The sequence below is a fragment of the Curtobacterium flaccumfaciens genome (assembly GCF_004361695.1).
GTDB classification, from domain to species: Bacteria; Actinomycetota; Actinomycetes; order Actinomycetales; family Microbacteriaceae; genus Curtobacterium; species Curtobacterium flaccumfaciens_B.
In genome coordinates this window covers 456589-514259 of sequence record NZ_SNVW01000001.1, presented here as the reverse complement: position 1 = coordinate 514259, position 57671 = coordinate 456589, and the positions used below count along the sequence as shown (strand labels likewise).

Here is a 57671-nt window from a genome sequence, read left to right as displayed (position 1 = left end):
ACTGCGTCGGCGACGCTGTAGAAGTCCTCCAACAACCGCGGCGCAACGTCCCAGCCAAGGCCCTGCGCTACGCGTGCATCGTGCGCCGTGTAGTCCCACACGTTCCACTCGTCGAACGAGATCGTCACTTCCCGCTTGCTGCGGCGAACGGCGCCCACATGAGCGATCGTTGCGGCGACGGTGGCGATGAAGTGGTCCATCGTGACGCCGGATGCCAGGAATCGGGCAAGGTCGCCGTCGTACCGCGCGTACTGATGACACGAGATGTGATCGATCACCTCCCAGCACTCCTCGAGCACCTCGCGCTCCCACGTCCCGAACGTCTCCATGCGGTCGTTGCTCGAGCCGCAGGCGACGAGCCGGAGATCCGGGTCAACCGCTCGCATCGCCGACCCGGTCGCCGCTGCCAGGCGCCCGTACTCCCGAGCCGGCATGTGCCCGATCTGCCAGGGGCCGTCCATCTCGTTACCGAGACACCACGTCCGGACCGCCCACGGCTCCGGATGGCCGTTCGCCTTCCGGAGATCAGCGAGGGTCGTCCCGGACGGGTGGTTGACGTACTCCTGCAGCTGCAGAGCAGACCGGATGCCGTTCGTCCCAAGGTTCACCGCGAGCATCGGCTCGACCTCGGCCCGCCGACACCACGACAGGAACTCATCCGTGCCGAAGCGGTTGGTCTCGACGGAGTGCCACGCGGGATCGAGGCGGACCGGTCGCTCGCTCACCGGCCCGACGCCGTCCCGCCAGTCGTAGGCGGAGACGAAGTTCCCGCCCGGGTACCGCACCGTGGAGACTCCCAGCTCACGGACGAGCGCAAGCACATCCTCCCGGAAACCCTCGGCGCCACTCCTTGCATCGTCCGGATCGAAGACCCCGCCGTACACGCCCCGCCCGAGGTGCTCGACGAATGAACCGAAGAGTCGGTGGTCGACGGTTCCCACCACGAACTCCGGGTGGACGGTGATCTTCGCTGATCCCTGTGAGGACATGAGTATCCGTTTCATCGATGAACAAGGGCGACCGTGGCTACCCCGAGGTGCTGGTGACGCCCAGTGAAGCATGGTTGACGTTCTCCCGCCAACCTGCCTATGCTCAGCCTGCCGCGGTCGTGCACCCCAGGATTTCATCGATGAAACCCACGATCCCCTCCCTCGGGCCAGCGGCGGTCAACGAAGACACACCCGAAAGAGAGGGCGCATGATGCGTCGCACACACAAGATCTTGGCGGCGACGATCGCCACGATTGCCGCCGTCGCGAGTCTCGCTGGCTGTACGCCGTCATCGGCTCCAGCCGCAGGTGGCGAGAGCAGTGGGACGAAGACCCTCACGGTCTGGCACTACTACTCGGTCCCAGGGCAGACGAAGGGGCTCGACTCCCTCGGTCAGGACTTCGAGGCCAAGCACGACGGTGTCACGGTGAAGAACGTGTACGTGCCCTTCGACCAGCTCACCAACAAGCTGGTGCAGGCCGCGGGGACCAAGAGCGGTCCGGACGTCGTCGTGTACAACGCAGCGGACACGTACACGCTCGATAAGGCCGGCGCGATCGCACCGATGGACTCCTGGTGGAATGACTTCGCGGACAAGGACCAGTTCCCGGACTCCGTGATCCAGAAGGTCGACGGCAAGACCCTCGGCGTGCAGGGCTTCGTGAACCTCATCGGGCTTTGGTACAACAAGGACATCCTCGACCAGCTCGGCGTCAAGCCGCCGACGACCTTCGCCGAGCTCGAGAAGGACCTGGCGCTCGCGAAGGCGGCCGGCAAGGAAGGCATCACCCTCACGGGGAAGCCGAACTCAGAGGGTGAATGGCAGGCGTTCCCCTGGCTGTCCCGTGCCGGATGGGACTACGCGAAGCCCGAGAAGGAGCCCCTCGAAGACGCGTTCTCGCTGATGCAGGACTGGACAGCGAAGGGCTACCTCACGAAGGAAGCTTCGACCTGGGACCAGACCGTTCCGTTCCAGCAGTTCTCGGCTGGCAACACCGCGTTCGCAGTCAACGGTAACTGGCAGATCGCGTCGGCAAAGCAGTCGGCGAAGTTCAACTACGGAGTCGTGCCGATCCCCGTCGGAGACAAGGGCTCGATCTACCTCGGCGGTGAGGCGCAGAACATCGGCGCCTTCTCGAAGAACAAGGAGCTCGCTCAGCAGTACCTCGAGCAGGAGTTCTTCTCCAAGCAGGGTGAACTCACACTGCTGAAGGCCTTCGGCTCGATCCCCGCACGTGCTGACGTTGCCGAAGCTCCGCAGGTCAAGGACGACCCGATCCTCTCGGTGTTCTCGTCGATCGTTGCGAAGAACGGTCACGCCTCTCCGGACCGGGCCATCCCGTCGAAGAACGTCGCGACCGTGTTGCAGACGGTGGGCGAGTCCTGGAGCGCCGCGATCGCGGGTACCGGCACGCCCGATCAGATCAGCAGCGACCTGCTGAACAAGCTCGAGCCGCTGCTCAAGCAGTAGCAGGACTGGAGAAACCACCGTGGGAGCATCATCTCTCCGCACTGACCGCCCTGAACGGTCCGCCAGCGAGCGGGTGCCCCCACGGCGGCGGGGGCTGCGAGGGCGAAGCCGGCTCGCCTTCGCAGCCCCTGGGATCGCGGTCCTTGCCGTCTTCTCGATCTACCCGATCTACCTCCTGCTCAAGATGAGCGTCAGCGAGGTCAGCACCGGGACCTTGAACCAGGCATGGCCCTTCGTCGGCTTGCAGAATTACGCATCGCTGTTTCAGGGGCCGAGCGTCGCACCGGCAGCGCTCGACACGGCACTGTTCGTCGCGATCGTCACGCTCATCGGGATCATCGGTGGACTGGGCGTCGCCATGGTCGTCCGCTCATCCCGGCCTGCGAGCTCGATCCTGCTCGGGATGATGGTGTTCATCTGGGCGCTCCCACCGGTCGTGAACGGCAGCATCTGGAAGTTCCTCCTTGCCGACGACGGACTGGTCAACGGCGTCCTCCGAGGGCTCGGCATCGCTCCGCAAGGATTGCCGTTCCTCTACGACCCCCACCTGGCGCTGCTGTCCGTCGCCGCGGTCAATGCATGGGCTGTCATCCCGTTCAACGCGCTCGTGTTCCGTGCTGCGCTGCTCAACATCGATCCCGAAGTCCTCGAAGCTGCATCCCTCGATGGCACCAGCAAGCTGCAGGAGATCTGGTACGTCCTGATACCGGCCGCACGACCGACCGCAGTCATCCTCGCGATCCTGACGGTGGTCTACGCGTTCCGGAGTTTCGACTTCATCTACGTCATGACGGCGGGCGGACCAGGGACGTCGACCACGACGTTGCCGTTCCTCAGCTACTCGCAGGCCTTCATCGAACACGACTACGGCCTTGGCTCCGCCACGGGTGTCATCGCCCTGGTCATCGTCGCCGTCCTCGCACTCGTCTACGTCCGGTCCGTCCGGCGGGAGAACCAATGACCACCACCGCTCCACGCCACGGCCAGGCCCCGCTCTCGATGGCAGCCGTGGTCACCGCTCCTCGGCATCCGAACCGACGACGGCGCCCTGCCCGTGAACCAGTCGCAGCGACAGTTCGGACCCTGCTGTACGTCGTCTACGGCCTGCCCCTCGTGTGGATCCTGCTGACGTCCTTGAAGCAGCAGGGAGCCGTCCTCGGCGGGAGTCCCTTCGCCCTGTTCACTCCCACACTTGGCGCCTACCGCGACGCGATCGCGAACGCCGGATTGTCGACGGCCCTGCTGCAGTCCGCCCAGATCGCCGTCGGGACCACCGTCCTCGTCGCGCTGCTCGGGGTGCCCCTTGCCTACGCGCTCGCGCGGGTCAACGGCGTCGCAGCGAGCGTGGTGCTGGCGCTGCTCATCTTCCTGCAGATGGTCCCGCAGACGGCGAACATCATCCCGCTCTACACGTTCTTCAGCAGGGTCGGGTTACTCGACACCACAATGAGCCTCGTGCTCGCTAACGGCGCGATGTTGCTTCCGTGGGCCACCTTGCTGCTCCGTCCGTTCTTCGCCGGTGTCCCGGACGCGATCGAAGAGGCCGCGTCGATCGACGGTGCGGGACGCCTGCGGACGTTCATCAGCATCGTGATCCCGATCGTTCGCAACGGCATCGCGACCGTGGCTGCGCTGATCTTCCTCGTCTCGTGGGGCGAGTTCCTCTACGCGATCAACCTCCTCATCTCTCCGGTCAACTACCCGATGAGTGCACTCATCGCACAGCAGACGTCGGGGTACGGCATCAACTGGCCGGGCCTGATGGCTCTGGCCGTGCTCTCGTCGATCCCGCTCCTGGTCGTCTACATCGCCTCGTTCCGTCTCCTCCGCGAAGGTCTCGCGGTCGGGTCCACCAAGTAAGTTCCTCCCTCACCGAAAGGCGGCAATGATGCTGCTCTCGAGAACACGCTCACGACTCACCGCCGGGGTGGTCGCGATCGCGACCGCAGCCGCGGTGGCGGTCCTGGCCCATCCAGGGTCGGCAACCGCCGCGACGCAGATCGCGAACACGATCAGCTCCACCAAGCTCGCGGCCGGGTTCGCCAGCGACGGCAGCATCCAGTCGCTGAAGATCCCAGGGGACACGTACGACACCCAGTACGTGATGAATCCCGACACTGCTCCCGAGCAGGCAGCCGAGACGAACGCAAAGTACAAGCAGTGGCTCGGCAACGTCATGTTCAGCTACGCGACCGGGAACGGAACCATCAGCAAGACCGGTGTCGGAACGACGCCGTGGAAGAAGGCCTGGACGACGGAGTCCGCTGATGGTCGCACTGTCAGCGTCAACGGCAACACGGTCACCGTCACCTACAAGAACTCGACCGACGCCGAAGGGGTGAAGGGGTTCACGTTCACCCAGACGTACACGGTCGCTGCCGACGGATCGATCACCTGGAAGCAGAACGTCGAGAACACTTCCGGCCAGCGACTCGTCCTCGGGGACTGGGGACTCCCGATCCCCGCGAACGAACTCTGGAAGGGTGGCGACTCGATCTACGAGACCCGCGTCCTCACCCACTCCTACGTGGGGAAGAACGGCTCGTACCTGACCTTGCAGCGCCCCAGCGGTCAAGGCCCCGGGATCATGATCACTGCTGACACGGGCACCGGTTCCGGTTTCGAGTACCAGGACCGCTGGCGCACCCAGGAAGTCGGCGACACCTCGTGGGCGTGGAACTCGGACAACGAGAGCTCGAACATCAAGGGCCTGAACGTCTACTACCCGAACTCCACGGCAATCCAGTCGACCAACCGCGGGTACCTCGGATCCACGGCGACAACGCTCGCCGCCGGAGCCAGCAAGACGCTTACGTTCCACATCAGTAAGTTCACCAGTGACAACGACCGTCAAGACGTGCTCTACAACCAGGGGCTGCTCGACACCACCGTCGTCCCGGGCCTCGTCGTGCCGTACGACCAGACCGCGCAGGCCGCGTTCCGGATCAAGGGGACGATCACCTCGGTGACGGCGAAGAACAACAACGACCTCGGCGGCGCCAACCCGACGAACCCGAAGGTGACGTTCTCACGCGCCAACGGTGACTACCGCATCTACTCCATCGCCTTCGACAAGACCCAACTGGGAACCAACCTGGTGACCGTGAACTACACGGACGCGGCGGGGAGATCCCGCTCCAGCGTGCTGCAGTTCTCCGTCACCGACAAGGTCGCGAACGCCCTCAACGCGCATGCGGACTTCATGGTGAAGAACCAGCAGTGGACGACCGCCGACGGCATCACCACCGACGACATCCGGTACGGAACCTACGACGACTGGATGATGAACGCCGCGGACGGCTCGCTGCCGTCGTCGACGAAGGCGCCGGAAGGCAAACGCAACGAGTACGCCGGCTACTACGGCCTCGGAGACGACTGGGGGCTGCCACACGGAGAGTTCCTCGCGGCGAAGAACGCGCTCGACCCCGTCAAGACGCAGGTACAGTCCCTCGACCTCTACCTCGAGAAGGCCGTCTGGGAGCACCTGATGGGCAACACAGCCGACACGACGAAGCCGAGCTACCTCGTCTACGACTTCTGGGAGCAGGGCAAGCCCGGTGCCGCGAACACGACACCCAGCTACCGCGGGTACGCCTACCCGCACATCTACAACACGTTCTTCAGCATGTACCAGATCGCGAAGCAGAACCCCGGCCTGATCAGCTACAGCCACCCGTCGAAGTGGTACCTGACGCAGGCGTACGGGGTGTTCAAGGAGCTCTACGACGGCCCAGTCGCATACAACTGGAACACCGGTCTCATGGGTGAGCTCACCACGCCCGCGCTGATCGATGCGCTGCGCACCGAGGGCATGACCCAGCAGGCCAACGACATCGAAGCGAAGATGGCCGTCAAGTACAAGAACTTCTCGTCGGAGAAGTACCCGTACGGCTCCGAGTACAGCTACGACAACACCGGCGAAGAGGCGGTGTACACACTCGCCAAGCTCAACGTCAACGCCGACAAGGCGAACGCGCTGCGGATGATGCGCGACATCGTGGCGAAGACGCGCGCAGCGCGAGGACAGATGCCCGTCTGGTACTGGTACGCCGACCCCACCACCATCACCGGCGAGAACTGGTGGCAGTTCCAGTACAGCATCGCCCTCGCGGGGTACACGATGGACGACTACATCAACCACACCTCCGCGCTTGAGACCGGCACGGACGCGGTCACTCCGACGGAGCGGGCCGAACTGCAGCGACTGAACTACGCATCGAAGCTCGGCGCGATCGCGAACGTGAACTCCGGACAGATCAGCAACGTGCCGGCGAACATCGGCGCCTCCGCATGGTCCTACCAGTCGGAGAAGGGCAACCTCGGCACCCTCGGAGTCGGCGGGGGCACCAACGTGCAGCTCCTGAACGGCTGGCGGGGCATGACCGGCGAGAGCGACCTCAACCTCTGGGGCGCACTGCAGAACATGAGCGCGGACGTCGTGACCGATGACCCGATCTTCGGGACCATCGGCTACGGCGCCACGGTTTCCTCCGATCAGTCATCGACGACGGTGCAACCCACCGACGGTGTGCAGCGCAAGCTCAACCTGGTCAGCCAGCAGCTCTCCGTCGACCTGAACTCCGACCGCTACACGCAGGCCGTCGTCGGCAAGAACAGCGCCGACCTCCGCCTCGACCTGGCGAACGTCTCCGGGGCAGCACACACCGGTTCGTTCGACGTCACAGGGCTGGCCCAGGGCACGTACTCGGTGCTCGTCAACGGACAAGCGCAACGGAAGATCAACGTGTACACGCCGGCGGCCGCCGCCGGAACGCTCCGCGCCCCCACGAGCGTGACGTACCAGGTTCCGGCAGGGTCCAGCTACACCGTCCGCCTCGTGACGGCCGCTCCGGATGCCAACACGGCACCGAAGGTCAACGCCGGCGCGGATCAGACCGGCATCGTCAACGGGCTGGATGACGTGACCCTCAGCGGCTCGGCCACCGACGACGGACTCGGCAACCCGAACGGCACACTCAACTCAACCTGGACGGTGAACACGAAACCCTCCGGAGCCACCGCGACGATCAGTGACCCGAAGAGCCTGCACCCGACGGTGAAGGTCAGCGGAGCGGGCAACTACCTCTTCACCCTCACCGGGTCCGACGGATCGCTGCAGTCCACCGACAGCGTGAAGGTGACCGTCACAGCCCCGGCACCGATGCCCACGAACTGGGTCAACTACACCTTCGCCACGGCAAGTGGGAAGACGGTGCCCGACACGAGTGGGAGCGGCAACAACGCAACGCTGAACGGCACCGCGGCAGTGACCAGCGACGCTGGCACGAGCGCACTCCGACTCGACGGTGCAGACGGCTCCTACCTGCAGCTGCCGAACGACATCGTTTCGCGCGGAACGTCCATGACGATCTCGACGAGACTAAAGGTGGACTCGGTGCAGACGTTCGGCAGGATCTTCGACTTCGGCAGCAACACCACGAAGTACATGTTCCTCACGCCAGCGCTCGGTGACGGTCACGTCGGCTTCGCCATCAGCAACGCGGGCAACGGCGCGGAGACCCAGATCACTAGCGACTACACCATGAAGGCGAACACCTGGACGACGCTGAAGCTGACGTTCAAACCGAATTCTGACGGGACCACGACCGGCACGCTCTACGCGGACGGGACACAGATCGGTCAGAACACGGCCATGAAGGTGGCGCCGAAGGACCTCGGCCGCACCACAGGTGACTACCTGGGCAAGTCCCAGTTCCCGGACCCGTACCTGAAGGGCACGATCGACACCTTCGAGATCCACGGGGACGTCCGCTGAGCCGGTGCGGGCCGGGTTTTCGGGATCCGGCCCGCACCTCAGCAGCACCCAGACAACCGCCCGCACGCCAACGTTCCGTCTTCCTCACCGCGAAGGTTCCCATGCCAATCACCAACAGGACCGCACCCAGGAACGGCCCGGTGCTGCCCTCTTCCTCTCTCTTGCGCCCGCTCCCTCTCGGGGCTCTCCGGCTCGCCGGTGGGTACTGGGGAGAATGGCAGGACCGGAACGCGCACACGATCCTGCAGCACTGCGAAGACTGGATGGAGCGAATCGGGTGGATCGGGAACTTCGACGCCGCCGCGGCGGGCGAGCCGTTCACACATTCGGGCATCGAATTCGTCGACTCGGAGGTCTACAAGCTGCTCGAGGCGATGGCTTGGGAACTCGGACGGAGCGCTGACCCGGATCTCGCGAGCCGGTACGAGCGCCTCGTGAGACGAGTGGCTGCTGCCCAGTCCCCGGACGGGTACCTGCACACGAGTTTCGGACGTCCCGGGCAACCTGCTCGGTGGTCGAACTTCGAGTGGGGTCACGAGCTCTACAGCATGGGCCACCTCATTCAGGCTGCCGTGGCGCAAATTCGGACCGCCGGCAGCGGACCCCTCGTCGACGTCGCCGTCCGCGTCGCCGACCATCTCGTTGCGGTGTTCGGTGCCGACGGGCGACAGGCGGTATGTGGGCACCCGGAGATCGAACCGGCCCTCGTCGAACTCGGACGGGCCACCGGCGACCACCGGTACACCGAGCTCGCGCGGTTGTTCGTCGAACGACGTGGGCACGGTCTCCTGAAACCGATCGAGTTCGGGCAGGAGTACTTCCAAGACGAGCTTCCCTTCCGCGAAGCGGACGTGATGCGTGGGCACGCCGTCCGAGCGCTCTACCTCGCGGCGGGCGCCGTCGACGTCGCCGTGGAAACCGGCGATGCCGAGTTGCTACGCGCTGCCGAACTGCAATGGGAGCGCACGGTCGCACGGCGGACCTACCTCACCGGTGCAATGGGCTCGCATCACCAGGACGAATCCTTCGGTGCGGACTTCGAATTGCCGTCGGACCGCGAGTACGGCGAGACCTGCGCGGCGATCGCCTCCAACATGCTGTCGTGGCGCCTGCTGCTCCAGACCGGGGACGCCAAGTACGCAGACCTCATCGAACGCACCCTTTACAACGCGGTGATGGTGGCGCCCCGAGAGGATGGCCGCGCGTTCTTCTACGCGAACACGCTGCACCAACGTGTCGAGGGAACAGTCCCACCTGAGGACGAAGTGAGTGCCAGAGCGCTCGCGAGTCTGCGTGCACCCTGGTTCGAGGTCTCGTGCTGCCCGACGAACCTCGCCCGGACCCTCGCGAGCGTGGAATCAGTCTTCGCAACGATGACCGAGCACGGGCTCCAGCTGCACCAGTACGGCGACTACGACATCGACGTCGACCTCCCGGGCGGCGGCACGGCAGGCTTCGAGGTCCGCTCCGGCTGGCCGTTCAACGGCGAAGTGATCGTCACGGCGACCAAGTCGAGTGAGACACCGCTCGAGCTTCGACTCCGAGTGCCGGCCTGGGCCACGACCGCCGAGCTCGACACGCCGGACGGCCACCACCGCGTGGCGGGTGGCACGTCGATCGCCGTCGATCGGATCTTCAACCGGGGAGACAGGGTGACGCTGACGGTACCCAATCGGGCCCGGATCACGCACCCCGATCCGCGCATCGATGCTCTTCGCGGCACCGTCGCCATCGAGCGGGGCCCCCTCGTCTACGCCTTGGAGTCCACGGACCTCGGAAGAGCGATCAACGATGTCGTCCTCCTCGACGAAGTCGCCTTGCAGGACGACGGCCCCGACGACGTCCGGGTCGGGATCGCGGTACGAGAAGCGCAGACCGGATCACCGCTTCCCTACGGAGCCGCAGTCACAGAGACGACGTTCATCGACACAGTGCGGCTCGTCCCCTATTCGACCTGGGGGAATCGAGGTCCATCGACGATGCGGGTGTTCCTCCCCACTGAATGATGCCGCTGGAAGCGGGAGAGGAAGCGCTATGACGCGAACGCCAGCCTTCGTAGGCGACCGATTGCATTCGCGGATGGGTGCACCAGCTGGGCAATCAGAGACCGCCTGTCTTGCCTCGCGGCCGCGGCGACACGGACAGATCAGGTGAAAGCAGATGGCTGAAGCTGGTGCACCCACCATCTACGACGTGGCGACGGTGGCAGGCGTCTCGCACCAGACTGTCTCACGCGTCCTCAACGACCCCACGAGCGTCGCTCCCACCACGAGGCACCGAGTGTTGGCGGTCATCGCCTACCTGAGGTACCAACGAAACGCAGAAGCAGCCCAGCTCGGCCGAAGAGCAAAGAAACCGACTTGAAACACCGCCGGTGGTCCGGCCTCCGCTCCCTGCAGGAGCGGAGAAGTCAGGCGCTGGCGACACCAACGCGGACCCCACCCACCGGCACCTCCGCCCAGAGTGGGTGTGCGGGACAATCAACAGGTCGGCACAGATTGGGAGCACCGTGAGCGAACCGTCCCTGAAGAGCATCCATCGCGAACTGTTCGTCTGGCTCGCGGGACTGCTGCAGGTTTGGTTGACTCGTTCGATTAGGCCGCGAGTGCGACCTGTGGGTTGATGATCGTCTCGTACTCGATCGGGGTCAACTTCCCCAGACCACGTTGGCGCCGTTTCCGGTGGTAGGTCGTTTCGATCCAGGTGATGATCGCGAGCCGGAGCTCTTCCCGAGTCCCCCAGCGTCTCCGGTTGAGGACGTTCTTCTGCAGGAGCGCGAAGAACGATTCCATCGCCGCGTTGTCCGCGCACGCGCCGACCCGCCCCATCGATCCGAGCAGCCCGGCGTCCGATAGCGCCCGGACGAACTTCTTCGACCGGAACTGGCTGCCCCGATCCGAATGGATGACCGTCCCTGACGGGTTCCGGCGGGAGATCGCCATGTGCAAGGCCGCGACGGCAAGCGAGGACCGCATCCGGTCACTGATCGAGTAGCCGACGATGCGCCGCGAGCAGGCGTCCTTGATCGCGCAGAGGTAGAGCTTGCCCTCACCGGTCGGGTGCTCAGTGATGTCCGTCAGCCAGAGCTTGTCGAGGTCTGGTGCCGTGAACGCACGCCGGACCCGGTCGTCGTGCACCGGCGGCCCGGCCTTGCGATTCAGGCCGCGCTTCTTCGCATGCAACGACCAGAGCCGCTGTTGCGAGCACAGCCGCCACACCCGCCGCTCTGATGCTCGGTGGCCGGCAGCATGAAGGTCATCGGCGATGAACCGGTATCCGAACGTCGGATCGTCGCGGTGCGCATCGATCGCTGCCTTGGTCAGGTGCGCGTCCGCCCAGTCGCGATCGGTCACCGGATCGGCACGCCACCGATAGAAGGCCTGCTTCGAGAAGCCCAACACCCGGCAGGCCACCGCGACCGGGATCCGATCGTCGGCGAGTTCGAGGACCAGCGGGTAGATCATTTTGGGAGTTGCGACTGAGCGAAGTACGCCGCCGCCCGGCGGAGGATCTCGTTCTCCTGCTCGAGCAGCCGGATCCGCTTTTGGGCGTCCCGCACCTCCGCCTGCTCGAACGCTTTCGCCGACGGCACCGCTGCAACACTGATGCCGTCGTCGCGGTCCGCGAGCCGCAACCAGCGGGCCAGGCAGGACTCGGACACACCGAAGTCCTTCGCGACCTGCCGCACCGACGTCTCGCCCTTCCGGGCGACCGCGATCACATCACGGCGGAACTCTTCCGGATACGCCTTCACCATGGCGCACATCCTTCCAGCAGGAGCCAACGCCCCTACCTGTTAGGAGTCAACCAAACCTGCAGCAGTCCCGAGCAGCTGACGTTTCGATTCGCGGAGTCTGAAGGGGGCTGGGCTTCGGTGCTCGTGCACGGCGGGGGTGCCGGGGTGCAGATCGGTAGCAGTTTGCTAGACCCTCGTGTCGCCAAGCGCTGGGTCGAGTTCTATGCGACGTACGCAAAGCCTGCGCTCGCGCTGCCCGGCGAAGCTGCACGCCGCAAGCGCAGCGACGAGACTGCTTGGATGCCGTAGAGCTCAGGGTTGCTCTAGGCCTGGACGAGCGGGCGAGCCAAGCTTCGTTCCGCACCCTCGAAAGTGTTTGGACCGGCAGTGCTACCCCCGATGGAGGGTTCTTCGGCCCGTGGAACAGAATCCCAAAACCCGTGGAACGCCCGTCAGCACTGGGATCCGCGATCCCCGCCACTACTGGCATCCGCGAATAAGCCGAACACCTCGCCAGTGGATCCGCGGCCTCGACGCCGGGTGTGACCTCGGCAGGCCGGTCAGATCCGCCCTGCGCGGCTATTCTGGGGTCGACGCAGCGGTGCTGCGGGACGAAGGCCGCATTCGTTGGCTGTCCGACGAGGATTGGGATGCTGCCCTGAACTGGATCATCGCGAACTTCGGTCTCATCTGGAGCCTCACCGTCACGCACGTGGCCCTCGCCGCGGTGCCCGTCGTCCTCGGCTTCGTCGTGGCCGTGCCGCTGGGCTGGGTGGCGACTCGTTGGCGGGCGGTGCGATCGGTCATCGTCGGCGGCGGCAGCCTGCTCTACACGATCCCGTCGTTGCCGCTCTTCGTGATCCTGCCCTACCTGCTCGGCACCCGCATCACGGATCCGGTGAACATCGTGGTCGGGCTCTCCGTCTACGCGGTGGCCATCATGGTGCGACTGGCAGCCGACGCGTTCGCCGCTGTGCCGGCTGACGTCGTCGACTCGGCAACCGCGGTGGGTTTCTCCGCGTGGAAGCGCTTCTGGGCGGTCGAGCTCCCGTTGGCGGGTCCCGTGCTCCTCGCAGGGATCCGGGTGGTCTCGGCGAGCACCGTCGCCCTGGTCTCGGTGGGCGCCCTGGTCGGTTCCGCGAACATCGGCTTCCTGTTCACGGACGGGCGTCAGCGGCAGTTCCTCGAGGAGATCCTCGTCGGCGTCGTGGCGAGCCTCGTCATCGCCCTGGTGTTCGACACCGTCCTGGTGGCGCTCGGGCGCATCCTCATGCCGTGGTCGCGTCGGACACCGCGGCGGACGCGGCGGATGCGCAGCAACGCGACGCTGGCGACGATCGAGCGGGGGGCCTGACCGTGCAGTTCTTCCTCAGTGCGGTCGCCTGGCTGCTCGACCCGGCGAACTACCGTCCCGGACTCCAGACGCCGCTCCCGATCCAGGACCGGATCGGCGAGCACCTCCTGTACACGTTCATCTCGGTGGCCATCGCGGCCCTCATCGCGCTCCCGCTGGGCTTGTACATCGGTCACACCGGGCGCGGGCGCGGCTTCGTCATCGCCTTCACCGGGTCGATGCGCGCGCTGCCGACGCTCGGCCTGCTCGGCACCCTCTTCGTCGTCATCGGGATGACCGTGCCGTTCACGCAGACCGCCTTCATCGCGTCGATCATCGCGTTCGTCGTCCTGGCGATCCCCTCGATCCTCGCCGGGGCGTACGCGGGCGTGGAGTCAGTGGACCCGCAGACGGTGGACGCCGCTCGCTCGGTCGGGATGACCGAGCTGCAGATCCTGTTCAAGGTCGAGATCCCGCTGTCGCTGCCGCTCATCATCGGTGGCATCCGGGCGTCCGTCCTGCAGGTCATCGCGACGGTCGTGATCGCGTCGTACATCTCGCTCGGCGGGCTCGGTGCGATCATCTCGACGGGCATCAGCCTGAACGACAACGACCTCATCCTCGGTGGTGCCTTGCTCGTGACGGTGCTCGCACTCGTGATCGACGGGCTCTTCGCGCTCGCGCAGCACCTCACACGACGCGGCGGACCGAGCCGAACCCGCCGCAGCGGGGCGGGCCGAACCCGCCGCAGCCGCACAGACGTCCGCTCGCTGCCACTCCGGCGCCGAGCGGTGACGGTATCCTCCGTCGACGAAAGGGACCACTGATGTTCACAGCAGGCACCAGAACGCGCATCCTCGCGGGCGCGGTGGCGATCGGCGCGATCGTGGCGCTCTCCGGGTGTTCGACCTCCGACCCGACGGGAGCGACCTCCGGCGGCGGCAGCGGATCGGGCAGCACGCCGATCGTCGTCGGCTCGTTCAACTTCCCGGAGAGCGAGATCCTCGGCAACATGTACGCCCTGGCGCTCAAGGACGCCGGGTTCGACGTGACGACCAAGTTCAACCTCGGCCCGCGGCAGACCACGATCCCCGCGCTCAAGGACGGCTCGATCAACCTCATGCCGGAGTACAACGGCAACCTGCTGTTCTTCTACGACACCAAGGCCTCCGCGAAGACGACGGCCGACGTCGACGCCGCCCTGAAGTCCGAGATCCCGAAGGACTTCCAGGTGCTCGAGCCGTCGCCGGCGCAGGACAAGGACGCCTACGTCGTGACCCAGGCGACGGCGGAGAAGAACGGCCTCGAGTCGATCTCCGACCTGTCGAAGATCGAGCCGTTCACCCTCGGAGCCAACCCGCAGTTCGGCACGCTGCCGTACGGCATCCCCGGGCTCAAGTCGACGTACGGCGTCGACAAGGTCACGTTCAAGTCGATCGAGGACTACGGCGGACCCGACACGGTCAAGGCGCTCGTCGACGACACGGTGCAGGTGGCCGACATCTACACGACGTCGCCCGACCTGGTGACGAAGAAGCTGCAGGTGCTGAAGGACCCGAAGAACCTGATCGCTGCGCAGAACGTCCTGCCGTTCCTCAACAAGGACATCTACAGCGCGAAACTCGCATCGGTGTTGAACAAGATCTCCGCGAAGCTGACGACGGATGACCTCATCGCCCTGCGGAACCGCGTCGAAGGCAGCGAGAAGGCCCAGGCCACGACCGCGGCGAAGGACTGGCTGACCAAGGAAGGGCTGCTGAAGTAGCGCGGGGAAGACGTCGGGCGGGGCGAGGCGTGCTGCGTGCAGCGGGCTCGTGCGTGCGGAGCAACCGGCGGTGCCGCTCCGTGCTCACGGGCGTCGCCGCAGCCGTCTTCGCCGTCCTGATCGCGCTCGCCCCGGCGGCTGCGCCCGAGTCGCCTCCGGCGTCACCCGCCCCTCCCGCCACGACCGACGTGCTCCGCGGGGTCCGGTACGTCGCGTACGGACACTCCTTCGGACAGGTCAACCCGGGCACCGGCTCCACCCCGAGCACGCTCTACCCGGCCCTGGTGCGAGACGCTCTCGGCGCGGACCCATACCGCTGGGCGAACCGCACGGTCCGGGGAGCGACGACCTCGGCGATCCTCGCCCGGGCAAAGGCCACCTGGCACCGGGGTGACTCCGGGCTCGTCACGTTCCTCGGCAACCAGAACGACGTCGGTCGGCACGTGCCCGAGGGCACCTTCCGAGCGAACGTCCGCGCGTTCATCGACTGGGTCCGCGGACCCGGACCGTTCCCACCCACCGTCGTCGTCGTCCTCGACACCCCGTCGACCGCCGTCGGCTACGCCCGGTACCCGAACCCGCCGACCGACGACGACGTGGCCCGCTACAACCGGGCGCTGCGGGAGGTCGTCGCGACGTACCCGCAGGACGGCTCGGTCCTCGTCGCCGACGCCTCCGCCGGGTGGGACACGAGCACGATGATCAGCCCCGACGGCCAGCACCCCAACGATCGCGGGCAGGCGCACATCGCCGACGCGATCGAGACGGCTCTGACCGGTGTCGTCCCCCGGGAGGGGCAGAACGACGGCGTCACCCTGCCGGCGCCGATCGACGACCGGGTCGGCGCGTTCGATCATCCGGTTCGCGCACAGTAGTATTCCGGAGGCGGAACAGCGCTGCCGCGATCGGCGGAGCCAGGGGTGAGGGAGCCGAAGATCAGTACGCGTGTCATGCAGCAGGTCGAGGGGCGGTTCCGACCCGAGATCCAGGCGCTCCGCGCGATCGCCGTCGTCTCCGTCGTCCTCTACCACCTGTGGCCGAACCGGCTCAGCGGCGGGTACGTCGGCGTGGACGTGTTCTTCGTCATCTCGGGCTTCCTCATCATCGGCCACCTGCTGCGCGAGACCGAGAAGACCCGACGGGTCGACCTCCTCGGGTTCTGGGCGCGTCGTGTCCGACGACTGCTGCCCGCGAGCACGCTGGTCCTCGTCGTGACCGCGATCGCGACGCTCATCTGGGTGCCGCAGGTGCAGTGGGTGCAGTACTTCCACGAGTTCGCCGCGTCTGCGGCGTCCGTGCAGAACTGGCTGCTGTCCGCGTCGAGCATCGACTACCTCGGGGCAGACGACGCCGCGTCACCGGTGCAGCACTTCTGGTCGCTGTCGGTGGAGGAGCAGTTCTACATCGCCTGGCCGCTGATCGTCCTCGGCGTCCTCGCGCTGCCGCGGCGACGGCGGGGGATCAGCACCGCGCGGCGGGTGTTCTTCGTCCTGACGGGCATCACCGCCATCAGCCTCGTGCTCTCCGTCGTGATCACGAACACCTCGCCCTCGACCGCGTACTTCGACACCACGACCCGTGCATGGGAGCTCGGTCTCGGTGGCATCCTCGCGTTCGTCACCTACGGTCGGCACAAGCCCCGCCGGGTGCTCGCGGCGTCGATGAGCTGGGCCGGGCTCGCGATGATCGCCGGCGCGCTGCTCTTCTTCACCGAGGCGACGCCGTTCCCCGGCTGGACCGCCCTGCTCCCCGTCGTCGGGACGATGCTGGTGATCGCCGCGGGGACCCCGCACATCTGGTGGTCGCCGACCCACCTCGCCCGGTTCCCGCGGGTGCAGTGGCTGGGCGGCATCTCCTACTCGCTGTACCTCTGGCACTGGCCGATCCTGACGATCGTGCCCTTCGCGCTCGGCCACCCGCTCGGCTTCAAGTCGAAGCTCGCCGTCGTGGTGCTCTCCCTGGTGCTCGCGACCCTGACGAAGCGGTTCGTCGAGGACCCGGCGCGCACGATGCCGGTGCTCACCCTCCGACGCCCGCTGGTCTCGGTCGTCGCCGGCGTCGCGACCGCGGCCCTCGTGCTCGGTGCGTCCACCTCGGTCGCCGCGGCGACGACGGCGACGATCACCGCCCGCGCCGACGCGCTGCAGCACTCGCTCAGCGAGCAACGACCCTGCGTCGGCGCACTCGCCGTCGGCGACCCGGACTGCAAGGACCCGAACCGGCCGAACGCCCTGACCGAACCCGGCGTCGCCCGGGCCGACATCGGCAAGGGCGTCGCGGTCGAGGACCCGTGCAAGCAGGGGCTCACCGAGACGGGTGTGATGACCTGCCGCATCGGCGACACCGAGCAGCCGACCAAGCGGATCGCCCTGGTCGGCGACTCGCACGCGGGGCAGTACCTCGTGCCCCTCGACCGGTACGGCAAGCAGCACCGCATCGAGTTCGTCACGTACCTCAAGAGCTTCTGCATCGGCCTCGGAATCCCCGGGATCGAGGCCCAGCACAACGGTCGGCCCGCCGTCGTGAACAGCTGCGCGACGTGGGGTGCCTCGGTCCAGCAGGACCTGCGGACGGCGGACGTCCAGGCGGTCGTCTTCACGAACTACACCCCCGCCTACACGACGAGCGACGCCCCGTGGCGCCCGGTGACCGCGAAGGACTTCGAGTCCGTCTGGAAGCCGCTGCAGGACGCCGGCAAGCAGGTCGTGGCGCTCCGCGACGTCCCGGTGTCCGCCGAGGTGAACGTCCCGCAGTGCGTCGCGCAGCACCTGGACGACGCGGACCCGTGCACGACCCCGCTCGCACGTGCCCAGCTGCCGGCCGACCAGGACCCGATGCTCCAGGCCGCCGCGACCAGCGACGTCCCGGTGGTGGACATGACCGACCTGTTCTGCACCGGCGACACCTGCCACGCGGTCGAGGGCGGGCTGATCGTCTACTTCGACCGGCACCACATGACGGCGTCGTTCGCCGAGACCACGGCCGGCATCGTGGGACCCCGGATCGTCAAGGCCGCCGAGCGCTGACGACGGAGGGCGCCGCCCGCCCACGGAGGCGACGGCACCGCCGCGCTGGACCGTTCCGTCGGCGCGTGGCGGGGCCGACCGCGTTCTGACTGGAGGCGCGCCACCAGCTGGCAGCGCGCCTCCAGTCCGTCAGCGGGTGCTCCCAGAGCGTCGCCGCCGTCCGCAACGCGCAGCTCGCTCCGTCGCGGCCCTGGACGGGTCAGTGCCCGAGCTCGATCAGGAACACCCCCGCGATGATGCACGCGATGCCGGCTCCCATGAGCCAGGTGAGGGGGTCCTTGAACAGCAGGCGTCCGAGGACCGCGGTGAGGGCGACGCCGGTCGCGGCCCAGACGCCGTAGGCGACCCCGATCGGCAGGCCGAGCGCGAGCGCTCCGGCGAGCAGGGAGAACGCGACGACGTACCCGATGCCGACGACGACGTACCAGCGCTTCCGGCCGTCGGTGGCGAGCTTCAGGCTGATGGTGGCCACGACCTCGCACAGGATCGCGATCGACAGCAGCACCCACCCCATCAGGCGCCACCCTCGACGCGACGAGCCGCAGCCCGGGCGCGTGCCGCGTGCGCCCGTTGGGATCCGAGTTCGACGAGCAGCACGTCGGCGACGATGAGGACGAGCCCGACGATCATGACGCCGGTGAGGGCCTGGCCGAACAGGACCGCTGCCATGACCGCGGTCAGCGCGACGCCGGCGGCGCCCCAGATCCCGTAGGCGACGCCGATGGCCATGCCGCCCTTGAGCACGCGGGTCAGGCAGACGAAGGCCGAGAGGTAGCCGACGACGACGAGGGCGTACCAACCGGGGGCGTCGACCGCGGCCTGCAGCGCGAGCGACGCGGTCACCTCCACCGTGACGGCTCCGGCGAGCCACAGCCAGGTCACGAGTGGCTCCCCTCGAGCAGGGACGCGACGGCGCGCGCGGCGAGATCCACCGAGGCGCGGGCTGCGTCGTCGTCGCGGTCGGCGAGCCAGGAGTTCGCGATCCCGTCGGCGACGGCGATGAGGAGGGCGGCGACCCGGGTGGTCGGTGCCGACCACCGGAGCCCGTCGGTCGCGGTCCACTCGTCGACGTTGCGTGTGACCTCGCGGCGGTACTCGTCCTGCTCCCACCGGGCGAGGTGCCCGAGTCCGGGATCGCGGTGGGACAGGGCGGTCAGCTCGACGAGCGCGAGCGCGTGGTCGGGGTGGGCCGTGACGAGGTCGAGCCGAGCCTGCAGGCCGTGGGCGATGCGCTCCACGGGGTCGACCGGACCGGCTGGAGGGTCGAACGCGGCGGCGAGGGCGGTGCGGAGCTCCTGCTCGAGGATGGCGCCGAACAGGTCGGCCTTCGAGTCGAAGCAGTAGTGGAACGAGCCGTGCGGCAGGCCGGCGCGGGTCGTCACGGCGCGGGTGGTCACCGCGCCGACCCCCTCGTCGGTCATGACGGCGACGGCCGCCTCGACCAGCTGGCGGCGTCGCTCGTCCTGGGGACGGTGTTCACGGGGTGCGGACATGTCCTCGAGCGTAGCCCGATTTGGCCAAGTGGCCAACTGTGGATCCGCCGTGCACGAGCTCGTCCCTCGAGGCCGGATCGGACGCCGTCAGTCGCGGTCGCCGAACAGGCCCTGGCCGTGCTCCGTCAGCACGTCGTACGCGTCCCCGAACGTCTTCGGGACGGGCGCCCCCGGGTCGTACTTCGCCAGGAGCAGGCCGAGCAGGCCCATCCCCGGAGCCGTGAGCGGGCGGTCGCGGTCCCGGTCGCTCGGCGGCTTCCGGCTCGACTCCGGGTTGGTCGGCACGTACGGTCGCGCCACGTCGGGCCAGAGCTGCGGCTGCCGCGGCGACGTCCGGTTGAGGACGTTGTGGATCCCGCGGGCGCCGGCGTCGCGGTGGGTCAGCGGCTCGAGCCCGTGCTGCTCGGTGACCGTGTGGACGATCGCGGCGTGGTGCATCGGGTCGTTGATGATCGTGCCGGGTTCCGTGTAGGCGGAGACGACGAAGGTCGGGACCCGACCACCGAGACGGTCGAAGGTGAACCCCATCTCGCCGGGCTCCGGGGACCCCGACGGCGGGACGGCACCGGGCGGCGGCACATGGTCGTAGATCCCGCCGTGCTCGTCGAAGGTGACCACGAGCGCGGTGTTGATCGCGTTCGAGCCGCTCTCGCTGCGTCCGCCGCGGACGGCGCCGTAGACCTCGGCGAGCAGGACCTCGGCCGCCCGCACGTCGGACATCGCGGAGTCGACCTCGGCACGCTCGGACCCGGGTCCCTCGGCCGGACGACTGACCGGTGGGTGCATGTCGTTGTGGTCGAACATCATCCGCGGTTCGACGAAGGCGTAGTCCGGCAGGGTGCCGTTCGCGGCGTCCTCGTGGAACTGCTCCATGCTCCGGAAGTTCGACTTCCAGTACTTCTCGATGGACGGGGCGTGGAGGAAGCCGGTCAACGAGACGACCTGTCGCGCGTCGAAGTACACCCGCCAGCTCTTGCCGGCGTCCTCGAGCCGGTTGAAGAGCGTCGGGACGGCCTCGGCGCCCAGCCACTTCTGCGGCCCGCCGTCAAGACCGTTCGTGACGTAGCCGTGCGACGTGCTGGCGTGGAAGAACGACCGGTTGCAGAACGTCTGCGAGGGGACGGCGCAGTGCCAGTGGTCGTACACCGCGAAGGCCTTCGCGAGCGTCGAGAACACCGGCAGCATCGCGGGGGAGAACCCGCCCATCACGCGCGAGTACTCCTCGACGGTGGGCTCGCGACCCCGCTCGATGCGGAAGTTCACCACGTAGTCGTGGACGAACCCGGACATCGTCGGCGCGCTGGTGTCCCTCGGGGCGTTGAACGGCGCCGCGTACCCGTTCCGCACCGGGTCGGCGTTGCCGGGCGGGTCCACGGTGCCGAACCACTGCGTGTTGACGTGCGGGTAGAACTCGCCCGGATCGGGATCCGGCTGGCTCATCACGACGTCGGTCGACCCCTCGTACACGTGCGCCGGGACGACGGTCCCGTCCGGAGCGCGGTTCTCGTGCGTGCCGTGCTGGAGCCCCTCGAACGACTGCCCGGACCGCAGCTCGTCGTCGGCGTAGAGGCGGCCGAGGACGTGGTCGAAGCTCCGGTTCTCGAACATCAGGACGACGACGTGATCGAAGCCGGGCTCCGGACGCTCGGGCAGCGGGTGGAAGCCGTACCGGGCGTCGTGCACCGAGGCGTCGTACGCGGCGCCGGCGGCGACGGCCCCGGCACCGAGTGCGGCTCCGGCGGCGCCGATGCCGGCTCGACGGAGGAACGTCCGGCGCGAGGAGGAGCCGCCACCCTGGGCGTCGGGTCGGTCAGTCATGCGATGGTCCCACTGCGGCTCCTCGTTCGTCGGTGCCGTTCGATCCTGCGCTCCCGTCATCGAGGCGCTCCAGCAGCCCCGCGCGCCACTCGCTCGCGTACCCGGTCTCGTTCTCGGCGTCGAGCAGCTGCAGCGACCGGGTGAAGTCCTCGTGGGCGGCGGCCCGACGACCGAGCGCGGCGAGCGTGTCGCCGCGCTCGCGCAACGCGAGGAGGTGGTCGACGTTCATCCCGACGGCGGATGCCACTCCGATCGCCTCGTCTGCCGCTCGCAGCGATCCTTCGCGGTCTCCGGTACTCCGGCGCAGTCGAGTGGCGATCAGCAGCGCCGTCACGAGCGTGACCGACGTGATCGTGCTCGGGTCCTCCAGGTGCGCCGCGCGTGCACGGTCGAGGACACCACGCAGGGACACGAGCGCCGTCGCGTCGTCACCGATCCGCTCGAGGACGAGGGTCACGAGGTTGTCCGCCTGTGCTCGCCCCAGCTCGTCCCCGCTCTCCGCGAACGCGGCGATCGCGTCGTGGGCGAGCGGGAGCGCATCGGGTGCTCTGCCCGCCACCCGCGTCGTGGCCCAGGCTTCGTAGACGAGCGCCCATCCCTCCTGTGTCCGGTCAGCGGCTGCGACCGCTGCGGATCGGGCCTCCCTGGCGGCGCTGACGGCTGCGTGCGGGTCGGCGCGTTCGCGGAGCTCGGCCCACGCGACGTACCCCAGGTGCATGGCCTCGAGTCGATGGTCGCCCACGTGTCGGGCCGCCGCCACGGCGCGCGCGAACAGGTCGCGCCAGTTGCCCCACTGCGACCAGAGGTCGGAGTACCAGTGCAGTGCGTCCGCGACGTCGAGCACGACCGTGTCCTCGCCCGCCGCAGCGGCCTGGCGGAACGCTGCCCACCACAGCGGCCACTCGCGCTCGATCCAGGCCCGCGCGACGTCGGCGTCCGGGAAGCCCGCTGCGTCCGCGCCCTGCCGGAGTGGGTCGCGGTCCGGCTCGAACCAGGCGCCGGCACGCTCGAGGAGGGTGAGCAGCCGACGGCGGAGCCGGAGGCGGTGCTCTGCCTCGGAATCCGGTCCGTCGGCGCGGAGGTGCTGCAGGGCGTAGAGGGTGATCAGGTCGTGGAGGCGGTACCGGTCCCCGCGGAGGGGTTCGAGCAGCCCGAGGTCTGCCAGCGTGTCGAGGCCGTCCTGTGCAGTGTCGACGTCGACGTCCGCCGCCACGGCCGCCACCCCGGAGTCGAAGTCGTGCCCGTCGGTGACCGCCACGGCGTGGAACAGCGCAGCGGTCGCGGTGTCGAGGCCGCGGTGGGACAGTTCGAACGCCGCCTCGACCGCGAGGTCGCCGGCGACGAGGTCGCGGAGCCGACGTTCCTCGGACCGCAGTCCGGAGCTGACGTCCTGCACCGTGCGGTCAGCATCGGCGGCGACCCGGTTCGCGGCGATGCGGAGGGCGAGCGGGACGTGGTCGCAGAGTCGGGCGAGCTCGGCGAGGTCGGCTCCGTCGCGCTGCGCGGCCGGGATGATGCTCGTGAGCAGCTGCACGCTCTCGTCGACTCCGAGGTGCCCGACGGACAGGTGTTGCGCGCCGCTGAGTCCGCTGAGCACTCGGCGCGAGGTCACGACGACGTGGCCGCGGACTCCGGGCGTGACCACGGGGCGGACCTGCGCCTCGGACCCGGCGTTGTCGAGGACCACGAGCGGCTGCCGTTCGGCCGCGACCTCCCGCCAGAGCGCGGCCAGGGCGTCGGCGGATTCCGGCACCGTCCCGTCGACCGTCGCGATCTGGCGGAGCAGGGACTGCAGGACCTCGACGGACGTCAGGGGATCCGTGCCGAGTCCGTCGAGGTCGACGAAGACGATGGTCCGTTCGGTCCGTCGTGCGGCTTCGAGGGCGATCGACGTCTTGCCGATCCCCGGGGGACCGGACACGAGGATCGTCTGCGGGTCCTGGCCGGTGTCGAGGAGCGCCGCGAGGCGCGTGAGTTCGACGTCGCGCCCGGTGAAGTCGGAGACCGGCAGGGGCGTGACCGTCGCGTGTCGCCCGACCGCGGTCTGCTTGCGGGCACTGCCGCGGACGGCAGCGAGCAACTGGTCGCGCCCGGCAGCGTCGAGGCCGAGCGCGGCCGCCAGGGCGAGGACCGTGTGCCGTCGGGGCACGGTGCTGATCCCGCGTTCGATGTCACTGATCGCGCGCGGGCTCACGGTCGACCGATCCGCGAGCGACTGGATCGTCAGTCCCGCGTCGAGTCGCGTCCGCCGGAGCAGATCGGGCAGGGGAGTCGTGCCGGGTGTCGGGTGCACGGTCGAAGCCTCGCAGGTGCTCGGCGCAGCCGCCAGCCCCCTGCGATCAGGTGCTCGTCGTGCGGTCGCCCGACGAGCCGTCCCGTCGATTCCGCATGTCCTCCGCATGGCGACACGCCGGGGCGACGCGGTGCAATCGACGGACCCGGGCCGGCCCCGGTGAGGACGGAGGGTGCGATGCGGAGCGGAGCGGCGTTCGGCGAGTACCTCTGGGCTCGTCGCGCACTCGTCCAGCCCGAGCAGGTCGGCCTCGACCGCGACCCGATGCGCAAGGTCGCCGGACTCCGGCGTGCCGAGGTCGCGGCGCTCGCCGGCATCAGCGCCGAGTACTACCTCCGGCTGGAGCAGGGGCGCGGTCACGTCCCTTCGGATGCGGTGCTCCGTGCGCTCGCGCGCGCACTCGTCCTCGACGACGCATCGACGGCGTTCATGACCGACCTGGCCCACGGCGGGGTCCGACGGAAGGACGCCGGTGTCGTGGACGGGTCCGTCCGGGCGCTGCTGGCCGAGTGGCGCCACCTCCCCGTGCTGGTGCGCGATCGGAACCACGACGTGCTCGAGCTGAACCAGCTCGCGGCGGCGCTCGGCGGGGTGCCGAGCGCCGGACGGGGCAACCTGGTCGTCGACGTCTTCACCGACCGTGCCCGGGAGGCCGCGCGGGGCGACTGGGCGACGACCGCCGAGCGCAGCGTCGCGGCCCTCCGGCTCTCCAGCGACCCGGACGATCCGCGCCTGCGGGAGATCGTCGGAGCCCTGTCGACCCGCGACGACGACTTCCGGCGCCTCTGGGCGCGGTACGACACCCTGCCGTGGCCGAACGGGCGCTCCCGCCACGCCGTCGAGCCGATCGGTACCGTCGAACTCGCGTGGCAGGAGTTCGACGTCCCCGGGTCCGGCGTCACCCTGCGCGTCTTCTGGGCCGACCCGGGCTCGTCCGACTCGGCGGCACTCGCCTACCTGGCCAGCGTCGTCGGTGGACACGCGGACCTCCGCCGGATCGGTGGCGTCAGGTCGGCCTGACCGTGGGCGACGGGTGCGACCGGCGGAACCGCTCGATCCGAGCCCGGGAGTCGTCTTGCCGGGTCTCGGCCCACGTGCCACCCTCGGGTCATGGCCCCCAGCCCGGAACGGACGTCGGTCGGCGACCTCGTGCGACGGGCCCGCCTGGCCGCAGAGCTCACGCTCGAGGACCTCGCCGTGCGGGCCGACATCAGCGCCCGTGCGCTCAGCGACATCGAACGAGGGGTGAGTACGAACCCCCGGCGAAGCACGATCGAAGCGGTCGTCCAGGCGCTCGCGCTCCCCGGGGAAGCCCGCGACGCGGTGCTGGCAGCGGCACGTCCCGTCGAGGACACCGTCGTGCCCGACACCCGTTTCCTGACGACGCCGCCGCCGGCCGTGGTCGACTTCACGGGGCGCCGCGACGAGCTCCGGATCATCCAGGAACACCTCACGACCGCCGGTCCCGGCAGTTCCGTACTCGTGCACGGCGCACCCGGCATCGGGAAGACGTCCACCGCGCTCGAGGTCGTCCGTCGCGCGGACCGGCGGGTCGTCTTCGTGGACCTCGACGGTCTCGCTGCTCGACCGCTCACCCCGCTGCAGGTCCTGCAGGCGCTGGTCGCGCAGGTCGGCGGTACCACGGCCCCGCGGACGTTCGCCGCCGCTGCGGCCGCGTGGCAGCGTCTCGCGACGGAACACCGGCCGGTGGTGCTCCTCGACGGTGCGGCGTCCGACGACCAGGTGTCCGCCGTGCTCGTGCCCGAGGGTGCAACCGTGCTGGTGACCTCGCGACGTGCGCTCCCACTCCACCCCGGGATGCGCAGGGTGACCCTCGAGCCGCTCACCGGGCAGGACGGCGTCCGGCTGCTCGAACGCATCGTCCCCGTGGGACAGCGTTCGCGTGGTGACCTCGACGAGCTCGCGCGACTCTGTGCGCTGAACCCGCTGGCGCTGCGTGTCGCTGGGAACCGGCTCCTCGCCCGGCCGGCCTGGGACGTCGAGGACGTGGTCGCCCGGCTCCGAGACGAAGACCGTCGGCTCCGCGGACTGGTGGCCGGGGACCTGGCGGTCGCTGCGGCGTTCGCGCTCTCGTACGACGGACTCGACGAAGTGACCGCACGGGTCTTCCGCGCGGTCTCGGTGATCACGAGTGACGACTTCGACGCCCGCGCGGCAGCCGCCGCTGCGGACGTCCCGGTACTCGACGCGCAGGACGCCCTGGACGAACTGGTGGACCTCGGTCTCGTCGAGCGCCGTCGCGACGACCGTCACCGGCTGCACGACCTCGTCCGGCTCTTCGCCCTGGAACGCCTGCGACAGGGGACGGGGGACGCCGAGGCGCTGGCGACGGACCGGCTCCGGTCGTGGTTGCTCGTGAAGCTCGAACGTGCCGGGGCGTGGTTCGAGCCCGACCGAGACGGCGCCGCGGCCGGGAACGACGGTGTCGGACTGCCGGACGCTGAGACCGCGCGGTCGTGGATCGAACGTGAGTGGCGACACTGGTGGTGGGCCTTCCAGGCGACCGCCGCGGCCGGACACCACACCACCGTGGTCGACGTCGCAGACTCCTTGCACTGGTTCTCGGACCGCTGGTCGGACTGGGGGCGTTGGCGCGACCTGTTCGCACTGTCGGTCACCGCCGCACAGGCGCTCGGGGACGCGCGTCTCGAGGGTGTGCACCTCGGGTACGTCGCGTGGGCCGAGATGATCGAACGGGCAGACCACGCGGCGGCCGTCCGTGCAGCACGAGCGTCTGGGCGGGCGGCACGTGCAGCCGGTGACCGATCCGTCGAGGGGTGGGCGAGCTTCTACGAGTCGTGGGCGCTCTCCACCGGTGGCGACCACGAAGCCGCCCTGGTCGCAGCCGCCCGGGCGGTGTCCGTCTTCGCCGAGATCGGCGACGTCGACGGGCGGCGGCAGGCGTCTGTGCGGCTCGCGAACGTCCTCGGTCGGCTCGGTGACGGCGCTGCCGCCGGGGCAGCGTTCGACGAGCTCGAGCGCGATGCGTCCGAGCGCTTGGCCGTCGACCCCGATGACCAGGTCGCCCGCTTCGATGCCGTCTCCGCGATGAGCTTCCGCACCGAGTTCCTGCTCTCGCAGCGGCAGTGGGCCGCCGCAGTGGCCGCGGCCGACCGGGCGCGCAGGGAAGCGGCTCGGCTCGACTGGCGACTCGGGGAGGTCCTTGCGCTCCGTGACCGTGGGGACGCCCTGGCCGCGATCGGTGACGCTCATGGGGCAACGGCTGCTTTCCAGGCTGCGATGGACTCGCTCCGGTCGAGTCCCGGCGCAGCTCGACCGGACGTCCGCGAGAGCCTTGCCGAGCGCCTCGCCGCAGGTCGCGGTTCCCCCGCCGTCACCTGACGCGGTCTCGTCCGAGCCGGTCCAGCACCCGCGCAACGGCACCGACCACCAGGGCGCTCAGGGTGGGCGCGACGAGTGACAACCACACCTGTGCAGCGGCGGTCGGGCCGCCGTACACCGCCGTCCCGATCGACCTGGCCGGGTTGAACGACCCGTTCGACACCGGGATCGCGATCAACGCGACCGCGGTCAGGGTCAGACCGATCACCAGCGGTGTCACGGCGGTCGCACGTCGGGTGACGATCAGCACGACCGCGACGAACACCCCGGTCGTGATCGCCTCGACGGAGAAGGCCGACCAGAACCCGAAGCCGCCCGGCGACAGTGGACCCCACCCCGTCGACGCGAAACCGGATGCCGATAGTGCAACGAAGCGCCCGCTCGCGGCCGCGACGAGGGCGATCGCGCCCCCGCCGACGACGGCACCGACGACCTGCGCGGCGACGTACGGCGGGACGTCCTGCCAGCGGAACCGGCCGGCCGTCGCGAGCCCCACGGTCACCGCCGGATTGCAGTGTCCGCCCGACACGGGCCCGAATGCGCTCGCGCCGACGAACACGCTGATGCCGAGTGCCAGGGCGACCCCGACGAACCCTGATCCCAGGTGGACGTCACGGAACCCGGTGTCGAACAGCGCGGTGCCGGCGACCGCCAGCACGAGGAACGCGGTCCCCGCGGCCTCGGCGAGCAGCCGGTGTGCCACGGGCGGCCGCCCGTGCTCGTCGACGTCCCTGGTGCTCGTCCGCTCCGGCATCGTGTCCACTCCTCCGTCCGGGGGCCGGATGGCCCGCTGGTCCGAGCGTCGCGGGGTCGCTCTCCTGCTGCTTGCGTCGATTGACCCGACCGGGGTTCGACGGCCCCGGATCGAGTCGCATGACGCTCTCCCCGCGCCGGTCGCTCTGCTGCGATGAGGGCCAGGAGCGGCAGGGCGCCAGGCGTCCCGGCAGCACCGACCCTCGACACGAAACCACCGACGAGAGGCAACGGCACCATGACCGACCAGGCAACCAGCACCGCGGCGACGGCAGACGCGCAGCACCACATCGACCCACACCGGAGCGCCGACCAGGTCATCGACGCGCTGACCGAAGCCGGGGTGCAGTACGTCTTCGGGATCCCGGGCGCGAAGGTCGACGCCGTCTTCGACGCGTTCAACGACGGCGGGCCGGAGCTCATCGTCTGCCGACACGAGCAGAACGCGGCGTTCATGGCCGCGGCGGTCGGGCGGCTCACCGGTACCCCCGGCGTGGTGCTGGTGACGTCCGGGCCGGGGACGACCAACCTCGCGACCGGCCTCCTCACCGCCACGACCGAGCAGGACCCCGTCGTCGCCCTGGCCGGCGCGGTCCAGCTGTCCGACCGGCTCAAGCGCACCCACCAGTCGATGGACGCCGCTGCGTTCCTGGCGACGGTCACGAAGTCGACCACGGAGTCCACCGATCCGGACGACGTCCGCGAGGCCGTGGCCAACGCGTTCCGGGCGGCATCCACCGAGCCGAAGGGTGCCGCCGCCGTGGTGCTGTCGGCGAGCGTGCTGGCGGCAGCGGCGACACCGCTCCCGGCCGGACGTCCGGCCAACCCCACGCCCGCCCTGGGGCCGGCTCCGGCGGACGAGATCGCCCGCGCCGCCGAGTTGATCCGCGCGGCTCAGCGTCCGGTGCTGCTGGTCGGGCTCCGCGGCTCCGACCCGGAGAGCGTCCGTGCACTGCGGGCCGTGCTCGCCGACACCGAGCTGCCCGTCGTCGAGACCTTCCAGGCCGCGGGGCTCGTCTCCCGCGAGCTCGAGGACCACTACCTCGGACGCGTCGGCCTCTTCAAGAACCAGCCTGCCGACCTCGCGCTCACCGAGTCGGACCTGATCATCGCGGTCGGGTACGACGCCGTCGAGTACGACCCGGTGATCTGGAACGCGGAGGTGGACCGACCGGTCATCCACATCGACACCGTCCCGGCCGCGTACGACCGCCACTACCGCCCTGCCCTCGAGCTCCGGGGCAGCATCGCGGCGACGATCGACGCACTCTTGCCCGCCGTTTCCGGGCTGACGCTCTCGGACGACGCGCGACACCGCGCGGTCGAGCACCGCGAGCAGCTCGCGGCGATCGACGACCACGCGAGGACGGCGGACGCCGCACCCGGCCTGGTCGACCCGGCGCGACTGGTCCTGACGCTGCGGGACGTGCTCGACGACGACGCGACGGTCGCGTGCGACATGGGCTCGAACTACATCTTCATGGCGCGGCACTTCCGCGTGTACGAGCCGCGGCACCTGCTCTTCTCGAACGGCCAGCAGACGCTCGGTGTTGCGCTTCCCTGGGCGATGGCTGCCGCGCTCCTCCGGCCGGGGACGCAGATCGTGTCGGTGGCCGGTGACGGCGGGTTCCTGTTCTCCGCGCAGGAGCTCGAGACGGCGAACCGGCTCGGTCTCTCCCTCACCCAGATCATCATGCGGGACAACGCCTACAACATGGTCGCGTTCCAGGAGGAACTGAAGTACGGCCGGACCTCCGGGATCCAGCTCGGCGACTACGACTCCGTCGCCCTGGCCGAGACCTTCGGCGGCACCGGACGGCGGGTGTCGACGCTCGCCGAGTTCGAGACCGCGCTGCGCGCATCGCTCGACGAGCCGGGGGTGTCGATCATCGACGTCGCGGTCGACTACAGCCGCAACGCCGAGATCGCCGCGCACCTGGATGCGGACTCCTTCGAATGACCACGCCATCGCAGCCCACCCACCGGGTGGACGACTCGGACGACTACGCGGTCTACCAGACGTCGACGATCTCGGCCCTCCTGGCGGGCGTCTACGACGGAGACGTCACGGTGGCGCAGCTCCTCGAGCACGGCGACTTCGGACTGGGCACCTTCAACCACCTCGACGGTGAGATGGTCGTCGTCGACGGCGTCTGCTACCACCTCCGTGACGACGGCAGCGTGACCGTCGCGTCGAGCACGGACCGGACGCCGTACGCGGCGGTGATGCGCTTCCACGGCGCGACGGAGATCACCGTCGACGAGCCCTGCACCCTCGCGGCGGTGACCGCCCGCGTCGACGCAGCGGTGGGCAGCCCGAACCTGCCCGTCGCGGTACGGATCGACGGGACGTTCTCCACCGTCCGGACCCGGACGGTCGGGGAGCAGCACGAGCCGTACCCACCGCTCGTCGAAGCGACCGCGTACGAGACGACGAACACCCTCCACGAGACGACCGGTACCGTCGCGGGCTTCCGGACGCCGCGGTTCGAGCAGGCGATCTCCGTCGCGGGCTACCACCTGCACTACGTCGACGACGCCCGTCAGCACGGCGGTCACGTGCTCGACGTGGCGGTGCGGGAGGCGCGTGTCCGGATCACACCGATCTCCGAGATGCGTCTCGCCGTGCCGGACGACGCCGCGTTCCTCGGCGCCGACATCGACGTCGACCAGATCGGCCAGCAGGAACGGCAGGCCGAGGGATGACCGCGTCGCGAGCGGACACCCCCACGACCGTCACCGTAGACGACCTCGTCGGCGCGTGGACGCTCGTCAGCGCCGTGCAGACCTTCGACGACGGCGAGCAGGTGCCGGAGTTCGGTCCCACCGCCGACGGCTACATCATCTACACGGCCGACGGTTCCGTCTCCGCGACCCTCGGCGACGCGTCCCGCCCCCGGAGCGGTGCGACCGATCCGCAACGGGCGACCGACGGGCAGCTCGCGGCCATGGCGCAGCGGTTCATCGCCTACGCCGGACCGTTCACGCTCGACGAGGACACCGGCACGGTGACCCACCACATCGTGACGGCCCTGTTCACCGACTGGCAGGCCGGCGAGCAGCGACGACGCGTCCGCATCGAGAACGGGCTCCTCCACGAGGCGGGGACGCCACGGGAGGCACCCGACGGACGGCGCTTCACCGTCGAGCTCCGCTGGAGGCGGGTGCCGGCCGGCTGAGGCGCGCGCCTCACCGTCGAGCGGCCGCGCGGAACCCGAGGTCCAGGAAGTCGACCATCCACGTGAAGCTCGCGTCGACGTCGGTCGCCATCTGGAACCCGTCGGACGCCTCGAGCGTGGCGAAGCCGTGCAGGACGCTGCGGAGCATCCGGAGCGCGTGCACCTCGTCCGCCGGGTCGAGCGCGTAGGCCCGCAGCGCCGCGGCGAACGACGCCATGGTCCGGTCGAGCGCCACGGTCAGCGGGTCGTCGGGATCGGTCGGCCGGACACCCGTCGTCGCGTCGTACCGGCCCGGGTGCTGCTGGACGTACCGGCGGACGGTCTGCGCCGCGGCCTCGAGCGCGTCGCGTCCCGCTCGGCCCTGCATCGCGTCGCGCAGCTCGTCGCCGAGTTCGGTGGCGGCGAGCACCGCGATGCGGCGGACGAGGTCGGGCAGCCCGTCGACGTGCTTGTAGAGGGAGGGAGCCTTCACGCCGAGGCGTTCGGCGACGAGGCTCATGGTCAGCTGCGCGAGCCCGATCTCGTCGGCAAGGCCGGCCGCGGCCTCGGTGACGATCGCCGGGTCGAGGCCGGCCCTAGGCACGCTGGTCCCCGGCGACCGAGGGCAGCGTGCGGCCGAGGAACGGCAGCAGCAGCGCGAGGACCTCGGCCGGCGCCTCGGTGTGCGGGTAGTGACCGACGCCGTCGAGGACGACGAGGGTGCCAAGTCCGTCGGGCAGGTCGGCGAGGACGCGTTCGCCCTCGGCCCGCGGGTCCGCCCAGTCCGGGTCGGCGCTGCCCTCGACGACGAGGACCGGGCACCGGACGTCGCCCAGTCGTGCGCCGGCGTCGGCCGGGGAGGTCTTCGTCATCGCCCGCAGCGCCGCCATCCGTTCGGGCTGCTGCAGCGTGCTCTCGATGCGCCGGCGTTCCTCGGCCCAGTCCGCCGGCTTCGACGGGATCGCGATGTCCAGGTAGGCGAGCCAGCCGGGCAGGCTGCCGGTCGTCATGAGCTTGAGGAGCTGCATCGTCCCCGCGCGGTGGGTGCGGTTGCGGAGCAGGCCGACGAGGTCGAAGGACTGCTTCCGGGTGAACGGTGCGAGTTCGACGATGCCGACGACGTCGTCGGGCGCGGTCGCGGCGGCGATCGTCGCTGCACCGCCGCTGATGGACTGTCCGACGACGACCGCCGGGCCGCCCAGGTGCCGGACGACCGCGACGAGGTCGCCGGCGATGTCGGCGCGTTCGTAGCTCGCCCACCCGGTGCTCGAGTCACCCGCTCCGCGGATGTCGACGTTGGCGACGCGGTAGCCCGCGGCGACGAGCTCGGGGACGATGAACCGGTACGAGTGCCGGCTGTCGCCCATGCCGTGGGCGAGGACGACGAGCGGTCCCGTTCCGGTGACGTCGTACGCGATCGTCCCTGCACCGGTGTCGAGGTGTTCGAGCATGGCGGCCTCCTTGGCTATTGCCTGTAGCCAAAAGCTACACCGCATAGCCAAGGCGTGTCAAGCGCTCAGCCCGGCCAGCGCTCCAGCCGCCAGCCACCGTCCGCCCCGGGGTCGCGGGAGTAGGCCAGCCGGTTGCTCGGTCCCGCCGCGTCGCCCTGCCAGAACAGCATCCGCACGGGGGTGATCGCGTACCCGGTCCAGGTCTCCGGTGGCTCCAGGTCTGCACCGCGATCCCGTTCGAACGCCGCCCACCGCTCGCGCCGACGGACGTCCGGCTCGGCCGCGAGCTCGTGGTCGTTGAGCCACGCGAGCACCTGTAGGTAGCGGCTGCGCGCGGCGTAGGCCGCGCGGGCCTCCTCCGCGGTGACCACCGCCACGTCGCCGGTCACGACGAGCTGCCGCGCGTGCTCGGGCTGGTGCAGGGTCACGGTCGCGCGGGGGACGGCCGCGAGCTCGGCGGCCTTCCGGCTGCGGGTGTCGGTGTGGAAGTGGAACCGTCTGCCGTCGAAGCGCGAGAGCAGCACGGTGCGCGCGGACGGGTACCCGTCGAGGCCGATCGTCGACAGTGTCATCGTCGGTGGCACCGCGTCCGCCCCGTCCAACCACGCCGCAGCCAGGACGAGCGGATCCGACGCCGACGACGACGACGCCGCCGCGGCCGACACCGGCACGGGCCCGACCGCCGCTGACGCCGGTGCCGCCGCCGGCACAGCGCCGCCCGCCGCCGTCATCGCGGCGACGCCGGGTCGAACCGCGCGATCTCGTGCAGCGACGCCACCGCCTCGTCGAGCGAGTGCTCCCAGAGCGCCGCCCCGTACGACGCGGTCGCACGGCTCGCGTCCCCGACGACCCCGGCGTCCCCGAAGTCGTTCGAGAGCCACCCGAACGACACCGGCCCGCCGTTGAAGGCGATCTTCGAGAACTCCGCCAGGTGTTCCGGCACCCAGCGTTCGGCGAGCGTCATGTCGACCAGGTCGGGCCGCAGGTGCAGGATCATCGACGTCTCGGCAGCGCCGCCGTGGATGCCGAGGCCGAGTTCGTCGGCGTCCTCACCGTCCGGCGCGGGCGTCCGCGCGAGGGTCGGCATGAGGAACGTCTTCAGCCCGTAGCGCTTGCGGATCTCGCGGAGCGCGACCTGCAGCAGGGCGACGTTCCCGCCGTGTCCGTTCGCGAACACGAGCGTGCCGGCGCCGGTGAGCGCCACGGCCCGACCGATCTGCACGACCGTGTCGAACATCGTCTCGGCGTCGAGCCACACCGTGCCGGGCGCCCAGCTGTGCTCGTCGGACTTCGTGAACGCGAGCGTGGGGAGCTGCCAGACGTCGAGTCCCTCGGCGGCGGCCCGTTCGACCGCGGCGCCGCCGATGTGGTCGGCGAGCAGGAAGTCGGTCAGGAGCGGCAGGTGCGGTCCGTGGTGCTCGACGGCCCCGGTGGGCTGCACGACGATGGTGTCCGGCCCGAAGCCCGCCGCGACGGCGGGTCCGGACAGCTCCGCGAGCTTGCGGGTGCCGGTGCCCGGCGCGCTCACTTGCCGAACCCCGGGACGGTGGGCTGCGCGGACGCGGTCGAACCGCCCGAGACCACGAGCGACGGGTCGATCACGTGCCCCGGGTTGAGCAGTCCGTCCGGGTCGGTGCGCTGCTTCAGCGCGATGAGCTCCTCGACCCCGTGGTCGACGTAGTACTGGTGCGGGCTGTGCACCCGGACGTCCAGGTCGCGGAGCAGCGGGTACCCGGCGTAGACGTCCTCGGCGCCGGTGTACGGCGCGGTGAGCATCCCGATCGGCCCGACGTGCGCCGCCTCGATGTGCAGCATGCCCCCGGGGTAGACGGCCTCGACCTCGGCGATCCGGTCGATCAGCGCCTCGCCGCCGACCTCGACGTGGAAGTACTCGGTGTCCGGCGTGTTCCGCTTCAGCCACCAGATCGGGTGGTTGTACGACAGCATCGACACCTTCGTGGTCTGCTGCAGTCCCTCGCGGACGTCCTCGACGGTGCCGCCGGCCAGGTCGATCAGGTCGCGGGCCTCGTCGAGCGTGACGGCGTCGATGATCCCCCGGAGGCTCGCCCGGCCCGCGACGATCGCGGCGTCCTTCGGCAGCGTTGCGGCGATCTCCGCCCGGTCCGCGCTGACGAGCCGGGGGACCGGGGACAGGCCGCGCAGGGTCCGGACGGCGGTCAGGGCCTGCTCGAACGTCGGGAAGGTCGCGTAGACGGCGCGCCAGTCCTGCAGCGGCTCGAGCCGGACCGTGGCGCGGGCGATGACCCCCGCGGTGCCGTAGGTGTGCACGAATGTCTGGGCTTCCTCGCCCTCGACGTGGAGCAGCTCCTCGTGCCCGGGCAGGGCGATGTCGAGCGCGGTCACGAAGCCCTGCCAGTTCGACCCGTGCGCGATCGACCCGGTGCCACCGGACCCGCCGGAGAGGAACCCGCCGATCGTCGACTGCGCGGTGGACGGGTACATCCAGAGCTGCTGTCCCGCGGCCGCGGCGGCCTGCTCGAGCGCCACCATCGAGGCGCCGGCCTCGGCCGTCACCCAACCGTCGCCGACCTCGACGACGGCGCGGGCTCGGGACGTGTCGAGGACGAGGCCGCCGTGCAGCGGGATGCCCTGGCCGTAGTTGCCGGTGCCCTTCCCGCGGGTGGTGACGGGGACGCCGTGCCGGACGGCGGCCTGCAGGGTCGCCTGGATCTCGTCGGCGCTCGCCGGCGAGGCGACGAGGTCGGCCAGGCCGAGCGGCAGCTGCTCGGTGAGGATGGGGCTCATGGTCGCCTCGTCGACGGAGGCGCGCTCACGGGTGCGCTGGTCGGCGCTGACACCGCGCTCGCCGAGCAGGTCGACGAGCTCGGCGCGCAGCGCCTCGACGGTCGTGGGGGAGGCGGTGGTGACGCTGGTCATGCTGGCTCCTGACGGGTGGGACGTGCGGGACGACGGACTGGAGGCGCGGGGCGGGGGTGCACCGCGCCTCCAGTCCGGTGGGTGGTCGGCGAGCCGACCGCGTTCAGGCGACCGCGGTCAGGAACCGAGCCCGATCTTCTGGTCCAGGAACTCGTTCGTGAACAGGTCGCCGGCCGTGAGGCCGGACTTCACGTCGCCGCCGGAGCCGGAGAAGACGGGGGTGGCCTTCTTGATGAAGTCGGTCATCCGCTGCTCGTCCATGTCGCCGATGTAGCCGTTCGAGCCGTCGGTCGCGATGCCGAGCTTCGTCATCTGCTTCGCGGCGAACGCGCCGACCTTCGAGTCGTACGTCCAGCCGTTGTTGTACTGCTGCACGAGCTTCGTGATGAGGTCGTTCGTCGCACCGGGGGACTTCAGGTAGTCCACGTCGGCCTGCTGCATGACGGGCACGAGCTTCTCGAGGCAGGGCTTCAGCTTCGACATGTCACCGGAGCGGATCGACATCGTCTCGGGGTAGGGGTTCCACCCGGTGCTGGAGATGAGCGAGTAGTCGACCTTCTTGCCCCAGGCCGCGACCTGGTTCTGGTAGATGTACGGCTCGGCGGTCGCGAAGCCCTGCTGGGCGTCCTTGCCGCCGGCGGAGACGAACTTCGACGGGGTGCCGTCGTAGCTGCCGTCGAGGACGCTCTTCGGCAGGGCACCGGACTGCTCGAGGTAGGTCATGTACGAGGCGCCGTTGAAGTACCGGACGACGCCGTCCTTCTTCTCGAGGGCCTTGCCGAGGCTCTCGATGCTGTCGACGCCCGGGTAGGTCTTCGGGTCCCACATCAGGACCATCGGCGACTGGTCGTTCTCGGCGAACACCGCGGTGGTGGGGAGCTTGCCGGAGAACTGCACGGCCTCGTCGGTGGACACGTAGCCGAGGGTGATCGACTTGTCCTGGTACATCTGCGAGCTGACCTTCGAGTAGCCGATGGCGGGGCCGCCGGCGCGGATCTCGAGCTTGACGCCGGTGCTCTTGCCGTTCGCGACCAGGTCGCCGGTGACGCTCTTGTCGGAGGCGTTGATCGCCGGGTTCGCGCCGAGCATCTGGTACAGGTGGCCGTGCTCGCCCTCGGGGTTCCAGTCGGTCTGCACGACGACCGTCGCGGGGCAGACGCTCGACAGGTCGACCTTCGGCCCGGTGGCGGTGTTCGAGGTCGCGGCGGTCGTCGCGGTGGTGCCGGCGGACCCCGACGCACAGCCGGTGAGGGCGATGGCGGTGGCGGCGAGGGCGGCGGTGGCGACGCCGATTCGGGTGGTGGTGCGCATGGAGGCTCCGTTCGTGGTGCGGGTCTCGTGGTGCTGGGGTGGGTTCGGGGAGTGGGTTCGGGATGGCGGGCGCGGTGCGGGTGCTGGGGCGCGGGCCGCGGGCGCGGTGCGCGTGCTGGGCCGCGGGCCGCAGCGCGCTCGCCGCTCGGGGTCAGCCGAAGTCGTGCCAGCGTCCGACGGCGAGGCGTCCGACGAGGCCGAAGATGAGGAAGACGGCGACCCCGTACAGCGAGGCGATGATGATCGTCGCGTAGAGCTCGGGGCCCATCAGGCGCGAGGCGGTCACCTGGATGAGGACGCCCAGGCCGGGGTTGCCGCGCTGGAAGAACTGGTCGCCGACGATCGCGCCGATGACGGACAGGCCGGCCGAGGTGCGCAGCCCCACGAAGATCGACGGCAGCGCGGCGGGGACCTGGAGCTTGACGAGCTGCGCGAGCCGGCCGGAGCGCTGCAGCTGGAACAGTTCGCGCTGGGCCCGGTCGGCCGACTGCAGGCCGAACAGGGTGTTCGACACCATCGGGAACAGGGCGATCATCACGGTGACGATGACCCGGCTGACGAACTCGTAGCCGAACAGGGCGCCGATGAGCGGCACGAGCGCCAGGATCGGCACGCACTGCAGCACCACCGCGTACGGGTAGAGCGAGTTCTCGAGCCACTTCGCCTGCGCCATCGCCATCGCCCAGACGACACCGATCACGATCGCGAAGCCGAGCCCGGTGAGCGAGACGACCGTGGTGCGGCCGAGTGCGGCCCAGAGGTCGGTGCCGAACGTCGTCGGCGCCCCGTTCATCCCGGTCGGGGCGACGATCGCCTTGAGGACGAGGTGCGGGTACGGCACCAGGAACGCGAGGTTCCGGACGTGGTCGTAGTAGTACGCGGCGGCGTACCAGACGGCCACGAGTAGCGCGAAGACGACGACCGGCTGCCACCAGGTGACCGAGCGGCGGACGCGTGGTGCCGAACGGCGGGCGGCGGCGCGGGTCGCGCGGGCGTCGGCGACCTCCTGCAGGGTGGCCATCAGCGGTGTCCTTCCCGGAGTGCGTGCGAGACCTCGCCGACGAGTTCGGCGAACTCGGGGGTGAAGCGGATGTCGGGGTCACGGGGCATCGGGAAGGGCACGTCGAACCGGCCGACGATGCTGCCCGGACGGCCGGACATCACGATGACCTCGGTGGAGAGGTACACGGCCTCGGACACCGAGTGGGTGATGAAGAGCCCGGCGAACTGCTGCTCCACGAACAGGCGGAGGAGTTCGTCGTTGAGGCGCTCGCGGGTGATCTCGTCGAGGGCGCCGAACGGCTCGTCGAACAGGAACAGCTGCGGGTCGAGCGTCAGCGACCGTGCCAGGGACACGCGCATCCGCATGCCGCCGGAGAGCTGCTTCGGCAGGTTGGTCTCGAACCCGTTCAGACCGACCAGGTCGATGGCGTGCTTCGCCTTGGCGGCGCGTTCGGCCTTCGGCACGTGCTGGAGCTCGGCGAGCAGCTCGACGTTGCCCTGCACGGACCGCCACGGCAGGAGCGTGGCGTCCTGGAACACGTAGCCGATCCGGTCCGCGGCGACCCCGGCGGAACCGTCCGAGGCGGTCTCGAGGCCGGACGCGATCCGGAGGAGGGTCGACTTGCCGCAGCCGGACGGGCCGACGACGGAGACGAACTGGCCCCGGTCGACGGTCAGGTCCACGCCCTGCAGCGCGATCGTGCCGTTCGGGAAGGTCATCTCGACGTTCCGGAAGTCGAGCAGTGTGTCCGTCGCGGTGACGGGGGACGGTGCGGTGGTGGTCACGACTACCTCGTGTTCTCGTGCATGGGCGTGCGCGGTCAGGGAACGGGGACGGTTGCGGGCTCGGACTCGGGCGCCGGTGCGGCGTGGGTCCGGGCGGGGGCGGCGACGCTCCGCCGCACCTCGGTGCGGGCGACGAGGCGCCCGCGGGACAGGACGATGCGGTCGGCCGGGGCGTTCGCCACGGCGTCGGTGATGCTCGTCGCGGCGACGGCGAGCAGGTCGGCGCGCGCACCGGGCACGACGCCCGCGACCGGCAGGCCCATCACGCTGCGAGCGGTGTCGCTCACCATCGCGTAGGCCTCCTCCGGCGTCAGGTGCCCGGCGGTCACGAGCAGGGACGCGGTCTCGAACGCGTCGCTCCGTCCGACCGGGTTGAACGGGTCGCGGACGTTGTCGGCCCCGGCGGCCACCCTGACGCCGGCGTCGAGGAGTGCCCGGATCGCGGTCAGCCCGCGGGGCGTCGCCACCGCGTGCTGCCACCCCTGCAGGTAGAGGTTGGTGATGGGGAGCGTGATGACGCCGATGTCCGCGGCGGCCACGTCGGCGACGACCTCGGCGAGTCGCTCCGGGTGCAGGGTGCCGAGCCGGACGCAGTGCCCGGCGGAGTACTGCCGGTCCCGGGGCCAGTCGCGGACCGCCCGGGCGTAGTGGTCGAGCGTGACGGGCCCGTCCAGGCTCTCGTCCGCGTGCAGGTCGACGCCGAGGCCACGGTCGCGGGCGATGGCGAGCAGCCGGTCGACGTCCGCGGCGGGGTCGTCGGCCAGGTGCGGGGCGCCACCGACCAGGTCGACGCCGAGGTCGAGGACGGCTGCCACGTGGTCGTCCGGCGCGAGGGGGCCGGCGAGGGCGACGAGCTCGATGTCCATCAGGTCGGCGAGTTCCTCGCGGACGCGGACCAGGGCCTCGGCACCGCGCACGGCGTCGGCGACCGTCGCGGACCCGTGGGCGCTCAGGACGTCGACGTGGCTGCGGACGGCGGTCGTGCCGGCGGCCAGCATCGCGAGCGCCTGGGTCCGGGCGCGGTCGGCGATCTCGTCGACCGACATCGTCGTCGCGTACTCCGACCACGCGGTGATCGCCGAGCCGAGGTCGCCGAGCGGCGGGTGGATCCGGTCGGCGCTGAGCGCCTTGTCGAGGTGGGCGTGCGGGTCGGCCGGGGCGGTCAGCAGCAGGCGTCCGGCCAGGTCGAGCGTGCTCTCGGCCGGAGCGCCGAGCGAGCCGGCCGGCACGACCTCGGTGACGTGTTCGCCGCGGATCGCGACGTCGACGAGTCCGCCGTCGGGCAGGAGCGCGGACCGCAGGAGGGTGATCCGGCGGGGCAGTGACGACTCCATGGGACCCTCTCGATCGTGTGTGAGAATGTTGATCGCATCAACATTCACGATGCTAGGTGCGGCGTGTTTCCCACCCGTTTCGTGCCGGTTGCCGACTGTGACGAGCAGTCGACTCCGGAACGCCCACCGCCCGCAGACCACGAACGGAGCGCGATGCCCACCGACCTCCTCGACACCGACCGGGTCGTCGACGAACAGGCTCGACGGATCGGCGAACACGTCCGGAGCCGCCGCCGTGCCGCCCGGATGACCCTCGTGCAGCTCGCCGACCGCACCGGACTGTCGCACCCCTTCCTCAGCCAGGTCGAGCGCGGGCACTCGCGGGCGAGCATGGTCTCGCTCGAGAAGATCGCCGCGGCGCTCGACACCACGCAGGTCGCGCTCCTGGCCGCCGGGGCGCCCGAGCGCGAGGAACCCGACGACCAGACGCCGGAGGTCATCCGCGCCGGCGAGGGCGCGCGCGGGCCGTTCTCGAGCGGCGAGGCGCGGCTGCTCGTGCACGCCGGACCGCACGCCTTCGAACCGCTCGAGTGGGTCGGGGACAACACCGACCTCGGCGAGTACTTCGAGCACCACGAGGACGAGTTCCTGACGGTGCTCGCCGGCGACGTCCTGCTCGACCTGCGGGGCCGACCGCCGCTGCGACTCGGACCGGGCGACTCCGCGTACTACCGCGGCGGGACCGGGCACCGGTGGGCGAGCGCCGACGGCAGCCGGTTCCACATGATCGTCGTCAAGGAGTCCCCGCGCACCGGAGCGGCGTCGTGAGCGCGGCGTCGACCGGTGCCGGCCCGACCGGTGCCGGCCCGACCGCTGCTGGCCCGACGGGTGCCGCCGCGCGGCACCGGGTCCGCGTCGCCGGGCGCGAACGCGTGACCGACGACGTCGTGGTGCTCGACCTCGCCGCGCTCGACGGTGCTCCGTTGCCGGAGTGGGAGCCCGGCGCCCACATCGACCTCGAGGTCGCGCCCGGCACCGAGCGCCAGTACTCCCTCGTCGCGACCACACCGGACGGCCACTGGCGGATCGCCGTCCTCCGTGAAGCCGCCGGGCGGGGCGGGTCGGCCGCGGTGCACGACGGCCTCGAGGTCGGCGCCGAGACCACCGTCGCCGGGCCCCGGAACCACTTCGGCTTCGACCCCGGTCGCCCGGCGGTGTTCGTCGCGGGCGGCATCGGCATCACGCCGATCGCCGCGATGGTGGCCGCGGCGGAGCGTGCCGGTACGCCGTGGGAACTGCACTACGCGGGCCGGCGGCGGGACCGGATGGCGTTCGCCGACGCCCTCGTCGCCGAGCACCCGGACCGGGTCGGGCTCGCCGTCTCCGACGAGGGCACGCGGCTCGACCTCGACGCGCTGCTCGGATCGGTCCGTGACGCCGTCGTCTACTGCTGCGGCCCGCGCCGGCTGATGGACGCGGTCGAGGCGGCCGCGGCGCACTGGCCGGCCGGGAGCGTCCGGGTGGAGCGCTTCGAGCCCGCCGCCGACGTGGACGCGCCGGGCGAGCCCTTCGAGGTGGAGCTCGCCGTCACCGGGGTCACCGTCACCGTGCCGGCCGACCGGACCCTGCTCGAGGTCGCCGAGGAGGCGGGCGCGTTCGTCCTGTCGTCCTGCCGCGAAGGCACCTGCGGCACGTGCGAGACGCCCGTCCTCGAGGGTGCGGTCGACCACCGCGACACCGTGCTCAGCCCCGAGGAGCAGGCCGACGACCGCACCATGATGGTCTGCGTGTCCCGCGCCCGACGCGGCTGCCCGCGCCTGGTCCTGGAACTCTGAGGACGACGGACGGGAGGCAGTGCGCGCGACGTGCGCACTGCCTCCCGTCCGTCGCGTCCCGGCCCCGCTACGGGCGTTCGGTGTCGTCGAGCGGTCCACCGGTGAGCGCCGACAGGCGCTCCAAGCCCGCCTCGGCGACCAGCTGCCGTGCGAGCGGCCGCGCCCGCGCGACCGCCTCGTGCACGTCGACCCGGGTGACCTCGCCGTCGGCCAGGCTCAGCTCGCCGTCGACCCAGACGTCCTTGACCTCGCGGCTGCCGGCCACGAACACGACCGCCTGGTAGGGGTCGTGGACGTTCGCCAGGGTCGGGCTCTCACCGTCGAACACGACGAGGTCCGCGCGCTTGCCGGGCTCGAGCGACCCGATCGTGTCGTTCATGCGCAGGGCGCGGGCGCCGCCGATCGTGCCCATCTCGAACGCCTCGCGGGCGCTCATCGCGGTGGCCTGCAGGTCGCGGACCCGGGCGAGGAGGGCGGCGGTCTTCATCGCCTGCAGGAAGTCCTGCGAGTCGTTCGACGCCGGGCCGTCCACGCCGATCCCGACCGGCACGCCGAGCGCCCGGAACTCCGCGACCGGCGCGATGCCGCTCGCCAGGATCCCGTTCGCCACCGGGTTGTGGGCGACGCCGACGCCGTGCGCCGCGTAGCGCTCACGGTCCTCGCGGTCGACCCAGACGCTGTGCGCCGCGATCACCGGCACCTGCAGCATGCCCGTCGCCTCGGCGTGCCCGATCGCCGTCCGACCGGTCCGCTGTCGTGCCGCGGTGACCTCCTCGCGCACCTCGTGGAAGTGCACGTGCACGCCGTGGCCGCCCGCGACGGCGTAGTCGACGTGCTCTTGCCAGGTGTCGTCGGTGTAGCGGCCGATCGACGAGACACCGACGCGGAACGAGCTGTAGCGGCTGGCGTCGGCGGCTTCGCGGAGGGCCTCGAACTCCTCGAGGATCGGCGTCGCCCCGAAGTCACGGTCGACGTCACCCGAGCCGAACGACACCACGCCGCGCAGGCCGAGCTCCTCGAGCGCCTGCACGACCCCGGGCGTCGCCGGTTCGTCGGGCATCGGGTCCGCGCAGAACATGTCGTTCGCGGTCGTGACCCCGCTCCGGAGCATCTGGATGCCCTGCAGCATCGTGCCCGCGTACGCCTTCTCGCGGGTCATCACCGGGTTGACACGACCGATCAGGGCGGTGAGCCACTCCCACAGCGTGTACTGCGAGCCGATGCCCGTGATGAGTCCCTCGCTGAAGTGCCCGTGGGTGTTCACGAAACCGGGCGTGACGATGTCGTACGCGCCACCGCGCACCGCGGCCCCGGGGTGGGCGGCGGACAGCTCCGCGAAGGTCCCGACCGCGGCGATCCGATCGCCGTCGAGCAGGACGGCGCCGTCGCGGATCGCAGCGGGCGTGGCGGAGTCGTCCGGTGCGGCGGTGAGCACCCAGCCGGCGCGGATGAGGGTCTGAGACATGCTGCGACCGTACGGGCCGGGTGTTCCGCGGGGGTTACGGGCGGGTTTCCCGGAAGGCCTCGGCGACCGGACGGGAACGGGCCGTCACGGGCCGGAAACAGCGGGCTGCTAGAAACGCCTGCATGCTGACCGTCACCGGCGCCCGCCGCGTCCTCGTCGACCACCGGACCGAGCGCGACGGCGACGTCGTCGTGGACGACGGCAGCGACGTCGCGAGCACCCTCGACGCGTCGGGGTGCGTCGTCACCCCTGGTCTCGTCAACGCGCACCACCACCTGCTGCAGACCGCGTTCCGGACGCTCCCGGGGACCCGTGGCGTGCCGATGGCGGACTGGCTGCCGACGATGGCGCAGGCGTACACGCGGGTCGGCCACGATCCCGAGCTCTACGGACTGGCCGCGTCCGCCGGGGCCGCCGAGGGCCTCCTGTCCGGGGTCACGACCATCGCCGACCACCACCTGAACTGGCCCGCCGACGCGACCACCGACGACACGGTGGCACTCGCCGCCGCGACGGTCGACGCCGTGCGAGGGCTCGGTGGGCGGCTCGTGTTCGTCCGTGGTTCGGCGCGGGACGACGCCCAGCGAGCCGCGACGTCTGCGGACGCGATCGCGTCGGGGCTGCTCCACGCGGAGGCCGTGGGCGGCGTCGATCCGGACGGCTTGCTGCAGGTCGCCGTGGGACCGGCGGGGGTGCACTCCGACGGCGAGGCCACGTTCCGCGCCCTCGGCGAGGTCGCCGCGCAGCACGGTCTCCGGCGGAGGACGCAGGCCAACGAGCAGGTCGACACGGCGATCGCGCTGGAACGCTACGGGCGGCGGCCCCTCGACCTGCTCGAGGACTGGGGGTGGCTCGCGCCCGACGTCACGATCGCCCACCTGTGCGACGTGACCGACGACGAGATCGCGCGGCTCGCCGCCACCGGGGTCACCGCGACCCACGCACCGGGCTGCGACGTGCCGATGGGCTGGGGGATCGCGCCCGTCGCGCGCCTGGCCGCGGCGGGGATCACGGTCGGTCTCGGCACGAGCGGTGGCGGCAGCAACGACGCGGGCCACCTGCTCGCGGACGGCCGGCTCGCGATGCAGGTCTCCGCGCTCGTCGGGCCACAGCTGCCGGCGCGGCAGGTGCTCGGCATGATGACGGAGGGATCGGCCGTCGGGCTCGGGCGTCCCGAGCTCGGGCGCCTCGGTGCCGGGTCCGCCGGTGACCTGTGCGTGTGGGACGTCTCCGGTGTCGCGGACGCGGGGGTCGACGACGTGGTGGCCGGTCTGCTCTGGGCATCGCCCGGTCGTCGTCCCCGGCACGTCGTCGTCGGCGGGCGTGTGGTGGTCCGGGACGGGAGGCTCGTGTCGGCGGACGAGCGCGAGGTGGCGGCCCGGCTCGCCGAGCGGTTGGCGCGGACGCCGGTCGACGCCTGACCGGCGTCGGGTGGCAGGATCGGACCGTGCTCACCGACCAGGCCATCGTCGCCGCGTTCCACGCCGCGGGGCCGCGCGACGGCTACACCGTCTCCGACGTGCGCACCGAGGACGGCGTGCTCGGCCTGACGTTCGCGCACGCCGGCGCTCCCTCCGCGCGACTCCGGGTCCGCCTGCCCTCGACGGGCGCGCCGCAGTGGTGGCTGTTCGCGCCGCCGGAAGACGCCGACGACTGGGTGAGCCAGTTCTTCGTGTGGGCGGACGAAGAGGTCCTCACCGGCGGACTCGGCGACAGCCGTGCACGTGTCGACGTCGACGGCGAGAGCCACGTCGTGGCCGTGAACTACGGGTGGCAGCTGTCCGATCCGCGGGAGCACCTCCGGCTCACCGCGCTCGCCGGCCCGTTCGGTTGGCACGACGGTGGACGCTCGACCTGGACGGACGGCTCCGTCTCGGTCCCGGCTGAACGTGAGCTCGAGGTGGACGGCGAGCGGATGCGCGGCGAGCTCCGCTCGTTCCTGGCCGATGTCGATCCGGAGACCGGGTACCTGCGCGACGACTGAGCGCGCGGGCGGGGGCGCGTGCGCGCAGGCCGCCCCGCGCCGTGCGTCACACGCGCAGCGCCTCGCCCCGTCGCCGGTGCAAGGGACCCTCGCCGCCGGTGAGCGCGCCACCGCCGGCCCCGTTCCGCACCGCGATCACCTCGGCCATCACCGCGACCGCGATCTCCGCCGGCGTGACCGCACTGATGTCGAGCCCGATCGGGGACCGGAGCCGACCGAGTTCAGGCGTCCCCAGCGCCCGGAGCTCCTCGAGCCGCCGCTCGTGCGTCGCGCGCGACCCCATCGCACCGACGTACCCGGCGCCGCGCCGGAGCGCGAGATCGATCACGGCCGCGTCGAACCGGTCGTCGTGGGAGAGCACGACGACCACGGTGCTCTCGTCGACGGGTGTCTCCGCGAGCACCCGGGTCGGCCACCCGACGACGCGCTGGTCGGCGGCCGGGAAGCGCTCGTCGGTGAGGAACACCGGGCGCGGGTCCACGACGGTCACCGCGTAGCCGAGGACCGCCGCCGCGTTCGTCACCGCGACGGCGAACTCGACGGCACCGACCACGACGCACCGGGGACGGGTGTCTGCCCGCTCGGTGAAGACCCGTCCGCGGCAGCCCTCCGGCGCGGTGACGACGGTGGCGAGCGTCCCCGGGTCGAGCGAGAGCGCCAGGGACACCGGGGAGCCCGCCTCGGCCCGCCGCAGGGCATCGACCACCGCGTGGTCGTCCGGTCCGACCCGGTGCACGAGCACCTCGATCCGGCCGCCGCACCGGAGCGCGGGCGCCCAAACGGCGTCGGGGTCGGCCGCAGGCCCGGTCTCGTCGAACCCGAACCGCTCGAGGACCGCGACGCCGGTGGCGAGGACCTCCTCCGCGGTGCCGTACAGCGAGCCCTCGACGCAGCCGCCGGAGATCGTCCCGACGACCTCGCCGCCGGGCAGGACCGCCATCGACGTCCCCGCGCCGCTCGGTGCGCTGCCCTGCAGGGAGACGGCGGTCGCGACGATGACGGGGTCGCCGGCGTCGAGCACGGCCAGGAGGCGCGGTGCGAGTTCGAACATCAGGCACCTCCGACGGCGGTCGCGTCCACCGCGTCGCGCGGGTCGTCCGCATCGGTCGCGGCGCTCGCATCGGTCGCGTCGGCGTCGGTTGCGTCGGTTGCGTCGGCGAGCATGGCCCAGACCCGGTCACGGGTCATCGGCAGCCGGTACGGGCGGATCCCGATCGCATCGCGCACCGCGTTCGCGACCGCCGGCGCGACGGGGTTGTACGGCGCCTCGCTCATCGACTTCGCCCCGAGGGGTCCGAGCGGGTCGTGCGTGCGGGCGAACAGCACCTCGGTGCGGGGCACGTCGGAGATCTTCGGCACCCGGTAGGAGCGGAAGGCGTCGGTGAGGACCCGGCCGGTGTCGTCGAGGAGGACCTCCTCGTACAGGGTCGAGCCGATCGCCTGTGCCGACCCGCCCTCGACCTGTCCGCGCAGCTGCTCCGGGTTGAGGACGGTCCCGGCGTCGACGGCCTGCACGCTCTGCAGCACCCGGACCTCGCCGGTGGGGCGGTGCACGGCGACGCGTGCGCCGTGCACCGTGAACGCCAGCGACCGGGGTGTGCCGTCGTGGCGTCCGTGTGCGAGCGCCGGGCCGTCGGCGAGCAGCTCGTGGTGCCCGACGTGGTCGTTCCCGATGCGGACGCCGTCCGGTCCGACGACGACCGCGGGGCCGAGCGGACCGTCGGCCGTGCGGGGCGTGCGCGCGGCGACGATCGCCATCGCGCGGGCGACGAGGTCGTCGCGGAGTGCCTGCGCGGCGGCGTACAGCGCGCGCCCGGCGACGACGACCCCCGCCGACCCGAACGCGCCGGTGTCGTGCTCGGCGGCGTCGGTGTCGGACTGGTGCACGTCCACCCGGTCCGGCGTGGTGCCGAGCGCGTCCGCGACGAGCTGGGTGTGCACCGTGGTCGTGCCGTTGCCGAACTCGGCCGTGCCGACGCCGATCCGGTAGCGCCCACCGGGCCGGAGCTCGACCGTGGTGTGCGCGTGGTGGCCGCGCGGTGGCATGGTCGCGATGGCCGCCAGGGCGATCCCGGTGCCGTATGCCCAGTCCGGTGAGCCGTCGAGCACGGGGCCGTCCATCCGGGGGACCTCGGGCAGTGGGCGCGCGAGGGCATCCTCGACGAGGTCCAGGCACTGGTCGAGCCCGTAGCTGCCCTCCCACCGCAGGTCGGTCTCCTCGTCGGGGTCGGTGACGACCAGCGGGTCGCCGGGCACGATGACGTTCCGCCGCCGGAGTTCGACCGGGTCGATGCCGAGCTGCCGTGCGAGTTCGTCCATCGCGGACTCGATCGCGAAGACCACCTGCCCGAGGCCGTAACCCCGGAAGGCCCCGGCGGGCAGGTTGTTCGTGTAGACGGACTCCGCGTCGACCCGCTTCACGGGGCACCGGTAGACCGCGACGGACTCGCTGACCGAGTGGAACATGACGCCGACGCCGTGGTTGCCGTACGCGCCGGTGTCCATGGTCTGGTCGACGTGCATCGCGGTGAGGACACCATCGGTGCCGGCGCCGAGCCGGACCCGCACGCGCATCGGGTGCCGGGTCGGCGCGATCGTGAACTCGTCCTGCCGGCTGTACTCGTACTGCACGGTGCGTCGGGTGCGCAGGACCGCGAGCGTGACGAGGTCCTCGGTGAGCAGCTCCTGCTTGCCGCCGAACCCGCCACCGACCCGCTTCGCGATCACCCGGACGCGCTCGGGGTCGAGCCCGAAGACGCGGGCGATCTCGTCGCGCACCAGGAACGGTACCTGCGTGGCGGTCCGCAGCACGAGCCGCCCGTCCGCATCCAGTCGACCCCTGGTGGCGTGCGTCTCGAGGGCGGCGTGCGAGACCCGTCCCGTCGACCAGGTGCCGTCGACGGTCGCGTCGGCCCCGGCCAGGGCGGCGTCGACGTCACCCGTCGCACCGTGCAGCGCCGCGACGACGTTGCGCCCCGGTTCGGCGATCCGGTGCTCGGCGGTCGACTTCTCGCCGTGCAGCAGGGGCGCGCCCGGTCGGCGCGCGGCGTCCGGGTCGTGCACGCTCGGCAGCACCTCGTACTCGACGCGGACCAGGTCGCACGCCAGCTCGGCGGTCCGGACGCTGTCGGCGACGACGGCCGCGACGCGCTGCCCACGGAAGCGCAGCACGCGGTCGAACACCAGCGTGTCGTCCGGGTCGTCGAGCCGTGACTCGTGCCGGCCCGTCGAGAAGAGCACGCCGGGGTCGTCGTGGTGGGTCAGGACGGCGTGCACGCCGGGCAGGGCCTCGGCCGCCGCCGTGTCGATCGCGGTGATCCGGGCGTGCGGGTGCGGGCTGCCGAGCACGGCGAGGTGCAGCAGCGCCTCGGTGCCGCGCACGTCGAGCGTGTACTCCTCCTGCCCGGTGACGATCCGCTGCGCGGCCGGGGCGGCGACGGACCGGCCGATCGCTTCCCCCGCGCCAGCGCACGCGGTGTTCGTGACGCCGTCCAGGGCGTCCTCGATCGCCCGGTACCCGGTGCACCGGCAGAGGTTCCCCTTCAGGCGGCGGTGCCGGTCGGCCAGGTCGTCGGGGCCGAGCGTGGACGCGGTCACCACGAACCCCGCCGTGCAGAACCCGCACTGGAAGGCGGCCGCGTCGGCGAAGGCGCGTTGCACGGGGTGCGGGTCCTCCGGGGTCCCGAGCCCCGCGGCGGTGGTCACCGATCGGCCCTCCAGCCGGTGCGCCGGGGTGATGCAGGAGTGCACGGGGACGCCGTCGACGAGCACCGAGCAGGCCCCGCAGTCGCCCGCGTCGCAGCCCTTCTTCACCGAGGTGACGCCGTGCTCGCGCAGCAGCGTGCGGAGGACCTGGCCGGGCTGCGGGTCCACCTCGAAGGGCGTCCCGTCCACGTCGATCCTCATGCCGCACCCACCGTCGTCGCTGCCGCCTCGTCGCGCAGCTCGAGCGCGAAGCGGGTGCTCACCGCGCGCCGCCACGCGGGGGAGCCGTGCGGGTCGTCGTACCAGTCGTCGTGCCGGGCCAGCGCCGCCTCGAGCACGGCGGGCTCGGGGACCGACGGGAACCGCAGCACGAGCGGCCGGGGTGTCGCCGCGGTGACGACGAGCACGAACCCGGCCGACGACCACCGGGCGGTGACGAGTGCGCCGGACCGGCCGTGCGGGCTGAGCGACACCCGGCGGAACCCGGTGGTCGCGGTCAGCGCAGCCTCCGGCACCTCGAACGCCCGGATGACCTCGTCGGCGTCGAGGGCGAGCGACCGGACGCCGAGCACGAGGTCCGCCACCGGCAGTCGGCGCTCGCCGCCGTCCGACGTCCAGACCACCGCGGTCGCGTCGAGCGTGGTCAGCAGTGCGGTCATCGCGCCGGCGGGCAGCCCCACGGCGACGTTGCCGCCCACGGTGGCGCTGTTCCAGACCTTGAACGACGCGAGCAGGGCGTTGGCGCAGCGGTCCACGAGCGGCCACGCCGACCACTCCGGTGCCGGCTGCAACCGGAGCAGGGACGCGATCGTGCACGTCGCGCCGATCGTCAGCGTGCCTGGCGTCCGTTCGACGTCCGGCCAGCCGAGCGCGGTCAGGTCGACGAGGCCGGTCAGGCCGGGCTGCTCCTCGGAGAAGAGCCACGTGCCGCCGGCGAGGGGGCGTTCACGCGCGGTGAGGGCGAGGTCGTCGCGGTGCGCGGGCATCCGCACGCTGCGGACGGTGACGAGGTCCATGCAAGGGTCCGATCGGGGTGGAGGGGGAGTGGAGGACACGTCCCCGCCGTCGGCCGTGCGCGATCATCCCGCGGTTCCACGCCGAGGTCGGACGCGTCGAGCTGCTGCTGCCCACGGTGACCTCCTCGGATCGAATCTCGTGTCGGCCACCGTACGGAACGGGTGTTTCAGCACGGTTACGGGCCGGGAACGCTGGATGACGGCGGTCGCGACGAGCCGTCACCTGCCGGAGACACCGCCGAAACAACCGGGTGGAATCCTCCGGGACATGACCGACACGACCGCGGGCACCACCGCCACCCCGACCTCGACCGCCACGACCGTGCACCTCGGCGCCAACCAGTACGGCAAGGCCGAGGTCCGGCTCGTCCGGGTGACGCGGGACACCCCGCGGCACGAGATCGAGGACCTGACGATCACCACGCAGCTGCGCGGGACGGCGCTCGCCGACTCGTACACCGACGGCGACAACGCCAAGGTCCTCGCGACGGACACGCAGAAGAACACCGTCTACGCGTTCGCCCGTGAGCACGGCGTGCACACCCCGGAGGACTTCCTGCTCCGGCTCGGCCGGCACTTCACGACCGCGTTCGACTGGTACGAGGGGGCCACGCTGTCTGCCGAGCAGCACGCCTGGGAACGCATCGCGGTGGACGGCAGCGAGCACGACCACGCCTTCGTGCGGGCCGGCCGCGGCACCCGCACCGCGGTGGTGCAGTTCGACGGCGAGGACGTCCACGTGGTCGCGGGCGTCACCGACCTCACCGTCCTCAAGTCGACCGGCAGCGAGTTCCACGGGTTCCCGCGGGACGGGTACACCACGCTCGCCGAGACCGACGACCGCATCCTCGCGACCTCGGTGACGGCCCGCTGGCGGTACACGCCCGAGGCCGTCGCGGCCGGGATCGACTACGACGCGCTGTACGAGGGGGTCCTCGACCGGATGCTCGCGACCTTCGCCGAGCTGCACTCGCTGGCGCTCCAGCAGACGCTCTTCGCGATGGGCCGCGCGGCGATCGAGGCGTTCCCCGAGATCGCCGAGGTCCGCTTCGCGATGCCGAACAAGCACCACTTCCTGGTCGACCTGGCGCCGTTCGGCCTCGACAACCCGGGCGAGGTCTTCTTCGCCGCCGACCGGCCGTACGGGCTCATCGCCGGCACGGTCGTCCGCGACGGCGTTGCCGAGGCGCCGGCGGCCTGGACCGCCGTGCCGGGCTTCGTGTGACGGCGGAGGGCGGTCGCACCACGGGTCTCCTGCTCGCGGCCGGTGCCGGGACCCGGATGGGGCGGCCGAAGGCCCTCGTCGCGGGGCCGGACGGCACCCCGTGGACGGTGCACGCCGCGGCGACGATGCTCGCGGGCGGCTGCGACGGCGTCGTCGTGGTGCTCGGTGCACGCGCCGACGAGGCCGCCGTGCTGCTGCACGACCGGCCCGGCGTGCGAACCGTCGTCGCGCCGGACTGGGCGACAGGCCTCGGCGCGTCGCTGGCCCGCGGGCTGGCGGCGCTCGCCGTGTCCTCGCCGCCGGTGGACGCCGCCCTCGTGACGCTCGTCGACCTGCCGGGCCTGCCGTCCGAGGCTGTCCGACGGGTCCTCGGCGCGCGGACGGGACGGGCGACGGCGGTGCGGCAGGCCGTGTACGGGGAGCGTCCAGGGCACCCGGTCCTGATCGGCCGGTCGCACTGGGCCGCGTTGTCCGACCACCTCGACGGCGCCGCAGCCGATCCGTCGAGCGCGGACCGGGGCGCGGGTGCGTACCTGCGTTCGGTGGGCGCCGAGCAGGTGCCGTGCGCGGACCTCTGGGACGGCGCCGACCAGGACCGACCGGCCGCCGCCGGCTGACGCCGCCGCCGCCGGCCGCCGCCGCCGAGCCCCCACTCGGTCTCGCGGTATCGTCCACTGCGCGCCCGGTCCCGGGCGGTCGAACGGAGGAACCCCTGTGGCCGAACACCCCGACCTGGTCTTCCTCGACTGCGACACCGGCATCGACGACGCGCTCGCGATCGCCTTCCTCGCGCAGAGCGACGCCGTCCGGCTCGTCGGGGTCGGCACCGTGTCCGGCAACACCGACGCCGCGACCGCCGCCCGCAACACGCTGGACCTGCTCGACCTGGTGGGGCTCGAGGACGTTCCGGTGGCGGTGGGCGAGCGCGACTTCCTTACGCGCGGGTACGCCGGCGGAGCCCCGCACGTGCACGGCGACAACGGCATCGGTGGCGTGGTGCTGCCGACCAGCTTGCGGGCGACGGACGAGCAGGACGCCGCACACCTGCTCGTGTCCGCGGCCCGGCAGCACCCCGGCGAGTTGCGTGTCCTGGCGATCGGCCCGCTCACGAACCTCGCCCGCGCCCTGCAGCTCGAGCCGGAGCTGCCGGCGCTGGTGCGGGACGTCACCGTGATGGGCGGCGCGTTCCTGGTGCCCGGGAACGTCACGCCGCTGGCCGAGGCGAACATCCACAACGACCCCGAGGCCGCCGACGCCGTGTTCGCCGCGGACTGGCCGATCACCCTGGTGCCCCTCGACGTGACCACCGGTCACCGGTTCCTGCAGGAGCACCTCGAGGAGCTGCTGCGCGCACCGGAGCCGTCCGCGAGCATCGGCGCGATGCTCGACACGTACTTCGACTTCTACGCGACGGTCTACGGAACCCGGGTGGCGATCCTGCACGACCCGCTCGCCGCAGCGGTGCTCACCGGCGAGTCCGACGTCACGAACACCCTGGAGGTCCCGGTCCTCGTCACGACCGAGGACGGTCCGGATCGTGGCCGGACGCGTGCGGACCTGCGGACCGACGGGTCGGCGACGCGCCGACCGGTGCGCGTGGTGCTGTCGGTGCGCGAGCTGTTCGCCCCGGTGCTCCTGCACCGGCTCGTCGGGGCGTCACCGGTCCGCGACGTGACCGGATGACGGCCTGGAGGCGCGGTGCCAGCTGGCACCGCGCCTCCAGGCCGTCGTCGGTCACGGCAGCACGACCACCTTGCCGACGATCCGCCCCGCCTCGGCCTCGGCGTGGAGCGCCGGCAGCTCCGCGAGCGTGATGCGCCTGGTGACCTCGACCGTCAGGTCGCCCGCGTCGACGAGGGCGACGAGCTCGGCGAGGCGCTGCCGGTCCGGCCGGACGAACACGGTCGCGGCGCGCACGCCGCGAGCCGCGTCGTCGGGTGTCGCCACGGCGGGGGTGGTGCTGACGACGGTGCCGCCGTCGCGGACGGCGGCGACGTCGGCGGCGAACTGCTCCGGGGCGATCGGTGCGAGGTTGAGCAGGACGTCGACCTGACCGTCGAGGGCGTCGAGCGGTTCGGTCGTGGTGTGGTCGATCACCTGGTCGGCACCGGCGGCGCGGACGGCGTCGGCGCTCCGGGGGCTGGCCGTGGCGACCACGGTGACTCCGGCGCGCTTCGCGAGCTGGACGGCGTACTTGCCGACGACGCCGCCGGCGCCGACGATGAGCACGCGCTGACCGTCGGTCAGGTGCCCGTCGTCGAAGAGCGCCTGCCACGCGGTCAGGGCGACGGAGGGCAGGGCCGCCGCGTCGGCGAGCGGGATGCTGGTCGGTGCCGGCACGAGGGCCTCGACCGGGGCGACGACGTACTGCGCGGCGCCGCCGTCGCGCTCCATCGGCAGGAACCCGATCACCTCGTCGCCGACCGTGATCCCCTCGACGCCGTCGCCGAGTGCGTCGACGGTGCCCGAGACGTCGTACCCGGGCACGTGCGGCAGCGAGATCGGGATCGGCAGGAACCCGCCCCGCATCCCGCCGTCCGCTGCGTTGTAGGCGGATGCGGCGACGCGGACCCGCACCTCGCCGGCGCCGGGAGTCGGCTGCTCCACGTCGACGACCTCAAGGACCTCGGGCCCACCGACCTGTTCGAACTGCACTGCCTGCATGGCTGCTTCCCCTTCGTTGTTGCTTCGAGTTCGAAGCACTGCGGGAACGGTAGCACTGCTTCGAACTCGAAGCAACAGGTGCGAGAGGATGGGGCCGTGAGCCGCGCGCAAGTGATCCTCGACGCCCTCGTCCGCCGGGCCGACACGACCGGCTTCGCCGCCCACGGGCTGCACGTGCTCGTCGGTGACGACGTCGCCGAACACCACTGGACACCGGACGTCCGCCGCGAGGTCCACTCGGCGGCCAAGGGCGTGTGCGTCCTCGCCACCGGCATCGCCGCCGACGACGGGCTGATCGACGTGGACGTCCCCGTCGCCCGGTACCTGCCCGAGTTCGTCACCGGACCCGGCGTCGACGCGGTCACCCTCCGGCACCTGCTGACGATGACGAGCGGCATCGACATGCCGTGGTCGCCGACGGAGCGGACCGACTGGCCCGACCTCGCCGCCGAGTTCCTCGCCCGGCCCTCTCGTGGCCGGGTGTTCCAGTACGCGAACGCGAGCACGTACACCGCGATGCGCGTCCTCGAGACCCGCGTCGGCGACGTCGGGGCGTTCGTCTCGGAGCGGCTGTTCGCACCGCTCGGCATCACGGGCGTCGCGTGGGAGCGCTGCCCGAACGGGTACGTCGCCGCGGGCGAGGGGATCGCGCTCCGGACCGAGGGGCTCGCGCGGATCGGTCGCCTGGTCCGCGACCGCGGTGTCGTCGACGGGCAGCGGGTCGTGAGTGGCCGGTGGTGCGACGCCATGCACACGGACTGGGTGCGGCGGGAGGGCACGGACCCCGGGTACGACCGGTACGCGATGGCCGGGTGGGGCGGACCGGGCCGGCTCTGGCGCCTGCACGGGGCGTACGGCCAGATGCTCCTCTTCGACGAAGGCAGCGCGGGCGCGGGCGCTCCGGACGGCGTGGGTGCCGTGGTGACGGTGGCCGCCGACGACCACGCCGGCGCCGACGCGTTCGCCGCGGCCGTCGCCGACGAGCTGGCCCGCCAGCTGCCCTGACGCACCACGACGGCCGCGCAGCGCACGCATGTGCGCCACCTGCGAGCGTCAGCCCTCCGCCGGTGCGATGATGAGCGGCGGCCGTCGCCCGGACGGCCGGAGACGGAAGTGACGAGCGTGACCGAGACCCGCTCTCAGGCACCGACGACCGAGACGACCGACGACGGTCACCACGGTCCCGGCAAGGGGATCGCCGTCCTCGCCCTCGCCGCCCTCGGCGTGGTGTTCGGCGACATCGGCACGAGTCCGCTGTACGCGCTGCGCACGGTGTTCACGATCGACGACGGTCTGGTCAAGGCGAACCAGGAGGACGTCTACGGCGTCATCTCGATGATGTTCTGGAGCATCACGATCATCGTCTCGATCAAGTACGTCCTCGTGCTCATGCGGGCGGACAACGACGGCGAGGGCGGGGTGATGGCGCTCGCCGCACTCGCACGCCGGCTGTACGCGAAGCGCCGTGGCGGGGCGACGATCTTCCTCGTCATCGGGATCGTCGGCGTCTCGCTCTTCTACGGCGACTCGGTGATCACCCCGGCGGTCTCGGTGCTGTCGGCGGTCGAGGGGCTCGGGACGGCAGCGCCGTCGGTGGGGCACCTCGTGGTGCCGATCGCCGCGGTCATCCTCGTCGTGCTGTTCGCCGCGCAGCGGTTCGGCACCGGCAAGGTCGGCAACCTGTTCGGCCCGGTCATGCTGCTCTGGTTCGTGGTCATCGCCGCCGCCGGCGTGCCGCACATCCTCGCGCACCCCGGGGTCCTGCAGGGGCTCTCCCCGACGTGGGCGATCGCGTTCACGTTCGCGCACCCGTACATCACCTTCGTGGCGATGGGCGCGGTCGTGCTGGTGATCACCGGTGCCGAGGCGCTGTACGCCGACATGGGGCACTTCGGGCGGACCCCGATCCTCCGCGCGTGGTTCTTCGTCGTGTTCCCCGCGCTCGTCCTCAACTACCTCGGACAGGCGTCGCTCGTGCTGAGCGACCCGTCCGCCGCGAAGGACCCCTTCTTCCTGCTGTTCCCGGACGGGCTCCGCCTGCCGGTGGTCGTGCTCGCGACGATCGCCACCGTGATCGCGAGCCAGGCCGTCATCTCCGGGGCGTTCTCGCTCACCCGGCAGGCGGTCCAGCTCGGGCTGCTGCCGCCGCTGACGATCCGGCAGACGTCGCGGCAGGAGAGCGGACAGATCTACCTGCCGGCCGTCAACCTGCTGCTGTTCATCGGCGTGCTCGCGATCATGCTCGCCTTCCGGTCCTCGGCGAACCTCGCCACCGCCTACGGGGTGTCCGTCACCGGTGCGCTCGTCGTCGACACGATCCTGCTGCTGCTCGTCGTGCGACCGCTCTGGAAGTGGAAGCCGTGGAAGCTCGTCGTCGCGGCCGTGGCGTTCGGCGGCCTCGAGCTGACGTTCCTCGCCGGCAACCTGTCGAAGATCGTCCACGGCGGGTGGGTGCCGCTCCTCATCGCCCTCGCCGTGATCACCGTGATGACCACCTGGCGGCGCGGGCGCGCCCTCGTGCAAGAGGAACGGAAGGAACGCGAGGGGTCCCTCGCCGACTTCATCGAACGGGTCAACGAGCACCACATCCCGCGCGTGCCCGGGGTGGCGGTGTTCCCGCACCCGAACAAGGAGACCACCCCGCTGGCGCTCCGCGCGAACGTCGAGCACAACCACGTGCTGCACCGCACCGTGCTCATCGTGTCCGTCCTCACCGCCAACGTGCCGCACGTCCCGCACGCGAAGGCGTTCTTCCGCGACGACCTCGGCTACGAGGATGACGGGATCGACCACATCACGGTGAAGTTCGGCTTCTCGGACGACCAGGACCTGCCGAAGGCGCTGCACGCCGCCTGCCTGGCCGAGGTCCTCGACATCGACCCCGAGGAGATGCAGCACGCGTCGTACTTCATCTCCCGCGGCGCACTCCGGCCGACCCCCGGCAACCGCGGCATGGTGTCGTGGCGGAAGAAGCTCTTCGTCGGCCTCGCGCACAACGCCGCCGACCCCGCGGCTCGCTTCGGGCTGCCCGCGCAGCGCACCGTGACGATGGGGAGCGACGTCGAGATCTGACCCGCACCGAAACCCGACGGCCTGACTGCTAACGGCCTGCACCGGACGCCCGATACTGCCTCGCACACACCACGTCCAGAGCATCCCCCACGCAGGAGGCAGTTCGCATGCGGTCCCCGTTCGTCGTCGTCGCTACCCTCACCGTCGCCCTCGTCTCGACGACCGCCCTGGTCGGCGGTGCCCCGGTGTCCGCACGGGCCGCCGCCCTGCCGGCGTCCTCCACCGCCGTGGCGAAGATCGCCGAGACGACCGGCATGCCGCGCGGGAACGTGACGACGAACGGCCGGACCTGGAAGCAGTCGTACCGGCAGGACTTCACCACGGCGGCGGCGCTCGGCACCGTGACGAAGAAGTACCCGGGACTCGGCACCTACGACGGGTTCTCGGACACGACCGGCCGCGGGAAGTACGCGCCGGCGAAGGTCCTCAGCGTCAAGAACGGGGTGCTCGACTTCGCGCTCCACACCGAGAAGGGGCAGCCGCTCGTCGCGGCGGTCATGCCGGACGGGTACGCACCGCACCGGACCGGCCGGGTGTCGATCCGGTACAAGACGACCAAGACGGCGGGCTACAAGTTCTCCACGATCCTGTGGCCGTCGAGCGACGACTGGAACGAGGGCGAGATCGACTGGCCGGAGGCGGACCTCGGCGCGCGGCCCCGCCCGGCGTCGGCGGTCCCCGGCACCTGGTCGCCGCGGACCGGTATGCGGTTCGAGCCCGGCAAGGAGGCCTTCGCGGCCACCGACTCGACGGGCTACCACGTGGCGACGACCGAGTGGGACAAGGGCATCGTCCGGTTCTACTGGGACGGCAAGCTCGTGACCTCCACGACGAAGGCGGTCCCGACGACGCCGTTCCGCGTGACGCTGCAGGCCGAGACCACGACCAGCGGCGCGAAGATCCCGGCCTCCGCGGTCGGGCACGTCAGCGTCGACTGGGTCGCCGTCTGGAACTGACCCGGCGCTGATCCCGCGCCGGCGCCGTCCGGACGGGCGTCAGAGCGCCGCGG

Annotated in this window: 49 protein-coding genes (2 of these 49 only partly in view); 26 read left to right on the top strand and 23 right to left on the bottom strand. The window is 71.0% G+C overall.

All coding sequences use genetic code 11. From position 1 onward, the window contains the following. Positions 1-989, bottom strand: the 5' portion of a protein-coding gene (locus tag EDF64_RS02320; protein ID WP_208108807.1) for an alpha-N-arabinofuranosidase. The gene continues 511 nt to the left of window position 1, outside the view; only the first 989 of its 1500 coding nucleotides appear in the window; the start codon lies at positions 987-989; the stop codon falls past the left edge of the window. 208 nt (positions 990-1197) lie between these two features. Here EDF64_RS02320 and EDF64_RS02315 point away from each other — a divergent pair, with 208 nt between their 5' ends. From EDF64_RS02315 to EDF64_RS02290, 6 genes are all read left to right on the top strand, one after another. Next, on the top strand, positions 1198-2460 hold the full coding sequence (locus EDF64_RS02315) for a sugar ABC transporter substrate-binding protein (RefSeq protein WP_166645564.1): 1263 nt from the start codon (positions 1198-1200) through the stop codon (positions 2458-2460). Positions 2461-2644: 184 nt separating this feature from the next. Beyond that, positions 2645-3421 carry a carbohydrate ABC transporter permease gene (locus tag EDF64_RS02310; RefSeq protein ID WP_056122845.1) on the top strand — a complete coding sequence of 259 codons (777 nt, stop codon included), beginning with the start codon at positions 2645-2647 and terminating at the stop codon, positions 3419-3421. Further along, positions 3418-4320 (top strand): carbohydrate ABC transporter permease, encoded by a 903-nt coding sequence (locus tag EDF64_RS02305; protein WP_082517922.1) that lies wholly within the window; start codon positions 3418-3420, stop codon positions 4318-4320. Before EDF64_RS02310 ends, EDF64_RS02305 begins: the two co-directional genes overlap by 4 nt. Positions 4321-4348: 28 nt before the next feature. Beyond that, positions 4349-8236, top strand: a complete 3888-nt coding sequence (locus tag EDF64_RS02300; protein ID WP_133518456.1) for a DUF5695 domain-containing protein — start codon at positions 4349-4351, stop codon at positions 8234-8236. 101 nt (positions 8237-8337) lie between these two features. Further along, positions 8338-10242: a glycoside hydrolase family 127 protein gene (locus EDF64_RS02295; RefSeq protein ID WP_133518455.1), complete on the top strand. Its 1905-nt coding sequence runs from the start codon at positions 8338-8340 to the stop codon at positions 10240-10242. Between the two features lie 154 nt (positions 10243-10396). Next, on the top strand, positions 10397-10600 hold the full coding sequence (locus EDF64_RS02290) for a LacI family DNA-binding transcriptional regulator (RefSeq protein WP_133518454.1): 204 nt from the start codon (positions 10397-10399) through the stop codon (positions 10598-10600). Positions 10601-10830: 230 nt separating this feature from the next. On the opposite strand, the gene EDF64_RS02285 is transcribed toward EDF64_RS02290, so the two are convergent. Further along, a protein-coding gene (locus EDF64_RS02285) for an IS3 family transposase (RefSeq protein ID WP_133518453.1) occupies positions 10831-11993 on the bottom strand; the annotation gives its coding sequence in 2 pieces (ribosomal slippage) (positions 10831-11714 and positions 11714-11993; 1164 coding nt in all). Between the two features lie 580 nt (positions 11994-12573). Here EDF64_RS02285 and EDF64_RS02280 point away from each other — a divergent pair. The 5 genes from EDF64_RS02280 (at position 12574) to EDF64_RS02260 (ending at position 18096) form a co-directional block, all read left to right on the top strand. After that, positions 12574-13326, top strand: a complete 753-nt coding sequence (locus tag EDF64_RS02280) for an ABC transporter permease (protein ID WP_243736208.1) — start codon at positions 12574-12576, stop codon at positions 13324-13326. 2 nt (positions 13327-13328) lie between these two features. Then, positions 13329-14132, top strand: coding sequence for an ABC transporter permease (locus EDF64_RS02275; protein ID WP_133518452.1), 804 nt, complete (start codon positions 13329-13331; stop codon positions 14130-14132). Continuing rightward, entirely contained in the window at positions 14132-15070 is a 939-nt protein-coding gene (locus EDF64_RS02270; protein ID WP_133518451.1) for an ABC transporter substrate-binding protein, read from the top strand. Before EDF64_RS02275 ends, EDF64_RS02270 begins: the two co-directional genes overlap by 1 nt. Positions 15071-15150: 80 nt before the next feature. Continuing rightward, positions 15151-15945, top strand: coding sequence for an SGNH/GDSL hydrolase family protein (locus EDF64_RS02265; RefSeq protein WP_166645563.1), 795 nt, complete (start codon positions 15151-15153; stop codon positions 15943-15945). A gap of 75 nt (positions 15946-16020) precedes the next feature. After that, positions 16021-18096 (top strand): acyltransferase family protein, encoded by a 2076-nt coding sequence (locus tag EDF64_RS02260; RefSeq protein WP_133518449.1) that lies wholly within the window; start codon positions 16021-16023, stop codon positions 18094-18096. Positions 18097-18295: 199 nt separating this feature from the next. Here EDF64_RS02260 and EDF64_RS02255 read toward each other — a convergent pair whose 3' ends face one another. The 5 genes from EDF64_RS02255 to EDF64_RS02235 form a co-directional block, all read right to left on the bottom strand. After that, the gene (locus EDF64_RS02255) at positions 18296-18610 is read right to left on the bottom strand and encodes a DMT family transporter (RefSeq protein WP_133518448.1); all 315 of its coding nucleotides are present in this window, start codon (positions 18608-18610) and stop codon (positions 18296-18298) included. Beyond that, the gene (locus EDF64_RS02250; protein WP_133518447.1) at positions 18610-18978 is read right to left on the bottom strand and encodes a DMT family transporter; all 369 of its coding nucleotides are present in this window, start codon (positions 18976-18978) and stop codon (positions 18610-18612) included. Before EDF64_RS02250 ends, EDF64_RS02255 begins: the two co-directional genes overlap by 1 nt. Continuing rightward, positions 18975-19589, bottom strand: coding sequence for a TetR/AcrR family transcriptional regulator (locus EDF64_RS02245; protein WP_133518446.1), 615 nt, complete (start codon positions 19587-19589; stop codon positions 18975-18977). Before EDF64_RS02245 ends, EDF64_RS02250 begins: the two co-directional genes overlap by 4 nt. Positions 19590-19676: 87 nt before the next feature. Further along, positions 19677-21407, bottom strand: coding sequence for an alkaline phosphatase family protein (locus EDF64_RS02240; RefSeq protein ID WP_133518445.1), 1731 nt, complete (start codon positions 21405-21407; stop codon positions 19677-19679). After that, positions 21400-23700 carry a helix-turn-helix domain-containing protein gene (locus EDF64_RS02235; protein WP_166645562.1) on the bottom strand — a complete coding sequence of 767 codons (2301 nt, stop codon included), beginning with the start codon at positions 23698-23700 and terminating at the stop codon, positions 21400-21402. Before EDF64_RS02235 ends, EDF64_RS02240 begins: the two co-directional genes overlap by 8 nt. A gap of 177 nt (positions 23701-23877) precedes the next feature. On the opposite strand from EDF64_RS02235, the gene EDF64_RS02230 reads away from it, so the two are divergent. Further along, positions 23878-24720 (top strand): helix-turn-helix domain-containing protein, encoded by an 843-nt coding sequence (locus EDF64_RS02230; RefSeq protein ID WP_133518443.1) that lies wholly within the window; start codon positions 23878-23880, stop codon positions 24718-24720. Between the two features lie 90 nt (positions 24721-24810). Next, complete coding sequence (locus EDF64_RS02225; protein WP_133518442.1) at positions 24811-27063, top strand: helix-turn-helix domain-containing protein; 2253 nt, start codon at positions 24811-24813, stop codon at positions 27061-27063. Here the strand turns inward: EDF64_RS02225 and EDF64_RS02220 are convergent. Beyond that, a complete protein-coding gene (locus EDF64_RS02220; protein ID WP_243736207.1) occupies positions 27056-27817 on the bottom strand; it encodes an aquaporin in 762 nt (253 codons plus the stop codon). The two genes, EDF64_RS02225 and EDF64_RS02220, sit on opposite strands and share 8 nt — an antisense overlap. 237 nt (positions 27818-28054) lie before the next feature. Here EDF64_RS02220 and alsS point away from each other — a divergent pair, with 237 nt between their 5' ends. From alsS to EDF64_RS02205, 3 genes are read left to right on the top strand one after another with little or no spacing between them, the layout of a single operon-like run. Continuing rightward, entirely contained in the window at positions 28055-29776 is a 1722-nt protein-coding gene (alsS, locus tag EDF64_RS02215) for an acetolactate synthase AlsS (RefSeq protein ID WP_133518441.1), read from the top strand. Further along, positions 29773-30522 carry an acetolactate decarboxylase gene (gene budA, locus EDF64_RS02210; protein ID WP_133518440.1) on the top strand — a complete coding sequence of 250 codons (750 nt, stop codon included), beginning with the start codon at positions 29773-29775 and terminating at the stop codon, positions 30520-30522. Before alsS ends, budA begins: the two co-directional genes overlap by 4 nt. Further along, on the top strand, positions 30519-30995 hold the full coding sequence (locus EDF64_RS02205) for a lipocalin-like domain-containing protein (RefSeq protein WP_133518439.1): 477 nt from the start codon (positions 30519-30521) through the stop codon (positions 30993-30995). Before budA ends, EDF64_RS02205 begins: the two co-directional genes overlap by 4 nt. Before the next feature lie 10 nt (positions 30996-31005). Here EDF64_RS02205 and EDF64_RS02200 read toward each other — a convergent pair whose 3' ends face one another. From EDF64_RS02200 to EDF64_RS02160, 9 genes are all read right to left on the bottom strand, one after another. Further along, on the bottom strand, positions 31006-31578 hold the full coding sequence (locus tag EDF64_RS02200; RefSeq protein ID WP_133518438.1) for a TetR/AcrR family transcriptional regulator: 573 nt from the start codon (positions 31576-31578) through the stop codon (positions 31006-31008). Beyond that, the gene (locus EDF64_RS02195; protein WP_133518437.1) at positions 31571-32425 is read right to left on the bottom strand and encodes an alpha/beta fold hydrolase; all 855 of its coding nucleotides are present in this window, start codon (positions 32423-32425) and stop codon (positions 31571-31573) included. The genes EDF64_RS02200 and EDF64_RS02195 overlap by 8 nt, the downstream gene beginning before the upstream one ends. Positions 32426-32490: 65 nt before the next feature. After that, a complete protein-coding gene (locus EDF64_RS02190) occupies positions 32491-33096 on the bottom strand; it encodes a pyridoxamine 5'-phosphate oxidase family protein (protein WP_208108806.1) in 606 nt (201 codons plus the stop codon). A 56-nt stretch (positions 33097-33152) separates the two neighbouring features. After that, a complete protein-coding gene (locus EDF64_RS02185) occupies positions 33153-33953 on the bottom strand; it encodes a creatininase family protein (protein WP_133518435.1) in 801 nt (266 codons plus the stop codon). Next, positions 33950-35323, bottom strand: a complete 1374-nt coding sequence (locus tag EDF64_RS02180; protein ID WP_133518434.1) for an FAD-binding oxidoreductase — start codon at positions 35321-35323, stop codon at positions 33950-33952. The genes EDF64_RS02185 and EDF64_RS02180 overlap by 4 nt, the downstream gene beginning before the upstream one ends. 117 nt (positions 35324-35440) lie before the next feature. Then, complete coding sequence (locus tag EDF64_RS02175) at positions 35441-36634, bottom strand: ABC transporter substrate-binding protein (protein ID WP_133518433.1); 1194 nt, start codon at positions 36632-36634, stop codon at positions 35441-35443. Between the two features lie 151 nt (positions 36635-36785). Beyond that, the gene (locus EDF64_RS02170; RefSeq protein ID WP_133518432.1) at positions 36786-37655 is read right to left on the bottom strand and encodes an ABC transporter permease; all 870 of its coding nucleotides are present in this window, start codon (positions 37653-37655) and stop codon (positions 36786-36788) included. Further along, positions 37655-38422, bottom strand: coding sequence for an ABC transporter ATP-binding protein (locus tag EDF64_RS02165; protein ID WP_243736206.1), 768 nt, complete (start codon positions 38420-38422; stop codon positions 37655-37657). The genes EDF64_RS02170 and EDF64_RS02165 overlap by 1 nt, the downstream gene beginning before the upstream one ends. A 35-nt stretch (positions 38423-38457) precedes the next feature. Next, positions 38458-39756 carry an amidohydrolase family protein gene (locus tag EDF64_RS02160; protein ID WP_133518431.1) on the bottom strand — a complete coding sequence of 433 codons (1299 nt, stop codon included), beginning with the start codon at positions 39754-39756 and terminating at the stop codon, positions 38458-38460. A gap of 153 nt (positions 39757-39909) precedes the next feature. Between EDF64_RS02160 and EDF64_RS02155 the strand changes: the two genes are divergently transcribed. Then, positions 39910-40524, top strand: a complete 615-nt coding sequence (locus EDF64_RS02155; protein ID WP_133518430.1) for a helix-turn-helix domain-containing protein — start codon at positions 39910-39912, stop codon at positions 40522-40524. Beyond that, positions 40521-41531 (top strand): PDR/VanB family oxidoreductase, encoded by a 1011-nt coding sequence (locus EDF64_RS02150; RefSeq protein WP_133518429.1) that lies wholly within the window; start codon positions 40521-40523, stop codon positions 41529-41531. The genes EDF64_RS02155 and EDF64_RS02150 overlap by 4 nt, the downstream gene beginning before the upstream one ends. Positions 41532-41598: 67 nt before the next feature. Here the strand turns inward: EDF64_RS02150 and EDF64_RS02145 are convergent, their stop codons facing one another. Beyond that, positions 41599-42996, bottom strand: a complete 1398-nt coding sequence (locus tag EDF64_RS02145) for an amidohydrolase family protein (protein ID WP_133518428.1) — start codon at positions 42994-42996, stop codon at positions 41599-41601. A gap of 122 nt (positions 42997-43118) precedes the next feature. Between EDF64_RS02145 and EDF64_RS02140 the strand changes: the two genes are divergently transcribed. Then, on the top strand, positions 43119-44417 hold the full coding sequence (locus tag EDF64_RS02140) for an amidohydrolase family protein (RefSeq protein WP_133518427.1): 1299 nt from the start codon (positions 43119-43121) through the stop codon (positions 44415-44417). Positions 44418-44443: 26 nt separating this feature from the next. Beyond that, a complete protein-coding gene (locus EDF64_RS02135; protein WP_133518426.1) occupies positions 44444-44980 on the top strand; it encodes a hypothetical protein in 537 nt (178 codons plus the stop codon). A gap of 46 nt (positions 44981-45026) precedes the next feature. Here the strand turns inward: EDF64_RS02135 and EDF64_RS02130 are convergent, their stop codons facing one another. From EDF64_RS02130 to EDF64_RS02120, 3 genes are read right to left on the bottom strand one after another with little or no spacing between them, the layout of a single operon-like run. After that, positions 45027-46031, bottom strand: a complete 1005-nt coding sequence (locus tag EDF64_RS02130) for an XdhC family protein (RefSeq protein ID WP_133518425.1) — start codon at positions 46029-46031, stop codon at positions 45027-45029. Next, a complete protein-coding gene (locus EDF64_RS02125; RefSeq protein ID WP_133518424.1) occupies positions 46031-48886 on the bottom strand; it encodes a molybdopterin-dependent oxidoreductase in 2856 nt (951 codons plus the stop codon). The genes EDF64_RS02130 and EDF64_RS02125 overlap by 1 nt, the downstream gene beginning before the upstream one ends. Further along, positions 48883-49701: an FAD binding domain-containing protein gene (locus tag EDF64_RS02120; protein WP_133518423.1), complete on the bottom strand. Its 819-nt coding sequence runs from the start codon at positions 49699-49701 to the stop codon at positions 48883-48885. The genes EDF64_RS02125 and EDF64_RS02120 overlap by 4 nt, the downstream gene beginning before the upstream one ends. 268 nt (positions 49702-49969) lie before the next feature. Between EDF64_RS02120 and pucL the strand changes: the two genes are divergently transcribed. The 3 genes from pucL (at position 49970) to EDF64_RS02105 (ending at position 52609) form a co-directional block, all read left to right on the top strand. After that, complete coding sequence (pucL, locus tag EDF64_RS02115) at positions 49970-50926, top strand: factor-independent urate hydroxylase (protein WP_133518422.1); 957 nt, start codon at positions 49970-49972, stop codon at positions 50924-50926. Continuing rightward, positions 50923-51543 (top strand): nucleotidyltransferase family protein, encoded by a 621-nt coding sequence (locus EDF64_RS02110; RefSeq protein WP_243736205.1) that lies wholly within the window; start codon positions 50923-50925, stop codon positions 51541-51543. The genes pucL and EDF64_RS02110 overlap by 4 nt, the downstream gene beginning before the upstream one ends. Before the next feature lie 97 nt (positions 51544-51640). Continuing rightward, positions 51641-52609, top strand: coding sequence for a nucleoside hydrolase (locus tag EDF64_RS02105; RefSeq protein WP_243736204.1), 969 nt, complete (start codon positions 51641-51643; stop codon positions 52607-52609). A 51-nt stretch (positions 52610-52660) separates the two neighbouring features. On the opposite strand, the gene EDF64_RS02100 is transcribed toward EDF64_RS02105, so the two are convergent. Further along, positions 52661-53590, bottom strand: coding sequence for an NADP-dependent oxidoreductase (locus EDF64_RS02100; protein WP_133518421.1), 930 nt, complete (start codon positions 53588-53590; stop codon positions 52661-52663). A gap of 96 nt (positions 53591-53686) precedes the next feature. Here EDF64_RS02100 and EDF64_RS02095 point away from each other — a divergent pair, with 96 nt between their 5' ends. The 3 genes from EDF64_RS02095 (at position 53687) to EDF64_RS02085 (ending at position 57618) form a co-directional block, all read left to right on the top strand. Beyond that, entirely contained in the window at positions 53687-54595 is a 909-nt protein-coding gene (locus EDF64_RS02095; protein WP_133518420.1) for a serine hydrolase domain-containing protein, read from the top strand. Between the two features lie 117 nt (positions 54596-54712). Further along, entirely contained in the window at positions 54713-56662 is a 1950-nt protein-coding gene (locus EDF64_RS02090; RefSeq protein WP_133518419.1) for a potassium transporter Kup, read from the top strand. A 107-nt stretch (positions 56663-56769) separates the two neighbouring features. Then, positions 56770-57618, top strand: coding sequence for a glycoside hydrolase family 16 protein (locus EDF64_RS02085; protein ID WP_133518418.1), 849 nt, complete (start codon positions 56770-56772; stop codon positions 57616-57618). A 39-nt stretch (positions 57619-57657) separates the two neighbouring features. On the opposite strand, the gene EDF64_RS02080 is transcribed toward EDF64_RS02085, so the two are convergent. Continuing rightward, positions 57658-57671 carry the 3' end of a TetR/AcrR family transcriptional regulator gene (locus EDF64_RS02080; protein ID WP_133518417.1) on the bottom strand. 562 nt of this gene lie beyond the right edge of the window, so 14 of the gene's 576 nt are visible here — the last part of the coding sequence; its start codon lies off the right edge, out of view — the gene reads right to left on this strand; it ends in the stop codon at positions 57658-57660.

What these genes read in the sequence shown, in the direction of transcription:
- EDF64_RS02180 (WP_133518434.1), bottom strand. Translation starts at nt 35,323, where the DNA reads ATGACCAGCGTCACCACCGCCTCCCCCACGACCGTCGAGGCGCTGCGC.
- EDF64_RS02310 (WP_056122845.1), top strand. Translation starts at nt 2,645, where the DNA reads ATGAGCGTCAGCGAGGTCAGCACCGGGACCTTGAACCAGGCATGGCCC.
- EDF64_RS02170 (WP_133518432.1), bottom strand. Translation starts at nt 37,655, where the DNA reads ATGGCCACCCTGCAGGAGGTCGCCGACGCCCGCGCGACCCGCGCCGCC.
- EDF64_RS02290 (WP_133518454.1), top strand. Translation starts at nt 10,397, where the DNA reads ATGGCTGAAGCTGGTGCACCCACCATCTACGACGTGGCGACGGTGGCA.
- EDF64_RS02260 (WP_133518449.1), top strand. Translation starts at nt 16,021, where the DNA reads ATGCAGCAGGTCGAGGGGCGGTTCCGACCCGAGATCCAGGCGCTCCGC.
- EDF64_RS02085 (WP_133518418.1), top strand. Translation starts at nt 56,770, where the DNA reads ATGCGGTCCCCGTTCGTCGTCGTCGCTACCCTCACCGTCGCCCTCGTC.
- EDF64_RS02255 (WP_133518448.1), bottom strand. Translation starts at nt 18,610, where the DNA reads ATGGGGTGGGTGCTGCTGTCGATCGCGATCCTGTGCGAGGTCGTGGCC.
- EDF64_RS02205 (WP_133518439.1), top strand. Translation starts at nt 30,519, where the DNA reads ATGACCGCGTCGCGAGCGGACACCCCCACGACCGTCACCGTAGACGAC.
- EDF64_RS02120 (WP_133518423.1), bottom strand. Translation starts at nt 49,701, where the DNA reads ATGGACCTCGTCACCGTCCGCAGCGTGCGGATGCCCGCGCACCGCGAC.
- EDF64_RS02175 (WP_133518433.1), bottom strand. Translation starts at nt 36,634, where the DNA reads ATGCGCACCACCACCCGAATCGGCGTCGCCACCGCCGCCCTCGCCGCC.
- alsS (WP_133518441.1), top strand. Translation starts at nt 28,055, where the DNA reads ATGACCGACCAGGCAACCAGCACCGCGGCGACGGCAGACGCGCAGCAC.
- EDF64_RS02155 (WP_133518430.1), top strand. Translation starts at nt 39,910, where the DNA reads ATGCCCACCGACCTCCTCGACACCGACCGGGTCGTCGACGAACAGGCT.
- EDF64_RS02160 (WP_133518431.1), bottom strand. Translation starts at nt 39,756, where the DNA reads ATGGAGTCGTCACTGCCCCGCCGGATCACCCTCCTGCGGTCCGCGCTC.
- EDF64_RS02240 (WP_133518445.1), bottom strand. Translation starts at nt 21,407, where the DNA reads ATGACTGACCGACCCGACGCCCAGGGTGGCGGCTCCTCCTCGCGCCGG.
- EDF64_RS02195 (WP_133518437.1), bottom strand. Translation starts at nt 32,425, where the DNA reads ATGCTCGAACACCTCGACACCGGTGCAGGGACGATCGCGTACGACGTC.
- EDF64_RS02225 (WP_133518442.1), top strand. Translation starts at nt 24,811, where the DNA reads ATGGCCCCCAGCCCGGAACGGACGTCGGTCGGCGACCTCGTGCGACGG.
- EDF64_RS02270 (WP_133518451.1), top strand. Translation starts at nt 14,132, where the DNA reads ATGTTCACAGCAGGCACCAGAACGCGCATCCTCGCGGGCGCGGTGGCG.
- EDF64_RS02100 (WP_133518421.1), bottom strand. Translation starts at nt 53,590, where the DNA reads ATGCAGGCAGTGCAGTTCGAACAGGTCGGTGGGCCCGAGGTCCTTGAG.
- EDF64_RS02300 (WP_133518456.1), top strand. Translation starts at nt 4,349, where the DNA reads ATGCTGCTCTCGAGAACACGCTCACGACTCACCGCCGGGGTGGTCGCG.
- EDF64_RS02140 (WP_133518427.1), top strand. Translation starts at nt 43,119, where the DNA reads ATGCTGACCGTCACCGGCGCCCGCCGCGTCCTCGTCGACCACCGGACC.
- EDF64_RS02245 (WP_133518446.1), bottom strand. Translation starts at nt 19,589, where the DNA reads ATGTCCGCACCCCGTGAACACCGTCCCCAGGACGAGCGACGCCGCCAG.
- EDF64_RS02295 (WP_133518455.1), top strand. Translation starts at nt 8,338, where the DNA reads ATGCCAATCACCAACAGGACCGCACCCAGGAACGGCCCGGTGCTGCCC.
- EDF64_RS02145 (WP_133518428.1), bottom strand. Translation starts at nt 42,996, where the DNA reads ATGTCTCAGACCCTCATCCGCGCCGGCTGGGTGCTCACCGCCGCACCG.
- EDF64_RS02130 (WP_133518425.1), bottom strand. Translation starts at nt 46,031, where the DNA reads ATGTTCGAACTCGCACCGCGCCTCCTGGCCGTGCTCGACGCCGGCGAC.
- pucL (WP_133518422.1), top strand. Translation starts at nt 49,970, where the DNA reads ATGACCGACACGACCGCGGGCACCACCGCCACCCCGACCTCGACCGCC.
- EDF64_RS02315 (WP_166645564.1), top strand. Translation starts at nt 1,198, where the DNA reads ATGATGCGTCGCACACACAAGATCTTGGCGGCGACGATCGCCACGATT.
- budA (WP_133518440.1), top strand. Translation starts at nt 29,773, where the DNA reads ATGACCACGCCATCGCAGCCCACCCACCGGGTGGACGACTCGGACGAC.
- EDF64_RS02305 (WP_082517922.1), top strand. Translation starts at nt 3,418, where the DNA reads ATGACCACCACCGCTCCACGCCACGGCCAGGCCCCGCTCTCGATGGCA.
- EDF64_RS02230 (WP_133518443.1), top strand. Translation starts at nt 23,878, where the DNA reads ATGCGGAGCGGAGCGGCGTTCGGCGAGTACCTCTGGGCTCGTCGCGCA.
- EDF64_RS02220 (WP_243736207.1), bottom strand. Translation starts at nt 27,817, where the DNA reads ATGCCGGAGCGGACGAGCACCAGGGACGTCGACGAGCACGGGCGGCCG.
- EDF64_RS02125 (WP_133518424.1), bottom strand. Translation starts at nt 48,886, where the DNA reads ATGAGGATCGACGTGGACGGGACGCCCTTCGAGGTGGACCCGCAGCCC.